Below are 57356 nucleotides of genomic sequence, written 5' to 3' on the forward strand. Positions count from 1 at the left end.
CGGCTCTGCGGGACGCGGTCGTGTCCGTGTCGTCAACCCTGTCCAGGGTTCGGGGTGACCCGCTGACGGGCCGGTCGGTGACGGCCGGTGTGGGCCGACGTGGCTGGGGTTGCCCACCGCTCTGCGGGACGCGGTCGTGTCCGTGTCGTCAACCCTGTCCAGGGTTCGGGGTGACCCGCTGACGGGCCGGTCGGTGACGGCCGGTGTGGGCCGACGCGGCTGGGGTTGCCCACCGCTCTGCGGGACGCGGTCGTGTCCGTGCCGTCAACCCCGTCCAGCGTTCGGGGTGACCCGCTGACGGGCCGGTCGGTGACGGCCGGTGTGGGCCGACGTGGCTGGGGTTGCCCACCGCTCTGCGGGGCGCGGTCGTGTCCGTGTCGTCAACCCTGTCCAGGGTTCGGGGTGACCCGCTGACGGGCCGGTCGGTGACGGCCGGTGTGGGCCGACGTGGCTGGGGTTGCCCACTGCTCTGCGGGACGCGGTCGTGTCCGTGTCGTCAACCCTGTCCAGGGCTCGGGGTGGCCAGGTCACGGGCCGGTCGGGGACCGCCGGTGTGGGCCGACGCGCCCGGGCTCTCCGTACGGATCGGCGGGACGCAACCGCGGCCCTGCCTCCGATCGCCCGGGGTTCGGAGTTACCGGTACTGCCACTACGGACCGACGTGGCCGGGATTGGACGTTCGTCCCGACCTCCCAGGGCGGACCGGGCTCACAATTCCGCGTACACCACCGTCGCGTCGTCGTGGGTCTTGCTGCGGCCGAGGTGTGTCCGGGGCTTCGCGTCCGCCCGCTCAAGCTCCCGGACGCGGTCCACCAGAGCCTGTGCCCCCTCCTTCCGGACGAAGGTGAAGCAGTCCGCCCAGCCGCCCTCGTGGAACTTCTCCACCCACCGGGCCGCCCCGTCCGTCAGCGCCAGCAGGGTGCGTACCGAGGACCGCGGCAGCACCCCCGTCACCGCGCGCCCCGCCACCGACGGATCCGCCGCCGCCGTGAAGAAGCCCCCCTCCTTGTTGCGCAGGTGGGCGTCGATCAGCGCGTCCGTGGCCAGGGAAGCGCGGGGGAGACGGGAGAGACGGTCGTCCAGCACCGCGGTGACCCTGCCGTCCGACGCCTCCACCAGCAGTGCCGAGTCCGACAGGACCAGGTACTCGACCGACTCCGGGGACCACCGCGCCATCACCACCGTCGCCTGCGGCGTACGCGGGTGAGAAAGGTCACAACCTTCACCATGTGTCTCAGCTGTGCGCGCGATGGCGCGGGACAGCACCTCGGCCGGCGGAACATCCATGAGCGAAACGGCCAGTTCGGTCAGCGCCCCGCCGAGCCGGGCCGTGAACCAGGGGACGGAATGCAGACAGCCGGTCGGACCGGTGGGCGGCGTGACACCGTCGAGGGCCACCAGTACGCCGCCCCGTCCGGACGCGGGGAGCGCGACGCTCGCGAAGTCCTCGTTGGGCCGCTGGACATCGCCGGGTTCCGAGACAAGTTCCGTACGCATTCGGCCAGTCTGCACGAGCCCTTCACAAGCTTCGCCAAAGCCTGGCAACGATCCCGGGATTGACGCAGTCGCGCAGGTCAGCCGCCAGGTTTGAGATGGAATGGCTACCCCCGGGCACGCGTGGTGGCGAATCCTGCCATCGGTCTTCGCCGGCGTCCAACCGGCCCGCCGCCCCGGGCTCGTGCGTGTGCCGCGGGAACTTGCCCGCCAACTCCCCTCCGGGGTTCACTCCTTCGGGTGGCGGCTCAGGCGATGGGCGACCACCGCCCACCGGCGCTGGGAGGGTCGGGAACCGTACCCCGGTGTGCACACCAGTTGACGGAGCGTCACCCCGGGCCCATGGGTATCACGAGTTCAGGAATGCGAGCAGCGGTGCAGAAGACGCGGCCTCGTCGCACAGGCAAGCAGACGGCCTCCGGCAACGGCGCGGAGCACACATCCGCCACGCCGGGCGCCCCCGGGACTCCTGTCGGCAAGGGCCGCCCCACCCACGTCCGCACCCGGCTGATTCTCGCCGCCGCCGTCGTGGCCGCCGCGATCGCCGGGGCCGGCGCCCCCTCCCTCGTCACCGCCTCCGAGGAACTCCACGACTCCCAGGACCTGGTGACGCTCGCCGAGCAGACCCAGGACGCCCTCGACCTCGCCCACGCGCTCGCCGACGAACGCGATGAGGTCACCCCCTACATCGCGGCCGGACGGCCCAGGGCGAAGGCACCCGGCGAGCAGTCGAGCGCCCGCGTCGACCGCCAGGCCGAGGAACTGCGCGCCGACAGCGACCTGTCCCCGACCCTGCGCGCCGACCTCGACGAGATCGCCGCCGTGCGACGCTCCGCGCTCACCGGCAGGACCACCGCCCTCGAGACGCACAACGCCTACTCCGCCGCCATCACCGAACTGCACCGCCTCGCCGAGGAACTGGCCGAGAAGATGCCGGCCAGCGCCGGCTCCGGCACCTACTCCCTCGCCGAGTTGGACTCCGCCGTACAGCAGGCCGCCGCCACCCGCGGACTGCTGCTCGCGGCGCTCGGCGTGCCGACCTCGACCGAGAGCGACTACGACCCGATCACCGGCCTGACCACCACCAGGAAGGTCTCCTCGGCCGCCGACACCAAGCAGCGTGACGCGCTCAGCGCCGCCGCCCAGCAGGCCCGGCTGCGCTCCGACGCGGCCCTCGCCGACTTCCGGGAGTCCGCGCCCGCTGCCGCCAGGGCGAGCTACGACTCCACGGTCACCGGCCCCGAGGTCAACTCGGCCGACAAGTACCTCGCCGCCCTCACCGACCAGCCCACCCTCACCGACGGCGAACTCGGCACGAGCACCAGCAAGGTCGACGCCGCCCTGTCCGCCCGCGTCGACCTCATGCGCGGCGCCGAGTCCGCGCTCTTCAACCGCCGGGTCAAGGCGCTGGAACAGCTGCGCGACGACGACGTCACCGCGCTGGAATTGCGGGTCGCGATCCTCGGTGCCCTGATGCTGCTGGCCGTCGGTATCACCACCGCCATGGCCCGCACCCTCACCCGGCCCCTGTCCGTGCTGCGCCGTGGCTCCGCCCGGCTCGCCGGGGCCGAGGACCCCGCGACCGAGGAAGCGGTCTCCTTCACCGGCCGCAACGACGAGTTCGCCCAGGTCGTCCGCTCCGTCAACACCCTGCACGCGCACGCCGTCGCGCTCGCGGAGCGGATCGCCACCCTGGAGTCCGACCGCAAGCACCTGGTCGGCCAGCGCCAGAAGATGGCGGACGCCCGCGAGCAGCTGAAGGAGGAACTCGCCGAGTCCGCAGCCCAGTTGGAGCGGCTGCGCACCACCATCGGCGCCACCTTCGTCAGCCTGGCGCTGCGCACCCTCGGCCTTGTCGAGCGGCAACTGGCCGTCATCGAGAGCCTGGAGGAGCGCGAGCAGGACCCGGAGCGCCTGGCGACCCTCTTCAAGCTCGACCACTTCGCCACGGTCATGCGCCGCCACAGCGAGAACCTCCTCGTCCTGGCCGGCACGGAACACGTGCAGCAGAGCGCCGGGCCGGTCCCGCTCGTCGACGTGGTCCGCGCCGCCGTCAGCGAGATCGAGCGCTACGAGCGCGTCCGCATCGCCGTCCTGCCGCCGCACGCCCACGTGGCCGGCTTCGCCGCGGACGACCTCTCGCACCTGCTGGCCGAACTGATGGAGAACGCGACCTCGTTCTCCCCGCCCGACCTGCCCGTCGAGGTCTCCGGCTGGCTCCTGGAGAGCGGCGAGGTCATGCTCTCCGTGCAGGACGAGGGCATCGGCATGACCGCCGAGCGGATGACCACCCTCAACTCCCGCCTCGCCGACTTCGATCCCGAGGCCGCCTACGAGTCGCGTGACGAGGGCGACGAGGGTCTGGGCCTCGGCCTGTACGTCGTGGCCCGCCTCGCCCACCGGCACGGCGTCCGCGTGCAGCTGCGCGAGCAGAAGCAGGGGGGTGTGGCCGCGGTGGTGGTCCTCCCCAAGCCGCTGCTCACCGCCGCGCCCGCGTCCGCCGTACCGGCCTCCGGTACCGGACCGGTCACCGGCGCGACCCACTCCTTCTCCCTCCCCGGCGCGGACGCGGAGGCCAACTCCAACGTCCTCAGCGGCCGTTCGGAGGGCGGCGACCCCCTTGTGGCGCTGGCCGAGAACGCCGTACGCGACGCAGAGGCGGAAACGGAGCCGGAGTCGAAGCCGGAGTCGCCCGCCGAGACGACGATGGAACTCCTGGCCCCGGTACCGGCGCAGGGAGAGCCGGACCTCGTACCGGACGAGCCGTCGGCACCGGAACCCGCGGCGGCCGCCGGTGAGGCCGAGACCGAACACACCCGCGCCGACGAGGAGCCCGTCACCGACAAGGGCCTTCCCAAGCGCACCCCCAGGATCACCGCACCCACCACCCCGGCCCCGCGCCGGCGCAACGCGTCCGTGGACGCCGACGCACTCCGCCGCAGGCTCGGCGGCTTCCACCGGGGGGCGGAAGCCGGTCACCGCGACGTGGCGGCGGAGATCAAGGAACAGACCGGCGAGACCCAGCTGCCGACCGCAGAACACCGCACACAACGCACCGCATCCGAAGAAGCCACGGGGGGCACAGCCGAGGAGGCAAGCAGTTGACCGCGCCCAGTACCTTCGGACTGAGTCGTGAAGCCCGCAATCTCCACTTCCTGCTGACCAACCTCGTCGAGGAGGTTCCCGGCGTCCAGTCCGTCGCCGTGGTCTCCTCCGACGGCCTGCTCCTGCTCTCCTCCGACGCCGAGCGCAACGCGGAGGCACGCGAGGCCCGGGACGGCAAACCCTCCGGCCCGCGAGGCTCCTCCGCCGACCTCGCGACCATCGTCTCCGGCATCGGCAGCCTCACCCTCGGCGCCGCGAAGCTCATGGACTTCGGCGCCACGAAGCACACCATGATCGCGATGGACGAGGGCAGTCTGTTCGTGATGTCGATCAGCGACGGCTCGCTGCTCGGTGTGCACGGCTCCGCGGACTGCGACATGAGCGTCGTGGCGTACCACATGGCCCTGTTCGTCGGCCGCGCCGGACACGTCCTGACCCCCGAACTCCGCAGCGAGCTACGGCAGTCGCTGGAGCACGACGCGGCAGGGAGCGCCCGATGACGAACAGGACCGAGCTCCCGGTCCGCGGCGGTGACCGCAAAGCCGCCCGGGTGCGCCCCTACTCGCTCACCGGCGGCCGGACCCGCTTCGGCCACGTCCTCCTGGTGGAGACGTTCGTGGCGAGCACGGCTGCCCTCGAAGCCGCCGAGGAGCGCAAGGAGCTCACCAACGGCGGGCTGCGGTCGGTCATGCCGGAGCTGCGGGCCATCGTCGAACTGTGCCGCCGGATGCGCACGGTGGCCGAGATCGCCGCGCTCCTGAGGATGCCGCTCGGCGTGGTCCGGGTGCTTCTCAGCGACCTCGCGGACCAGGGAAAGATCCGTGTGTACGGCACCGGGACCGGTCACGGTACGGGCCGTCCCGACCGCGCTCTGCTGGAAAGGGTGCTGAGTGGACTCCGTCGTCTCTGACGCCGCCGCCTCCCAGGCGTTCGGCGTCACCCCGTTCGTCGATGTCGAGACGGACGACAACCTCAGGTCCTGGCAGACGGACCGCACCCGGGCCCCCATCGCCACGAAGATAGTCGTGGCCGGCGGCTTCGGCGTCGGCAAGACCACCCTCGTCGGCACCGTCTCGGAGATCGAGCCCCTCCAGACGGAGGCGCTGATGACCGAGGCCAGCGAGCAGGTCGACGACCTCACCGGCACCCCGGAGAAGGTCACCACCACCGTGGCCATGGACTACGGCCGCATCACGCTCGACGACGACCTGGTCCTGTACCTGTTCGGCACGCCGGGCCAGGAGCGGTTCTGGTTCATGTGGGACGACCTGGTGCGTGGCGCGATCGGCGCGGTGGTCCTCGCCGACACCAGGCGGTTGAAGGACTGCTTTCCGGCACTGGACTACTTCGACGGCTGCGGGATGCCCTACGTCGTCGCGGTCAACCACTTCGACGGCAGTGATCGCTTCGAACCGGAGGATGTGCGGGAGGCGTTGACCATCCCCGCCCACATACCTGTCATGATCATGGACGCGCGGCGGAAGATCTCGGTGATCGAGACGCTCCTGTCCCTGGTCGGCCACGCACTGGACGTCACCCCCGAGTAGGAGAACAGCACCCGCATGCGGAAGATACTCGTCGTCGGAGCCGGACAGTCCGGACTCCAGCTCGCCCTCGGCCTCCAGTCGCACGGGTACGAGGTCACCCTGATGTCCAACCGGACGGCGGACGAGATCCGCTCCGGCCGGGTCATGTCGACGCAGTGCATGTTCCACACGGCACTCCAGCACGAGCGCGATCTCCAGCTGAACTTCTGGGAGTCCCAGGCCCCGAAGATCGAAGGACTCGGCGTCTCGGTGGCGGCTCCCGGCTCGTTCGACCCGGGACCCTCGCAGCGCGCGATCGACTGGCTGGGCAGGCTCGACGGATACGCGCAGTCGGTCGACCAGCGCGTGAAGATGGCCGGCTGGATGGAGACCTTCGCCCAGCGCGGCGGCCAGCTCGTCATCCACGGCGCGGCCGTCGGCGACCTCGACTACTTCTCCCGTACGTACGACCTCGTGCTGGTCTCGGCCGGCAAGGGCGAGCTGGTCTCCATGTTCGCGAGGGACCCGGAGCGCTCCCCGTACCGCGAGCCGCAGCGCGCGCTCGCCGTCTCCTACGTCCACGGCCTGGGCCCGCGCCCCGAGCACCCGGACACCGAGGCCGTGCGCTGCAACCTGGTCCCCGGTGTCGGTGAACTGTTCGTCATGCCGACTCTCACCACCTCAGGGCGCGCCGACATCCTCTTCTGGGAGGGCATACCCGGCGGCCCGCTCGACGTCTTCAACGGCGTGAAGGACCCGGCGGAACACCTCTCCCTGACCCTGGAACTCATGGAGACGTTCCTGCCCTGGGAGTACGCGCGCGCCACGAACGTCGAACTCACGGACGCCGGTGGCACGCTGGCCGGCCGCTACGCGCCCACCGTGCGCAATCCGATAGGCCGCCTGCCCGGTGGGGGACTGGTCCTGGGCGTGGCCGACGTCGTCGTCGCCAACGACCCGATCACCGGGCAGGGCTCCAACTCCGCGTCCAAGTGCGCGGCCGCCTATCTCGCGTCGATCCTCGACCGGGGCGAGAAGGAGTTCGACGAGGAGTGGATGCGGGCGACGTTCGAGCGGTACTGGGCCACCGCCCAGCACGTCACCAAGTGGACGAACGCGATGCTCGCGCCGCCGCCGGAGCACGTCCTGAACCTGATCGGGGCGGCCGGACAGCTGCAGCCGGTCGCCGACCGCTTCGCCAACGCCTTCAACGACCCGGCCGACTTCGAGAACTTCTTCTACGAGCCGGAGAAGACACAGGTCTACCTCGCCTCGGTCGCGGGCGCCTGACCGGCGCCGTCCGGACGTACGGCCCCGAGCAGCGGGTGGGACGCGAGCGGGGACACCTTGATCTTCTCGCCCGTCCTCGGGGCCTCGATGACCTCGCCGCGGCCCACGTACAGCGCCACATGCGTGGCCCCGGGGAAGTAGAGGACGAGGTCGCCCGGCCGCAGGTCCTTCAGCGGGATCCTCGGCAGCCGGGCCCACTGCTCCTGGCTGGTCCTCGGGATCGGGGTGCCGGCATGCGCCCAGGCCCGCGAGGTCAGCCCCGAGCAGTCGTACGTCCTCGGGCCCTCGGCGCCCCATTCGTACGGCTTCCCGAGCTGGCGCCGGGCGTACTCCAGGGCCTTCTCGCCCTTCGGGGTAGGCCCGCGGTTGTCGTCGCCGAGGGCACCGGAGGTGGTCAGCTCCCGCTGCGCCTCCTCAACCCCCTTCTCCTCGAACTCGGCAAGCCGGGTGAGCTGTTCGGCGGTGAGGGAGGCGAGCAGATCCTCCACGCCGGCGAGCTTGCCCCGTACGTCGTCCCGCTCCTTCTTCTGCCGGTCGGCGAGCGTGAGCTGGTCGTCGAGCGCCTTGCGCGCCTTGCGGGCCAGGTCGTCGGCGCGGTGCTCGGTGCCGGTCAGACGGCCCACCGTGCCGGCCCGGTCCCGCGCCATCCGGCCGACCACATGTCCCTGTTCGAGAGCGTGCTGGGGGTCGCGGGCGAGCAGGAGGCGGACGTACGCCGAGAGGTCGGTGCTGCTGTTCTGGTACTGCTGGCGGGCCAGCCGCCCCGCGGCACCCCGGCTGTCGTGCAGCGACAGCCGGGCCTTGGAGAGCGCGGCGTCCAGCCGGCTCACCTCGGCGCGTTTCTCCTTCAGCTTCTCCTCGGTGGCGTTGTAGGACTCGGTGGCCTCCTCGGCCTCCCGGTACAGCCGCTGAAGGTCCGTCAGCAGCTCGGCGACGGAACGCTCACGCGGTTCCGGCTCCGGTACGGCCGTCGCGGGCGCCGGTGCGAGGGCGGTGCCGGCCGCCACCGCCGCCGTACACACCAGACGCAGAAGTCTTCCTGACATGCCATCACCTCCCGTGCGGAGCAGCCCCTCTGTTCCGCACGGTGAGCATCAGACGGGGTCGGCGTCCTCGCGCGCCGGGTGGGCGGTTCGGCGCAACCTCGTCACCCGTCGGTGTCAGCCGGCTTGTCGGGCTGGGGTTTGTCGGGCTTGGACCACGGCCACTTCAGCCGGTTGTCCGCCTTCCCCTCCGGGTCGTACGCGTACTTCCACCCCTTCTGGATCCCCAGCCTGCTGTGACTCCTGGGCACCCGGCGGTAGACCAGCACGGTGGCCGGGCCGCCGGTCGCGTCGGGGACGGGGATGCGGTACGTCTTCGGCGGATGACCGGTCGGCCCCAGCAGCACGGGCAGTACCCGGCCGTCCATGGGACCGCCCTCGAAGGGGGTGTCTTCGCTCTTCACGGCAACCAGTGTCAGGCATCCATCGCGAGGGCCGTGACCAGCGCGGCGGTCTGCGGATCACGGTTCGCGGTCACGGAGAGCACGGCGACGAACTGCTCGACCAGCCAGTCGCGCAGTTCCCCGACGGGGGGCTGCTTGTTCTCGTCGAGCCAGATCAGGGAGGCCGCCTCCACCGCGGTGATCCACATCCGCACGGTCATGCGCAGCCGCAGGCCGGGCTCGGTGACGCCGAGGTGGCTGAGGATGTGCTCGGCGGCGGCCCGTCGTACGCCGTCGACGATGGCGGTGGTCCGGGACGTCTCGACGACACTGCCGCCCTGCAGCAGGGCGCTGAAGCCGGCGTCGTGCTCGTCGACGAAGGCGAGGTAGCGGTCCAGGGCGCGGGAGAGGCGGACGAGGAGGGGGCCGTCCAGGGGTTCGTCGAAGCACTGCTCCAGTTCGTCGGCGGCGGACCGGAGCGCGGCCTCGTACAGCTGCTGCTTACCGCCGGGGAAGTACCGGTAGACGAGGGGACGGGAGACTCCGGCCGCCTCGGCCACGTCGTCGAGGGAGACCTCCTCGGGGGCGCGGTGCGCGAAGAGGGTCAGGGCGGCTTCGAGAAGCTGGCTCCGGCGCTCCTCGACACTCAGCCGACGGTAAGCGGGAGCGGATGGGGTCATGCCTCGAAGGGTAGTCGGCCGTCTGCGAGTCCGTTGTGGCTGGTCGCACGCAGTTCCCCGCGCCCCTGGGTGGGTGCGGTCAGACATGCGCATGTACCCACCTCTTCAGGGCCCCGGCCCGCAGCCGACCGTCAAGCCAGCAGCCCCGACGACCTCCACAGCCGACGCCCCACACCCCGCAGCACCCCGATGTCGTCCAGGAAGTCCGTCAACCTCTTCGCACCGGTCTGCATGACCTCCCGTCGATGCCCGCTCGCCTTCACCTGCGCGAGAGCCTCCCGCTGGTCCAGGCCGACGTTCGTGTACACCTCCGGATTCACGAATGCCACGGAGAACACCCGCGCGAACTCCCCGGACGTGACCCGCGTGAACTCCTGCGACCACCGGGGAGCGGAGACCATCTGCCGCCGCAGCTCCTCCCGGGCGTAGCGCACATGCCGGGCCTCCTCCACCACATGGATCCGCGTCACGCCCCTGATCAGCGGCTGCACCCGCTCGTCCGGGAACGTCAGCCGCTGCATCCAGTCGAGAATCTCCTCACCGAGCAGCGTCGCCGTGAAGGACCCCGGGGTCGTGGAGATCGTCTTGAACAGCCGCCCGAGCTGCTGATGGGCCCGGCTCACCGGATACCAGGGCGTCCCGCCCCGGGTGATCAGCCGCGCGAACATCTTGGAGTGCCGGCACTCGTCCTCGATCTCGGTGAGCGCGTACCGCACATGCGCGCTCGTGGCCGCCTTGTCGTAGATATGACGGCACAGCAGCTGCATGAGGATGATCTCGAACCAGATCCCCAGCGAGGCCAGCGCCGCGGCCTCGTGCTGGGAGAGCAGGATCCGCTGCTCCTCGCTCATCCGCTTCCACATCGGGGTGTCGTAGAGCGAGACCAGTTCCGGCGGCCAGAACCACAGGCCCTCCTCGAAGGGCGCGTCCCAGTCCAGTTCCTCGTCCGGATCGAAGGAGTGCTTCGCGGAGGAGTCGAGCAGCCGCTCGGCGACCTGCTCCCGGTCCTTGAGCAGGCCGAGGGCGTCGCGCAGCCCTTCGAGCGCGTCGACTTCTGTCAGACTCGTCATGGCTCTTATGAGACTGCCTGTCAGCAAGGCCGTCAATCCCTTGCGCACGACTTGTTGACCCGGCGTCTACGAAGGGGCAGCCTGCGGAACATGCCGACTTTCGACCTGCACACCACGGACCCCGGGGACCCCCACTGGCAGGTACCGGCGACGGGCAAGGCCCGGTTCAGCTGGGAGGCCATGTTTGTTGGCCAAAAGAATGGCTCCGGCCGCGACCGCCTCCTCGCCCTCTACCAGAAGGGCAAGGACAAGCAGTGGGACGGGCAGAAGCGCATCGACTGGGACCTCGAAGTCGATCCCCACGACCCCCTCGGCACCCCCGACGAGGCCATCTCCGTCTACGGCACCAAGTACTGGGCGAAGTTCACCGACCAGGACAAGGGAGAGCTCCGCAAGCACCTCGCCTCCTGGCAGTTCAGCCAGTTCCTGCACGGTGAGCAGGGCGCGATGGTGTGCGCCGCGCGGATCGTGGAGTCCGTGCCCGACCTCGACGCCAAGCTGTACTCGGCGACCCAGGTGATGGACGAGGCGCGGCACGCGGAGATCTACGGCCGTTTCCTCCACGAGAAGATCGGGATGCTGTACCCGATCAACGACAGCCTCCGGTCCCTGCTGGGCGACACGCTGAGCGACTCGCGTTGGGACATGCCCTACCTCGGCATGCAGGTCCTCATCGAGGGCCTCGCGCTGGCCGCCTTCGGCATGATCCGCGACACCACCGACAAGCCCCTGCCCAAGCAGATCCTCGCCTACGTCATGCAGGACGAGGCCCGGCACGTGGCCTTCGGCCGGATGGCCCTGCGCGACTACTACAAGCAGCTCTCCGACGCCGAACTGCGCGAGCGCGAGGAGTTCGTCATCGAGGGCTGCTACCTGATGCGCGACCGCCTGCGCGGAGTCGAGGTCCTGGAGAACTTCGGCATCCCGAAGGCGGAGGCCGAGGAGTACGCCGAACGGTCCGAATTCCTCGCCCTGTTCCGCCGGTTGCTCTTCTCCCGGATCGTCCCCTGCGTCAAGGACATCGGCCTGTGGGGCAAGCGCCTCCAGCAGGCCTACGTCGACATGGGCGTCTTCGAGATGGGCAACTCCAACCTCGACCTCCTCATGGCCCAGGACGAGGAGATCGCCGAGAAACTGGACGCGGAGCGCTTCGTGGCGGAGGAGCGGGAGCGGGTCGCGGAGGTGAGTGAAGCCATCGAGGAGGGGGCCGCTCACATGGAGTAACGTACTGACGTGTCCACGCCTACGCCGCCCCAGTCTCCCTACGGGGCGCCACATCCCTACGCCCCCCAGAACCCGTACGGCCCCCAGAACCCGTACGGCCAGCAGCCCCCTCAGGGCCCCTATGCCGCCGGCCCGTACGGACAGCCGCAGCCGCAGCCCGTCGGCTACGGCTGGGGGGTGCCCCCGCTGGCCCCGCCGCCCCCGCCGAAGCGGCGGCTCGGGCTCGTGTTCGGCATTCTCGGTGGATTCGTCGCCGTGAGCGTGGTGGGGTTCGCCATGTACGGCTCGAAGCTGGCCGACGTCGGCTTCCCGGAGGCCGAGTACCGGCTCTCGCTCCCCAAGACGCTGGTGGACAACCGCTACGAACTCACTCGGGACGTCTCCGATTCCGAGGGCCGAAAGCTCAAGGAACAGGCCGCCGGTAGCTGGGACGTCAAACTCGCGGGTGTCGCGTACGGGCATTACAGCCCTGGTGGTGACGAGGCGAAGGGTGACCTGGTGGTGATGGGTCTGTACGGCCGGTTCAAGGACCCCGAGTGGAGCCGGAACGACATGATGAAGGGCGGCGGGGACGGAGAAGGCGCGGAAGTCGTCGTGCCTCCGAAGGACTTCCACCCGGCCGGTTCCGGCGGCATCACGATCACCTGCGAGGTCAGCACCCGGACTGACAGCGGTGTGAAGGTGACGCTCCCGCTCTGTGGCTGGGTCGATGCCAACACGTCGGGATCGGTGTTCGAGGTGACGAACACCGCGACCACGGACGACCCCTCGGACGTGGACCTCGACAAGCTGGCCGCGACCACCCTCCGGATCCGCTCGGAGATGCGGAAGCCGGTCTAGACCGAGCAGCCCAGGTCGTCCGGGATCTCCAGGGCCGTCACCGGCTGCGCCCCCTGCGGCGGGTGCGGCGTCCGGAGCGTGAAGGCGTACGGCGTCGGGCCGTTGGCGCGCAGGTGCAGCAGCCGGGACTCGGCCTCGGCGACCGTGGGGCGGTGGCCGGCCGGGACCCACCACAGGGCCACCATCGCCTCCTGGACCCGCTCGAAGAACTCCCTGCGGCGGGCGAGCATCGCACGGTGCCGGCCCTGGTACATGTACGTCGTCAGCGCGTCGGCGTCCCGCCACACCGACATGTTGATGATCAGCCACTTGTCGCCGAAGACGGCGATGTCCGTCGCGTCGCCGGACTCGTCCTCCAGTCGCCAGACAAAGCCGTCGGCGGCGTCCGCGTCGGCGTTCACGGGGTCGAGGTTGTCGACGAAGTCCTTCAACTGTGCGGAGTCCAGCGGGGCTTTGAGACGGCCGATGTTCACCTGGGCGAGTTGGTGGGCGGTGGCGTCAATCATGGACCGAACGGTAGGTCGGTCCATCGGTGGGCTTCAACCCCCGTCTCACTCCTTGGAGTTGAGCACCGCCTCCATCACCGCCCGCGCGATCGGCGCCGCCACCCCGCCCCCGGTGATGTCCCCCCGGTCCGCCGACGCGTCCTCCACCACCACCGCCACCGCGACCTTCGGCTCCATGTCCCGCTCGCCCTGCGCCCATGCCACGAACCAGGCGTACGGCACCCCGGCGTTGCCGATGCCGTGCTGGGCGGTGCCGGTCTTGCCGCCGACGATGGCGCCGGGAATGGCCGCGTTGGTGCCGGTGCCCTCGCTCACCACCTGGGTCATGAGTTCCTTCAGCACCGCGGCCGTCGCCGGGTACATCGCCTGCCGCAGCGGACGCGGGCCCGCCGTGTCCACGATGCTGCCGCCGGCGGTGGTGGTCCGCTCCACGAGGTAGGGCGTGCGGATCTGCCCGCCGTTGGCGACGGCCGCCGAGACCATCGCCATCTGGAGCGGGGTCGCGCGGGTGTTGTACTGGCCGATCGACGACAGGGCCAGCTGTGCCCGGTCGACGGTCGGGTCGAAGGTGCTGCGGACCACCGAGAAGGGGATGCGCAGGGAGTTGTCGTTGAAGCCGAAGGCGCGTGCGGTGGCCGTCATGTGACGTACCCCCACGTCCACCCCGAGCTTCGCGAACACCGTGTTGCACGACCACCGGAAGGCCTCCCGCAGGGACAGGTCCTCGCAGCCGTCGGACTCGTTGCTGAGCGAGGTGGTGGTGCCGGGCAGGGTGTAGGGCACCGGCGAGTCGGTCGCCGCGTCCACATCCGTGACCACACCCGCGTCCAGCGCGGCCGCCGCGGTGACCACCTTGAACGTCGAACCCGGCGGATAGGTCTGCCGTACCGCCCGGTTGAGCATCGGCTTGTCCGGATTGCTGTTGAGCCACGTCCAGGACCGGCCCACCCGGGGGTCGTTGCCCGACAGCACCCCCGGGTCGTACGACGGCGAGGACACCAGCGCCAGGATGCGTCCCGTCGCCGGGTCCAGGGCGGCCACCGCGCCCTTGCGCCCGGCGAGCCCGCGGAAGGCCGCCTCCTGCGCGGCCCCGTTCAGCGTCGTGACGACGTTCCCGCCCGGCGTGCGTCGCCTCGTGAAGTCGTTCCACAGCGGGAACGGCGTCAGCAGCGGGTCCGAGCCGGACAGGACCGCGTCCTCGGTGTGCTCCAGGAGGGTCGTGCCGTACTCCTGCGAGGCGAAGCCGGTGACCGGCGCGTACAACGGCCCGTTCGCGTAGGTCCGTTCATAGCGCAGCTGCTCCCCGGTGTCCCGGGATCCGGTGACCGGACGCCCGCCGACCAGGATGTCGCCGCGTTCCCGGCCGTAACGGGCGATGTTCTCGCGGCGGTTGGCGGGGTTCGCGTCGTGCGCGTCGGCCTGGAAGAGCTGGACGCGGGTCGCGTTGACGAGGAGTGCCATGAGCAGCAGGGCGCAGAAGCGGGCGGCGTGCCGGATGTAGCGGCTCATGCCGGGGGCCGGCGTTGTCACGGGGTCTCCTTCCCGTCGTACTGGCGGCGGGCCGAGTCGCTCACCCGGATCAGCAGGGCGACGATCGCCCAGTTGGTGACGACCGACGAGCCGCCCTGCGCGAGGAACGGCATCGCCATGCCGGTGAGCGGGATCAGTCCGCCGACCCCGCCGGCGATCACGAACACCTGGAGCGCGACGATCGAGGCGAGGCCGGTCGCCAGGAGTCGTCCGAAGGGGTCTCGCAGGGCGAGGCCGGCCCGGTAGCCGCGCTCCACGAGAAGGGCGTACAGCAGGAAGATCGCGGACAGGCCGGCCAGGCCCAACTCCTCGCCGGCCGTCGCCAGGATGAAGTCGGACTTCACGGCGAAGCCGATCAGGACGGAGTGGCCGAGCCCGAGCCCGGTGCCGAGGACACCGCCCGCCGCGAAGGCGAACAGGGACTGCGCGAGCTGGTTCGGCCCCTGGCCCGCCGCGATCGACGCGAACGGATGCAGCCAGTCCTGCACCCTGCTGTGCACATGCGGTTCCAGCCAGCCCACGGCGAAGGCGCCGACGGTGGCCAGCAGCAGGCCCAGCGCGATCCAGCCGGTGAGCCCGGTGGCGACGTACAGCAGGACGACGAACAGCCCGAAGAACAGCAGCGAGGTGCCGAGGTCCCGCTCCAGGACCAGGACCCCGACGCTGATCAGCCAGATGGCGAGCACCGGGCCCAGCACCCGGCCGGTGGGCAGCTGAAGCCCCCAGAACCGCCTCCCCGCGAACGCCAGCGCATTCCGGTTGGCGGCGAGGTACGCGGCGAAGAACACCGCGAGGAGCACCTTCGCGAACTCGCCCGGCTGGATGGAGAACCCGGCGACCCTGATCCAGATGCGGGCGCCGTTCACGGAGGGGAACAGGATCGGGAGGATCAGCAGGGCGAGCGCGGCGGCGACACAGACGTAGGCGTACCGCTGGAGCACGCGGTGGTCGCGCAGTATCAGGACGACCCCGATGAACAGGGCCACCCCGACCGTGGACCACACGAGTTGGGTCGGGGCCGCGCGGTCGCCGGGTGTCTCCAGGTCGAGGCGGTAGATCAGCACCAGGCCCAGGCCGTTGAGCAGCACGCCGATGGGCAGCAGGAGCGGATCGGCGTACGGCGCCCTCAGGCGCACCGCCAGATGGGCGAGGAGCGCGAGCACACCGAGCCCGGCGCCGTAACCGGCGGCGCCGGGCGGGAGGGTGCCGTTCCTGGCGAGGCCGACAGCGCAGTAGCCGTACACGGACAGCAGGACGGCGAGGACGATGAGGGCCAGTTCGATGCCGCGGCGCCGGGGCAGGCGTACCGCGCGAGCGGAGGGGTCCGCGGGGGCCACGGTGGTTCCGGCCTTGGTCATGTCCGGAACTTACCCAAATAGGACGTGATGTCTGCCTAGATTGACCGGGATGTCAGCACCAGCGTGGCGCCGGGCCGATGGTCCTGATGTACCGGGCCGCGCCCCAGGCCCAGGTGCCGTCCGTGAGGAGGTACCACTGGGGGTTGCCCTGGACGCTCTGGCCCCTGGTCTGACAGAAGATGGAGACGACCTCCCCCCGGTCGGCCCAACGGATGATCTGCCCGCCCCGGTTCGGCGCACTGCGCAGCGCCAGCGAACTGGCCGTCACGACCCCCCTGGACAGACGCGAGTTCTGGCCTTGGCTTGGGTTCTGGGTCTGGCCTTGCCCCTGGCCTTGGCCCTGCGCCTGGCCTACGCCCTGGCTCTGCCCCTGGCCCTGGCCCTGCGCCTGGCCCTGACTCTGTCCCTGGCCCTGGCCCTGGTTCTGTTGGGTTCCCGCGTCGCTGTGCGGGTCGGTGCCCCAGTCGTCGTCGGCGACTGCCGGCGTGGTGAGGGCGGTGACGGCGAGGGCGCCGGCGGCGACGGCTATGGAGAAGCGGGAGCGCAGGGACATGGGGGGCCTCCGTGACGGGGGTGGCGAACCTGACTAATCGCCACGTTAGGAGCGCCGCGCCCGGGCCGCCTTTCAAGCTGGGCCATAGGAGATGCCGTTCGGGGGCGCCGATCGGCTACCGCAACGCCAACGTGGCGACCGCCCCACCGTCATCCGCGTTCGAGAACGAGAGCCGGGCCCCGAGAACCTCCGCCTGCCCCACGGCGATGGTCAGCCCCAGCCCGTGGCCCCGCGCCCCGCCCTCCGTGCGGAACCGCTGCGGACCGTGCTCGACGAGGTACTCCGGAAACCCGTCCCCGTGGTCCCGGACGCTTACCACGGTCCCGTCCACCGTCAGCGTCACCGGCCCCCGGCCGTGGCGATGCGCGTTGGCCACGAGATTCCCCAGCACCCGCTCCAGCCGCCGCCGGTCCGTCTCCACGGCCACATCCCGCAGGACGACCACCCCGGTATCGGTTCCCGACGCCCGCACCACCCGCTGGGCCACCGTGGCCAGACGTTCCGTGTCCAGCTCCACCGTCTCCCGGCCCGTGTCCAGCCGGGAGATCTCCAGGAGGTCCTCCGTCAGCGTCCGCAGCGCGGCCACCCGGTCCCGCACCAGCTCGGTCGGCCGCCCCGGCGGCAACAACTCGGCCGCCGCGTGCAGCCCCGTCAACGGCGTCCGCAGCTCATGGGCCACATCCGCGGTGAACCGCTGCTCGCTCAGCAGCTTGCCCTGCAACGACCCCGCCATGGAGTCCAGCGCGGCGGCCACCGCGGCCACCTCGTCCTGTGGTCGCGACGGATCCTTCGTCCGCGGATCGCCGACCCGCGCGTCGAGGTCGCCCGCGGTGATCCGCCGGGCCACCCGAGCGGTCGTGTGCAGCCGCTTCGTCACCCGGGTGACGGCGAACGCCCCCACCAGCAGCGTCGCCGTGATCGCCAGCGCCGACGACCACAGGATCGCCCGGTCGAGGCCCGCGATCGTCCGTGCGCCCTGCGAGTAGTCGACCTCCACGGCCAGTGCCCGGTTCCCGTCCACCGGTCCCGCCGCCCACATCGTGGGACGGCCGCGGTGCTCGCCGACCATCGTGCCGCGGTCCCCGGCCACCGCCAGTGTCCGCAGCGACCCCGGCAGGTCCGGTGGATCCACGCCCGCGTCCCACGTCAGCGTGTCCCCGGCCTCGTACGCCTCGGTCGCCTCCTTCAGCCGGCTCAGCGCCAGGCCACGGGCCTCGCCGACGGTCTGGTTCCTCACCGAGACGTGCACGAGGACACCGAGCAGCGCGGCGAGGGCGCAGCACATCACCGTGATGAAGACGGCGGCCTTCACGGCCAGCGTGCCGGACCAGCGGGGCAGTGCGAGCCTCATCGCGAGCTCGCGGACGGGCCGGGCACCGGGCTCGGCGCGTCCCCGAGGGCACGGCTGCCGGTGCGGAGCATCTCGTCGTGCGTCAGCAGCATCGACTTCTGCTGCGGGTCCCAGGTCCACTGGAGCCGGTACTCGTATCCGGCCACCTCGGACGGCGAACGGATGATCACCGACCGCCCGGCCAGCTCCACCCCGCTGACCGCGTCCTCCCAGTGCATGACCCGCACGAGCCGGTGCTTCTCCACGGTGTAGACGCGTACGGCGGTGACATTGCCGGGCAGTTGCCGAAAGCCCAGGGTCAGGTCCTCGCGCCCGTCACCGGTCAGGTCGCGGTAGTACGGCCACAGGACAGGACACCTCTTCCCGGCCGCCCCCTTCTTCCCGCAGTCCGCCATCCGGCGGGCCGTCGCGACGTAGCCCCCGCCGGCGTAACTGCCGGGGTCCTCCTTGATCTCGGCGCGTACGAGCGCGACCGGGTCCACCGTGCGGATGTCGTCGCCGGGCACGGGGACGCCCGCCACGACCTCCGAGTCCACCTCACCGATCTCGAAGGCGGGGCTGGAGGCGGGCGTCAGCTGCGGCCACAGCCGGTCGGGGCTGATCGCGGTCGGCGTGGAGCCCGCGCCCACCAGGTCGCCCGCGTCGCCACAGCCCGACGTGACCGCGAGCAGCAGGGCGACGGCGGTGACGGCGGTGAGGGTGCGGGTCGTACGGGGTGCGCGGCGGGCGGGTGGCACTGTGCTCCTGGGATCGGGACCGTCCGGGGGTGTCGGCCCCGTACACATTATTCGTACGGACGTCCTTTTTACCGTCCGGTGGGCCAGGGCCGCCCTACTCGGTCAGCTCCTCCAGCAGCCGGGCCGTCGGCAGGCCGGCCTGGAGGTACTCGACGAACAGTTCGTTGTGCAGTGCCCACGGTGAGCGCCGGCCCCGGATCAGCCGGATCGCCGCGTCTGCCGTGTGGCCCCTGCGGACCAGGGCGTGCGCGACGACCAGGCCCGCGCGGTTGTAGCCGTGGTAACAGCGGACGAGGACCGTCCGGCCCTCGTCCAGTGCGTCGCTCGCGGCCCGTGCCAGGCGCATCACGCCCGCGAGCTGGGTCCCGTCCAGCGGGCCGTCCGGAATGGGCCACACATGGTGCTCGACGCCGGGATCGGGACCGTGGCCCGGCAGCCGCAGCAGCGTCTGCACGAGCTCGAACTCGTCCCGTACGACAGCGAACTCCCGTCGCCCGGAAAGGCCCTGGAACTCATGTCCGCCCATCCACAGCCCGGGCACGATCTCGTCCCACGCTCTGTCCGGAGCCGGTACGTCGGGTTGCTTCCTGCGGGTCCGCAACAGCGCCTCCCCAAGTCGCTGCGACTCACCCCAAAGGTAACCGGCTTCTTGCCTGCGCAGCACCCCGCCTGTTCCCATGGTCGGTGGGGTGATGGTGCATGAGCGGACTGCGCGTCGTACCGACCTGGCGCCATGGTCAGGAGCGGCTCTACGTCTGCCTCACGGACGGCAGGAACATCGCCTGGTACGACCGTGAGGCGGCCCGGATCAATCTGCTGAGCGAGGACCGCAGAGAGGATGTGCTGGACGCCCTCGGGCCCTTCCTGACCGGCCGCGTGGCTGTCGGCCCGCCCCCGGTGCCGACGCCCGCCGAACTGGCCCGGCTCTCCCTCCACCCGGACGACGACCTCGCGCCGAACCGGCCCGGCGAGGCCCTCCAGATCGCCCTGGACCGGGATCCCGGCTCCCCGCACCTGATCCGCCGCGACCCCCGTCGGCGCGCGCTGGAGGCGGAACAGGCCGTGGGGGAGGCGCTGGACCGCCTCGACGGCGTGGGCTGGCACACGCTGCACTCCGTGCCGCTGCCCGGCGGTGACCGGGTCCACCATCTGGCGATCGGTCCGGGCGGGCTGTTCGCGGTGCACACGCTGTACGCCCGCAAGCAGCGGGTCACGGTCGCCGACCCGATGGTCGCCCTCGGCCGCCGCGACGGGCAGCCGCTGCTGCGCCGCGTCCGCGCGGACGCCCACCGGGCCTCCTACGCCCTGACGGCCGAGGTCCACCCGGTCCTCGCCCTCGTGGGCGCGTCCGATCTGGCGGTGACTCTCCCGCCCCGCGAGGTCCGCGTCCTGCGGGACACGGACCTGGAGGGTTTCGCCCGGCTGGGCGGCGTCCTCAAGCCGGCGGACGTGGAGGCGCTGCATGCGATGGCCCGCGACCGGCGTACGTGGACGCAGGTCTGACTCCGGGTGCGGGTCCGGTGGGGGCGGGCGTTGTGCGCAGTTCCCCGCGCCCCTGAATGCCTGCGGCGCAGCTGCGGCCCCGGTGGGGCCAGGTGTAGGGCACCCCACTCCGGCCCCGTCCTGGCGCAGGTGACCGCAACCCCCCAGGGGCGCGGGCAACTGCGCGACCAGCCCCACCGCCCGGTAGCCGCCCGACACCTGACCCGGCACCCCGTTAGGCGCCCGGTTCAAGCCGAGCGCAGCGGCTCCGCGGGGAACGGCGCGACCAGCCCCCACCGCCTGGTAGCCGCCCGACAGCCTGACCCGGCACCCCGTTAGGCGTCCGGTTCAAGCCGAGCGCAGCGGCCCCGCGGGGAACGGCGCGACCAGCCCCCACCGCCCGGTAGCCGCCCGACAGCCTGACCCGGCACCCCGTTAGGCGCCCCGTCCAAGCTGAGCGCAGCGGCCCCGCGGGGAACGGCGGGACCAGCCCCCACCCACCGATAGCCGCCCGACAGCCTGACCCGGCACCCCGTTAGGCGCCCGGTTCAAGCCGAGCGCAGCGGCTCCGCGGGGAACTGCGCGACCAGCCCCCACCCACCGATAGCCGCCCGACAGCCTGACCCGGCACCCCGCTAGGCGCCCCTCTCACGGCAACCGCGTCGCCCGGTCGCCGTCCAGGAGGGGCGCCAGGAGGTCGCCGTAGTGCTGGAGGCGGGACGGCATGTCCGGGGCCTGGAAGGTCAGTCCGTCGGGGGTCGTGCAGTCCTCCACCTCCGTCCAGGTGACCGGCGCCGACACCAGGGGGCGGGCCCGGGCCCGCAGGGTGTACGGCGTCGCCGTGGTCTTGCGGGCGGCGTTCTGGCTCCAGTCGACGAAGACCTTTCCCGGGCGCAGGTTCCGCGTCATCCGGTGCAGGGCCAGCCGGGGCATCGCCCGCTCCGCCTCCACGGCGAGCTGCTTGGCGTACTCCGACACCTCCTCGGACGACGCTCCCCGCACCGCCGCCAGCAGATGCAGCCCCTTGGAACCGGCGGTCTTCGGGTACGCCTCGATCCCGTCCGCCGCCAGCCGCTCCCTGAGCCACAGGGCCACCTCGCAGCACTCGACGATCGTCGCGGGCGCACCCGGGTCGAGGTCGAGGACGAGGCGGTCGGCCTCGTCGGGGGAGTCGACCAGCCACTGGTGGGTGTGGAACTCGGTGACCAGGTTGGCGGCCCACATCAGACTCGGCAGGTCCTGGACCAGGACCATGCGGGCCGGGCCCTCGGACCGGGGCACCTCGGCCGTGGTGACCCAGTCGGGCGTACCCGGCGGAACGTTCTTGGCGAAGAAGACCTGCCCCTCGGGGCCGTCCGGGTAGCGCAGGAAGGAGACGGCGCGGTCACGCAGATGGGGGAGGAGGACGTCGGCCGCGGTGGCGTAGTAGTGCAGCACCTCGCCCTTGGTGAAGCCGGTGGCCGGATACAGCACCTTCTCCAGGTTGCTGAGCGCGAGCCGTCGCCCCTCCACCTCTGTGATCGGCGTCATACGATGAGAATCTCATGCATAGGTGAGCAGAACGGGTTAATTCGCCAGAAAGGGTGCTGCCGGTGAGATCCATTTGGAACGGTGCCATCTCGTTCGGCCTGGTCAGCATTCCGATCAAGCTGGTCAACGCCACCGAGAGCCACTCGATCTCCTTCCGCCAGATCCACACCGAGGACGGCGGCCGCGTCCGCTACCGCAAGGTCTGCGAGCTGGAGGACCGGGAGATCAGCCAGGCGGAGATCGGCAAGGGGTACGAGGACGCGGACGGCACGATCATCCCGATCACCGACGAGGACCTGGCCCATCTGCCGCTCCCGACGGCCAAGACCATCGAGATCGTCGCCTTCGTGCCGGCCGACCGGATCGACCCGCTCCAGATGGACGCGTCGTACTACCTCCAGGCGGGCGGCGCCCCCGCGGCCAAGCCGTACACCCTGCTCAGGGAGGCGCTGAAGCGCAGCAACAAGGTGGCCATCGCCAAGTACGCGCTGCGGGGGCGGGAACGGCTCGGGATGCTGCGGGTGGTGGAGGACGCCATCGCCCTGCACGGGTTGCTGTGGCCGGACGAGGTCCGCGCGCCCGAGGGACTCGCCCCCGACACCAAGGTCACCATCAGCGACAAGGAACTCGACCTCGCCGACGCCCTGATGGACACCCTCGGCGAGATCGACCTCGACGAACTGCACGACGAGTACCGCGAGGCACTGGAGGAGGTCGTCGCCGCGAAGGCCGCCGGCGAAGCACCTCCGGAGGCACCCGAGCGCGCGAAGGGCGGCAAGGTCCTCGACCTCATGGCCGCGCTGGAGAAGAGCGTGCGGGAGGCGAAGGAGTCGCGGGGCGAGGAGGCGGGGGAGGTGACACGGCTGCCGCAGCGGAAGTCGGCGCGGGCGGCCCCGAAGCAGACCGGTGGCAAGAAGTCCACGTCCGCCACGAAGAAGACGGCGGCCGCCAAGAAGACGACGGCCAAGTCGTCACAGGGCACGAAGAAGACCGCGGCGGCCAAGAAGGCGACGGCCACCAAGAAGACGGCGGCCAAGAAGACGACCGCCCGCAAACGGACCGCGTGACCTGCGCACCGCCGTAGGCACCGCGCAGGTCGCGTCAGCCTGCTGCCGCGGTCAGTCGACGACCTTGGCGGACTCGATGATCACCGGCTGCGTCGGCACGTCACCGTGGCCGCGGCTGCTGCCGGTCCGTACGCCCTTGATCTGGTCGACGACGTCCTGGCCCTCGGCGACCTTGCCGAACACGGTGTAACCCCAGCCGTTCGGGTTCTTGGCCGTGAAGTTCAGGAACTCGTTGTCCGAGACGTTGATGAAGAACTGGGCGGTCGCCGAGTGGGGGTCGCTGGTGCGCGCCATCGCCACGGTGTACGCGGTGTTCTTCAGACCGTTGTCGGCCTCGTTCGGGACCGGCGCGAGCGTGGGCTTCTGGACCATGTCCGGGGTGAAGCCACCGCCCTGGACCATGAAGCCGTTGATCACCCGGTGGAAGATCGTGCCGTCGTAGTGCCCGTTGCCGACGTACTTCAGGAAGTTCTCGACGGTCTTGGGCGCCTCGGCGTCGGCGAGCTCGAGGACGATACGGCCGAAATTAGTGGTCAGCTCGACCCTGGACATGGGAATCGTCCCTTTCTGGTGGGGCATGACCGAAGCATCTTGTCACACGGCTGTGCGGGTGCCGGTGGCGTTCCGTGTTCCTCGCCTCCGGCCGCGATCGTCATGGCGCGGGTGAGGTGGGCGGTCCCGGGGTCGGCACGGTCGACGGTTCGGAGGGGACGGCCGACGGTGACCCCGGGGCGGTGCCGGTGGGCGGGGGAGGGCTCGCCGGGGCCAGGGGCACCGAGGGCACCGAGGAGCGGTCGGTGCCCGTGCCGGGCAGGGCGGCCACGATCCCGGCCGTGAGGACGGCGGCCACCAGTGCTCCCGCGGCGCCCGAGACCGCCGTACGACGGCGTCGGATCCGTCGGCCGCCGGCGACGGCCGCGTCGGTGACACTGGGCAGGGCCGGCTCCCGCGAGCCGTCGAGGATGGCCTCGAAGGCGCCTCGCACGCGGCCGTCCTCCCCGTGCTCGTCCCAGTCGTCCATCTGCCGCCTCACCTCCCGCTCGTCTCGCCCGCCAGGTGCTCGACGAGCCCGCGCAGCCGGACGAGCCCGCGGGCGCTCTGGCTCTTGACCGTGCCCGGGGTCACGCGCAGCGCCTCGGCGGTCTGCTCCACACTCCAGTCCTCCCAGAACCGCAGTACCAGGACCGCCCGGTAGCGGGGCGGCAGTTCCATCAGCGCGGCCTGCATCACCAGCCGCAGTTCGGGCGTGACCGGCGGTTCGGCGGACACCGGTTCGGGCAGCTCCTCCGTCGGTTCCTCCCGCCAGCCCCGTTTGCGGTACTGGTCGATGAAGGCGCGGGTGAGGATCGTACGGGCGTAGGCCTCGACGTTGCCGTCGCGGCGGATCCGGCCCCAGGAGGCGTACAGCTTCATCAGCGTCGTCTGGGTGAGGTCCTGGGCCTGGTGCCAGTCCCCGCACAGCAGATAGGCGCTGCGTCTGAGCTGCCCCTGCCGGGCCTCGGCGAACTCCCGGAACTCCCGCTCCCGGACTGCTTCCCGCACCCGCCCCGACCCTCCGCCGAACCGATCACACCTGTCCTTGAGAGGTACGGCGGGACGCGCCACGAGGTTGCACGCCCCCGCGAGAAAAGTTTCCGCACCGTTCCGTGCAACCCGCCCCGGCCGCCACCCCGTACTCCTCTCACGCAACCGACCCGACCACCGAGGAGCAGCAGCTGTGAAGAACCGTCATGCCATCCGACCCACCCGCCGTCTGCTGATCGGCGTCATCGCGGGCAGCGCCGTGGCCGTGGCGGGCTGGGCCGCCGTCGCAGGCGCCACGACCGGCACCACCGGCTCACCGAGGCCGACGTCCACGGCCGTCCCCTCGCCCGTGCCCTCGGAGAGGCCGTCCGAGCCGAGCCCGGTCCCGTCCGTGGCCCCGTCCGACCCGGCCTCAGTCCCGTCCGTGGCCCCGTCCGAGCCGAGTCCGGTGCCTACGACCGTGCCCAGCCCCGCCCCGGCGGAACCGACCTCCGCGCCGAGTCCGACGCTGCCCAAGACTGTGCCGAGTCCGGTTCCCACGGTCACGGAGAGGCCGTCGAAGTAGGCCGTGCGAAGGCGCCCCGCGCGAGGCGGTTTGGGGGCGGCCGCCCGGTGCGGGGTGCGCTGGGCCCGGGCCGTCGCTTGCCACGGTTGTGTCGAGTCCCGTCCTCGCGTGGGGCGGGTGTGGAGGCGGTCGTCCTTGTGTGGGGCGTGACGGGTCAGAAGCCGCCGCCCCCACGTGAAGAACGTGTACGCCGTCTCGCAGACGACGTACGGCACGACGAGCCCGGTCACCAGCCGCCGCAGCCGCCCCGGACTCGCGTCGAAGTTCCGCGAGAAGTAGCCGGAGACGACGATGAACGCCGGCATGTGGAACGCGTACACGAGCAGGTACAGCGCGGACACGCTCCGGCTCCCGGCCCGCAACGGCTCCCACGCGTGCCCGACCGCGACCAGCACGATCGCCAGGTACTTGGCGTTGTCGAAGAAGGGGTCCCGCTCACGGGGGGCGGCGGTGGCAAGGTGCGCAAGGTGCTCGTCGTGCATCCCGGGCGCTTCACCACACCGGGAGGGGCCCAAACTTCGTACGTGTGTGCCGGCCGTGCCCCGTTCGGGCTCGTCGTTCCCGTCACGCGGCCGTGCTCAGCGCTTCCCGCCCCGCCACCTCGCCGCCCGGCTTCGTCGGCAGGGACACGGGCTCCAGGGTCCGGCGCCCCCGCACCAGGAGACCCGCGCCGATCGCGCCGGCGATGAACAGGCCACCGGTCACGAGCGCTCCGCGTGCCCCTGCCAGTTCCATGAGCAGGCCCAGCGCGGGCGGGCCGCCGAGGCTCCACACCGTGCCGATGCTGCTCCACACGCCGAGGACGCGTCCGCGCAGGTGAGCGGGCGGGTCGGTCTGGAGGACGGCCGTCCCGGCGGTGTCGGAGACGGACTCCACCACGGCCATGGGCAGGACCAGCACCAGCAGGACGGCCAGCGACGGTGACAGCCCCGCCGCCAGCTGCAGCAGCGCACCCGCGGCGGCCAGCGTGCCCACCAGCCGGACGGAGGGCCGCCGCAGCCGGGCGCCGAGGAACGCGCCCAGGATGCCGCCGACGGCGAGGACCGCGGAGACCGTGCCGAACGCCCCCGCACCGCCCGCGAGCGGCCCGGTGACGAGCACGGCCAGGGTCAGCCCGTAGTTCCGGCCGAAGACCGAGCTGATCCCGGTGATGCCGGCGAGCGCGACCAGCCGGGGACGGGCCGCGAAGAAGCGCAGGCCTTCGCGCACGGTCGTGCCGGGCCCGGCCGCGACGGTCGCCTCCGGCCCCGCCGGAGCTGCCGCGCCGGGTGCGGGGCGCAGGAACGGCACGACCGCGGCGACGAACAGGAAGGACAGCCCGTTGGCCGCGTACGCGGCGGCCGTGCCGAGGAAGCCGACCGTCACACCGGCCAGGGCGGTCCCGACGAGCCGGCCGGCGCTGTGCACCATCGAACCGATGCCGATGGCGGAGGGAACGTCCTCGGCCGGGACGAGATCGTTGCCCAGCAGGGCGCACGCCGGTCCGTCGACGGTGGCGATCGCGCCGGTCACCGCGGCCAGCACCAGCAGGGACGTCATGTCGAGCCGGTCCAGCGCCACGAGCACGGCCGTGACGAAGGCGACCGCCCCGAGGAGCGTCTGGCTGACGGCCGCCGTCAGCCTGCGCGACCAGCGGTCCACCGCCGCTCCGCCCAGCAGGCTCATGAACAGTGCGGGGCCGGCCTGGACGGACATCGACAGGCCCGTCGCGGCGGCGGACCCGGTGATCTGCAGAACCAGCAGGTTCTGCACCGTGAGCTGCATCCAGGTGCCGGCGTTCGACACGAAGTTCGCGACGGACCACCAGCGCATGCTGCGGTGCCTCAGGGACCGCCACGGCGAGCGGGACGCAGCGGAAGGGCAGGCAGAGACAGGAACGGAAGACACAGTGCGGTACCCGGAAGGTGAAAGGGGCAGGCCAGACAGGTAGGCGAAACCGAAGAACGCCGGGCTGCGCTGCGCGGTCATCCACCGAGTCGGTCACGGCGGGCACCATCGTGGCAGACGTGCCGGGTGAGTCCGCCGCGGTACGCCCTGCGGCAGCGCCCCCACGGGCTCAACCGCCGCTCGCCCTACGCGCACTTGCCGCGCCGAGTGCGGTTGCTCACAGGCATCGGTCGCGCGTGCTGCGGCCCTGTGCACAATAGGGACCAATGCCCTATAGGGGTCAAAGTGTGAAAGCTACTCGCCTGGGAACCCAGCATTCGTGCCGTCGGGAAAACGGCGGCCTCGGCCCATATCGGCCCTGTTCCTGACACGTGCCCCGTGTATCCAGTCCTGGCTGAAGGACGTCCCATGACTGATGCCACCCCTCGTGTGCCCTGGCGCCGTGCCCTGGTGACCGGCGGCGCCGGCTTCCTCGGCAGCCATCTGTGCGAGCGCCTGCTGGATTCAGGTGTCGAAGTCGACTGCGCGGACAACCTGGTGTCGGGATCGCGCCAGAACATCGCCCACCTCGACGGCCGCGCCGGATTCAGGTTCGTCGAGTGCGATGTCTCCGTGCCCGAGTGCCTGCGGCACCTGCCCGGGCCGTACGACCTCGTCCTGCACTTCGCCTGTCCCGCCTCGCCCGCCGACTATCTGCGGCTGCCCCTGGAGACCCTCGACGCCGGCAGTCTGGGCACCCGCACCATGCTGGCCCTGGCCGAGCGGGACCGGGCCCGCTTCCTGCTCGCCTCGACGTCCGAGGTGTACGGCGACCCCCTCGTGCATCCGCAGCGCGAGGACTACTGGGGCAACGTCAACCCGGTGGGTCCGCGCAGTGTGTACGACGAGTCCAAGCGGTTCGCCGAGGCGCTGGTCACCGCCCATGTGGGGGCCCGGGGCGCCGACGCGGGCATCGTGCGCCTGTTCAACACCTACGGGCCCCGCATGCGCGCCCACGACGGCCGCGCCGTGCCGACGTTCGTCTGCCAGGCGCTGGCCGACGAACCGCTGACGGTGGCGGGTGACGGCAGCCAGACGCGGTCCCTGTGCTACGTCGACGACACGGTCGACGGGATCCTGCTGGTGGCCGCGAGCCACTCGGTACGGCCCGTGAACATCGGCGGGACCGACGAGGTCACGGTCCGCGACATCGCCCGCCGGGTGGTGGAACTGGCGGGCTCCTCCTCGCGCATCGAGTTCGTCGACCGCCCCGTCGACGACCCCCAGCGCCGCCGCCCGGACACCCGGCTGGCCCGTGAACTGCTGGGCTGGGCCCCCAAGGTGCCCTGGGAGGAAGGGATCAAGCAGACCATCGCCTACTTCGCGGCGGCGCGGCCGACGCGGGAGCCGGCCAGGCAGGTCTGAGCCCGCAGCCCCCGAAGTCGTCCACCCCGCCGACCCGGAGGAACCGTATGCGTGTCCTGGGAATCAACGCCCTTTTCCACGACCCGGCCGCCGCCCTGGTCATGGACGGCAGGATCGTGGCAGCGGCGGAGGAGGAGCGCTTCAGCCGTCGTAAGCACGGCAAGCGGCCCATCCCTTTCTCCGCGTGGGAACTGCCCGAACTGTCCGCCCGCTGGTGCCTGGAGCAGGCCGGTCTCACCCCGGCCGAACTGGACGCGGTTGCCTACTCCTACGACCCCGAACTCGCCCGTCCCGCAGACCAGTTGGGTCTGAACGACCCCTGGGACCACCTACGTCAGGAGTACGCCCGCCGCGCCCCCGAGTTCCTGGCCGAGGCCCTGCCCGGCCTCGACCCGGCCAAGGTGCGTTTCGTCCCGCACCACGTCGCCCACGCCGCCTCCGCCGGCCAGGCCTCCCCCTACCCGGACTGCGCCGTCCTCGTCCTGGACGGCCGCGGCGAATGCGGCTCCCACCTCGCGGGCCGCTACACGAACCGCGAACTCGCCGTCCTGGGCACGCAGTCGCTGCCCGACTCCCTGGGCCTGTTCTACGAGGAGCTCACCCAGCACCTCGGATTCCTGCGCAGCAGCGACGAGTTCAAGGTGATGGCCCTCGCGTCCTACGGCCGGCCGCGCTTCCTCGAGCAGCTGCGCGAGTACGTCCACCTGGAGGGCGAGGGCGGCTTCCGGGCCCGTCCGGTGCCCTGGTCGTCGCTGGTCCCGCCCCGTGCGGCGGGTGACCCGTGGACCGAGGACCACGCCGACGCGGCGGCCAGTGCCCAGGCGTGTCTGGAGGAGGTCCTGCTCGGCCTGGTGCGCCGGCTGCACGAGCGCACGGGCGAGGAGACACTGACCCTGGCGGGCGGTGTGGCCCTCAACTGCGTGGCCAACACCCGCCTGTACCGGGAAGGACCCTTCCGCCGGGTCTGGGTGCAGCCCGCGGCCGGGGACGCCGGCACGGCCCTCGGCGCCGCGCTCCACATCGCCCACCAGAAGGAGACGGTGGAGGCCATGCCGACGGCCGCCCTGGGCCGTGGCTGGAGCGACGACGAGCTGCGCGCATGGCTGGAGACCGCCGCCGTCCCCTACGAGGAGCCCGCCGACATCGCCGACACCGTCGCCGACGAACTCGCCCGCGACGGCATCGTGGCCTGGTTCCAGGGCCGCAGCGAGTACGGTCCCCGGGCCCTCGGCCACCGGTCGCTGCTGGCCCACCCCGGTCATGCCGCGAACCTGGAACGCCTCAACGCGGTGAAGGGACGGGAGGAGTTCCGTCCGGTCGCCCCCATGGTGCTCGCGGACCGGGCGGCGGAACTCTTCGACGGGCCACTGCCCAGCCCCTACATGCTGTTCGTGCACGACGTCGCCACCGCGTGGCGCGACCGCATCCCGGCCGTGGTCCACGTGGACGGCACGGCCCGGATCCAGACCGTGGACCGCGACACGGAGCCGCTGGTGGCCCGCATGATCGACGGCTTCGAACGCCGCACAGGGCTGCCCGTGGTGGTCAACACCAGCCTCAACACGGCCGGCCGGCCCATGGTCGACGACCCGCGGGACGCCCTGGAGTGCTTCGGGTCCGCGCCCGTGGACCTGCTGGCCCTCGGGCCGTTCGCGATCCGGCGGAAGGGGATGTTCGCATGACGGACGCTCCGGACTCCGCCCCTCCCGCGTACGGCGTCGTCGTGCCGACGATCGGACGCCCCTGTCTCGCCGACTGCCTGCGCGCACTCGCCGCGGCCACCGGTCATCCGCCCACCGAGGTCGTCGTGGTCGACGACCGCCCGGACCCGGACGGGAAACTGCCGCTGGCGGCCGCGGGCGACCTGCGCGGGCGGGTGCGGACCCTGCGCAGCGGCGGACGCGGCCCCGCGGCCGCCCGCAACACCGGCTGGCGCACCGTCACCGCCCCCTGGACCGTCTTCCTCGACGACGACGTCCAGGTGCTGCCGGACTGGTCCCGCAGACTCGCCGAGGACCTCGCGGCGGCCGATGCCGTCACGGGCGGGATCCAGGGCCGGCTGACCGTCCCGCTGCCCACGGACCGCAGGCCGACAGACTGGGAACGCGGCACGGCCGGACTGGAACAGGCCGCGTGGGCCACGGCGGACATGGCCTACCGGACCGCGGCACTGGCGCAGGTCCACGGCTTCGACGAGCGGTTCCCCCGGGCCTTCCGTGAGGACGCCGACCTGGCGCTGCGGGTGCGGGACGCCGGCTGGACCCTGCGCCACGGCCGGCGCACCACCCGCCACCCGGTGCGCCCGGCCGACCGCTGGGTGTCGGTACGCGCCCAGCGCGGCAACGCGGACGACGCCCTGATGACCCGGCTGCACGGGCGCGACTGGTGGACACGCGCCCAGGCACCCCGGGGGCGACTCGCCCGGCACACGCTGGTGACGGCCGGCGCGCTCGTCGCGGCCGGGTGCGCGCTGACCGGCAGACCACGGGCCGCCGGTGGAGCCGCAGCGCTGTGGGCGCTGGGCACGGCCGAGTTCGCCCTGGCCCGTATCGCACCGGGCCCGAGGACACCCCACGAGATCGCCACCATGCTCGCCACCAGCGTGGTCATCCCGCCCCTCGCGGTCCGCCACTGGCTCGACGGCCTGATACGCCATCGACGCGCCGCACAGCCGGGGAGCATGCCGTGAACCACCGGACCCCACCCGCCACTCGGCCCGCCGCGGTGCTCTTCGACCGCGACGGCACCCTCGTCGAGGACGTCCCCTACAACGGCGACCCCGACCGGGTGCGCCCCCTGCCCGGCGCCGGGCAGGCCCTGGACCTGCTGCGTGCGGCGGGCATCGCGACCGGCGTGGTCAGCAACCAGTCGGGCATCGGCCGCGGACTGCTCACCCACACCGACGTACAGCGGGTCGACGACCGGGCGGACGAGCTGCTCGGCGGCCTCGGCACCTGGGTGTACTGCCCGCACCTGCCCGAGGACGGCTGCGCGTGCCGCAAACCCCGGCCGGGTCTGGTGATCGAGGCGGCCCGGCGCCTGGGAGTGGCTCCGTCGGACTGCGTGGTGATCGGCGACATCGGGGCCGACGTCCTGGCCGCACAGTCCGCGGGCGCCCGCGGCATCCTCGTACCCAATGCGGCGACCCGGCCCGAGGAGATCGGGACGGCTCCCCGGACCGCCCCCGACCTGCTCACGGCGGTGCGCGAGCTCCTTGCGGAGGAGCCGCGTGACAACTGCGGCAAGGCACTGGTCGTGCGGCTCGACAGCTTCGGTGACGTCCTGCTCGCCGGGCCCGCCGTCCGGGCGGTCGCCGCGCACTCCTCCCGGGTGGCGATGCTCTGCGGCCCGCTCGGCGAACCCGCCGCACGGCTGCTGCCCGGCGTCGACGAAGTGATCGTGTGGGCGGCCCCGTGGGAGGGTGTGAACGCGCCCTCCGTCGCCGAGGCGGACGTCGACGGACTGGTGGAGCGCCTGAAGGCCGACGCGTTCGACACCGCGCTGATCCTCACGTCGTTCCACCAGAGCCCCCTGCCCACGGCCCTGCTGCTGCGGATGGCCGGCGTGGAACGGATCGGCGCCGACAGCGTCGACCACCCCGGCCGCCTGCTCGACGTACGGCATCAGCGGCTGCCCGGCCGGCACGAGACCGAGGCCGCGCTCGACACCGCCGCCGCCCTGGGCTTCCTCCCGCCCCCGGGCGACGACGGCCGGCTGCGCGTCCTCCCGCCCCCGGACACCATCGCCCTGACCGGCAACGGCCCCTACGTCGTCGTACACCCCGGGGCCAGCGCGCCCGCCCGCGCCTGGAGTCCCGAACGCTGCGCCGAGGCCGTGGCCCTGCTCGCCGACGCCGGTCACCGCGTCGTCGTCACCGGCGGCCCCGACGAGACGGACCTCACCCGGCGGGTCAGCGGTGACCGGGCGGTGGACCTCGGCGGCAGGACGGTCCCGCAGACCCTGGCCGGCGTCCTGCGCGCCGCCGACGTCGTGGTGTGCGGGAACACCGGCCCCGCCCATCTGGCCGCCGCCGTCGGCACGCCCGTCGTCTCCCTGTTCGCGCCCGTCGTCCCGGCCGGGCGATGGGCGCCGTACGGCGTCCCCCACGTGCTCCTCGGCGACCAGAACGCACCCTGCGCGGACAGCAGGGCCCGGCACTGTCCCGTGCCCGGTCATCCGTGCCTGGACGAGGTCACCGCCCAGGACGTGGTGCGCGCGGTGCAGAAACTCCTCAAGGAGAGCGCATGAACATCCTCGTCTGGCATGTGCACGGCTCGTGGCTGACGTCGTTCGTCCAGGGCCCCCACACCTTCCTGGTCCCGGTGACGCCCGATCGCGGCCCCGACGGCCTGGGGCGGGCCAGGACCTGGCAGTGGCCGGCGAGCGTGCGCGAACTGAGCCCCGCCGAGCTGCGCGAGGCCGACATCGACCTGATGGTCCTGCAACGGCCGCACGAACCGGACCTCGCGCGGCAGTGGACCGGCCGCCGGCCCGGCACCGATGTACCCGCCGTCTACGTCGAGCACAACAGCCCGCACGGGACGCCCGTCGACACCCGCCACCCCCTCGCCGACCGGAGCGACATCCCGCTCGTCCACGTCACCCACTTCAACCGCCTGATGTGGGACAACGGCCGCGCTCCGACCGAGGTGATCGAGCACGGCATCATCGACCCCGGGCCCCTGTGGACCGGTGAGGAGGCCCGCGCGGCCGTTGTCGTCAACGAGCCCGTGCGGCGGGGCCGGACCACGGGAACCGACCTGCTGCCACGGTTCGCGCGCTCGGCGCCGCTGGACGTCTTCGGCATGCGTACGGACGGGCTCGCCGGCCACCTCGCACTGCCCCCCGACCGCTGCCGCACCCGGGACCTGCCCCAGGGCGAACTGCATCCGGCGATGGCCCGCTGCCGCCTGTACCTGCATCCCGTGCGGTGGACGTCGCTCGGACTGTCGCTGCTGGAGGCCATGTTCCTCGGGATGCCCGTGGTGGCGCTCGACACCACGGAGGTCAGGGAGGCCGTGCCCGAAGGGGCCGGAGTGGTCTCCAACCGGATCGACGTACTGGAGGAGGCCGTCCGCGGGTTCCTCGCGGACCGGGCGCACGCCCGGCGGACCGGGGAGGCAGCCCGGGCCGCGGCACAGGCCCGCTACGGAGAGCGGCGTTTCCGGGACGACTGGGAACGCCTGATCAAGGAGGTCACCCGATGAGCCCCAGGCAGCCGTCGGCCGGCCGCGTCGCCATGGTCTCCGAGCACGCCAGCCCGCTGGCCGAGCTCGGTGGCCCCGACGCGGGCGGCCAGAACGTCTACGTGGCCCAACTCGCCGCTCAGCTGGCCCGCCGCGGTCATGAGGTCGTCGTCTACACACGCCGTGACGACCCGCGGCTGCCGGAACGGGTCGTCACGCCGGACGGGGTGAAGGTCGTCCACGTACCCGCCGGGCCGCCGGCCCCGATACCCAAGGACGAACTCCTGCCGTACATGGAGGAGTTCGGAGCGTGGCTGGCACGTGAGTGGGCGACGGAGCCACCCGACGTGGTGCACGCCCACTTCTGGATGTCCGGCATGGCGGCGGTGGCCGGGGCGCGCGGCGTGGGCGTGCCCGTGGTGCAGACGTACCACGCGCTCGGCACCGTCAAGAAACGGCACCAGGGCGCCGCCGACACCAGTCCGCCCGATCGCATCGCGATCGAGACGGCCGTGGGCCGGGAGTGCGGCGGCATCATCGCCACCTGCGAGGACGAGGTGGGCGAACTCGTCGCCATGGGGCTGCCCCGTCGGCGCATCCACGTCGTGCCCTGCGGTGTGGACCCCGTGCAGTTCGCGCCGGTCGCCGCGGCCCGCCGGGACCTGTCGGCGCGCCGGCGACTGCTCACCGTCGGCCGGCTCGTGCCCCGCAAGGGCTTCGACCGGGCGATCCGCGCCCTCGCGGACGTGCCGGACGCCGAACTCCTCGTCGCCGGGGGCCCCGAACCGGCCCTGCTCTTCGCCGAACCGGAGACGGAACGGCTGTGCGCGATCGCCGAGGAGTGCGGTGTGGCCGACCGGGTGACGCTCCTGGGCGGCGTGAGCCGTTCCCGGATGCCCGCGCTGATGTCCGGCGCGGACCTCGTGCTGTCCGTGCCCCGCTACGAGCCCTTCGGCATCGTCCCGGTCGAGGCCATGGCCTGCGGCACCCCCGTCGTCGCCACCGCCGTCGGCGGCCAGCTCGACACCGTCGCCGACGGTGTCACGGGCGTCCTGGTCCCGCCCGACGAGGACCACGACCTCGCCGGGACCGTCCGGGAGCTCCTCGACGACCCGCGCCGGCTCAGCCGCTACGGCGCTGCCGGACGACGCCGGGTGCTCGCCCGCTTCACCTGGGACCGCGTCGCCGACGGGGTGACCCGGGTCTACAGCGCCGTTTCCTCCGTTCCCTCGCTCTCGGGAGTCGTGCGATGACCCTCGCTGCCGACGCCGCACACTGCGACGACCTGATGAAGGCCCTCGAAGGGTTCCGCGAATACGCCGCCCCCGTCGTCCGGCGCTGGGGCTCCTCCCTCGCCGAACGCCTGAGCACCGGCGCCCGGCTCCTCGTCGCGGGCAACGGCGGCAGCGCGGCCCAGGCCCAGCACCTGACCGCCGAGCTGGTCGGCCGCTACCGCGAGGACCGTCCGCCGTTCTCCGCGCTCGCACTGCACGCCGACACCTCCTCGACCACCGCCATCGCCAACGACTACGGCGTGCAGGAGATCTTCGCCCGGCAGGTCGCCGCGCACGGCCGGACCGGGGACGTGCTGATGCTGCTGTCGACCAGCGGCGCCAGCGCCAACCTGCTCGTCGCCGCGAAGGAGGCCCACCGGCTGGGCATGACCGTCTGGGTGCTGACCGGGCCGGCGCCGAACCCGCTGGAAGGATCCGCGGACGAATCCCTGTGCGTGGACGCCGCGACGACCGCCACGGTCCAGGAACTGCACCTCGTGGCCGTCCACATGCTCTGCGAGTCCTTCGACCGCACCGTGGAACGACTGGTGACGCCTGACGGCCGACGGACGCACCGGGACGCGGCGGACCGTGACGCGGCGGACCGGGACGCGGAAGGCCGGGATGCGGAAGGCCGGGACACGGAGGACCGCGTATGAGTGCCCCGGCCCCGCTGCTCGTCGTCGGAGACGCGCTGCTCGACCACGATCTGTGCGGACGGGTCGAGCGACTGGCTCCCGACGCGCCCGTGCCGGTCGTCAGCTCGCTCCGGCGCATCGCGCGGCCGGGCGGAGCCGCGCTGGCGGCCTGCCTCGCCGCGGCCGACGGGCGGCAGGTCACCCTCGTCACCGCGCTCGGCGACGACGAGGCCAGCGAGTCCCTGTGCCGGCTGCTGGCCGACCGGGTGCGCCTGGTGCGGCTGCCCCTGACCGGCACCCTGTCCAGCAAGACGCGGGTCCTCGCGGAGGACCGGCCGCTGCTGCGCCTGGACGACGGCGACGGGCGGGCCCGGGAGCGGACCGACGAGGCGTGCCGGGCGATCGCCGAGGCCGGTGCCGTACTCGTCGCCGACTACGGCCGCGGCACCGCCGACGTCCTGCGCGACGCGCTGGAGTCCGCGGCCGCACGGGTGCCCGTCGTCTGGGATCCGCATCCGCGCGGCAACCCGCCGGTGCCGGGCGTCCGGCTGGCCACGCCGTGCGCCGCCGAGGCGCGTGCCTTCGCCGGCCGTGTGCGCACCGGTGAGGCGCGTGGCTTCGCCGAGCGACCGGGCACCGGCGAGGAACCCCAGAACGGCAGCGCCCTGCACACCGCGGCCCGCCACGCCGACACGCTCGTACGGGCCTGGCGTGCGGCCTCCGTGGCCGTGACGCTGGGCGGGCGGGGCGCGCTGCTGTCCCACGGCGAGACTCCGCTGCTGGTGCCGTCGCCGGTCACGGCCGAGGGCGACGCCTGCGGGGCCGGGGACCGGTTCGCGGCCACCGCCGCCGGATTCCTCGCCGACGGCGAACTCACCGAGACCGCCGTACGGGCCGCCGTGCACGCCGCCACCCGGTACGTCGCCGAGGGCGGCGCCCGCGCGCTCGCCGTGGACACCGCACCCGCCGCCCCGCCGCGACCCTCCGACGACCGGGAGCCGACGGGCGACGCCCTGCGCACGGCCGCCCGGGTACGGGCCGCCGGCGGGACCGTCGTCGCCGCCGGCGGCTGCTTCGACCTGCTGCACGCCGGTCACGTCGCCCTGCTGCAGGCCGCCCGCCGTACCGGTGACTGCCTGGTGGTGTGCGTCAACTCGGACGCCTCCGTACGCCGGCGCAAGGGCAGCGGCCGGCCCCTGGTCCCGCTGGCGGACCGGGTGCGGGTGCTGCGCGCGCTGGAGTGCGTCGACGCGGTCGCCGTCTTCGACGAGGACACCCCGGAGCGACTGCTCGGTGAGCTGCGCCCGCACATCTGGGCCAAGGGCGGCGACTACGCCCTGGCCCGGCTGCCGGAGGCGTCGCTCGTGGAGAGCTGGGGCGGCCAGGTCGTCCTGTTCCCCTACCTGGACGGCCGCTCCACCACCGGCATCGCCGAACGCGCGGCAGCGGCCCCCCAGCCGGCGCGTACGAGCGGACGGAGGGGCCGATGACCGCCCCACCGCATCGCCCCCGCCTCTTGGTGCTGCGCGCGCTGGGACTGGGCGACCTGCTCGCCTCGGTGCCCGCCCTGCGCGGCATCCGCCGGGCCTTTCCCGGACACCACGTCGTCCTGGCGATCCCCCCGGCGCTAGCCGAGGCCGCGCTGAGCACGGGAGCGGTGGACGAGATCCTCCCGGCCGAGGCCCCGGAACGGGCCGTACCCGCACTGGACCGGTGGACGGGCCCGCCTCCCGACATCGCGATCGACCTGCACGGCAACGGACCGGAGAGCCGCGACGCGCTGGCCGCCCTCGCCCCCCGCCGGCTCCTGGCCCACGCCCAGCCGGGCCCGGCCCTCCCGCGGCCCCCGGTGTGGCGGCCGGACCAGCACGAGCGCGAGCGCTGGTGCGGCTTCCTCGCCGCCTACGGCATCGCCGCGGACCCCGCCGACCTGCGGCTGCCACCGCCGGACGCGCCCTCCCCGGCACCGGGAGCCGTGGTCGTCCATCCCGGCGCGCAGTCCGCGTCCCGCCGCTGGCCCGCCGAGCGCTTCGCCGGCCTCGCACGGCGCCTGCGCGCCGCCGGTCACCATGTCGTCCTCACCGGTGGTCCGGCCGAGGACGCCCTGGTCCTGGACGTCGCCGCACGCGCGGACCTGCCCGAGCGCGACGTCCTGCGCGGCGGTCTGCCGTTCGGCGAGCTCTCGGCGCTCGTCGCCCACGCCGCGCTCGTCGTCAGCGGCGACACCGGACTCGCGCACCTCGCCGTGGCCCACGCCACGCCCTCCGTGACGCTCTTCGGGCCAGTGTCACCCCACCTGTGGGGTCCGCCCCGCACCGGGCACCACCTCGCCCTGTGGAAACCCGGACCGCCCGGCGACCCGCACGGCGACGCCCCCGACCCCCAGCTGCTGCGGATCGACACCGACGAGGCCACCACCGCGGCACTGTCCCTGTTGCGGTCCGCACGGAGCGGTGCGTCACCAGGGAGGGGGGACGAGGTCCGTGTCCCCGCAGCCCCGCCCTGAGATGCCGCGGCCCGAGGCCACGGCCGGTCGCACCGGCGCCCGGGACAGCGCGGACAGCGGGGACAGCCGGGTCACCGTCGCGGTCATCACCCGTGACCGGCCCGCCGGCGTCCTGCGGACCGTCGACGCCCTCACCGCCCTCCCCGAACGGCCCCCCGTCATCGTCGTCGACAACAGCTCCGACGACTCGACCCTCCAGGCGCTGCGCCACCACCATCCCCCGGCCGTCCGCGTCCTGAGGCCAGGCCGCAACACCGGCGCCCTCGGCCGCAACCTCGCGGTACGGCAGGCCGACACGCCCTACGTGGCGTTCAGCGACGACGACTCCTGGTGGACCCGGGGCTCGCTGCGGCAGGCGGCCGACCTGCTCGACCGGCACCCCCGGCTGGGCCTGCTCGCGGCCCGCACCCTCGTCGGTCCCGAACGGGCCGAGGACCCCCTCGACGCCGTACTCGCCGCCTCACCGCTGCCGCGCGAGGCCGACCTGCCGGGCCGCCCGGTGCTCGGCTTCCTGGCCTGCGCCTGCGTGGTGCGCCGGGACGCCTACCTCGCGGCGGGCGGCTTCCATCCGCTGCTGTTCTTCGGCGGCGAGGAGACCCTGCTCGCCTACGACCTCACGGCCCGCGGCTGGGGTGTCACCTACGAACCGTCGCTGACGGCCCGTCATTGCCCCGAGCCGGGAGGCCGCGACGGGCGCGGCCACCTGCCGCGGCGCAACGAGGTGCTGACCCTGTGGCTGCGTCGTCCGGTGCCGGTCGCCCTGCGGGCCACCGCCCGCCTGATGGCCGCGGCGCCGCCGGCGACCCCCACGCCCGCCGCGCCCTGCGCGAAGTCGTCGTACGCCTTCCCGCCGCCCTGGCACGGCGCCGACGGCTGCCGCCGCACGTGGAGGCCGCGAGCAGGCTGCTGGAGCGCCAAGGGCGCAGGTGACCGGCGCCGCGGCCCGCCGCCCCTGGGCTTACGGCAGCGGCGTGCCACCCGTCGCGTTGAGGATCTCCGCGGTGACGAAGCTCGCTTCCTGGGAGGCCAGGTAGACGTAGGCCGGGGCCAGTTCGGCGGGCTGGGCGGGGCGTCCCAGCGGGCTCTGCTTGCCGAACTCGACGGTGTCGGGCATCGTCGCGGGAATCAGCGGCGTCCACACCGGGCCCGGCGCGACCGCGTTGACGCGGATGCCGCGCTCCGCGAGCATCTGGGCCAGCCCCTGGGTGAAAGTCACGATCGCGCCCTTCGTCATGGCGTAGTCCAGCAGGTGCGGACTGGGCTTGTACGCCTGCACCGACGTGGAGTTGATGACGCTGGCACCCTTCGGCATGTGCGGCAGGGCGAACTTGGTCAGCCAGAACATCCCGTAGAGGTTGGTGCGCATGACCCGGTCGAACTGCTCGGTGCTGATGGCCTCGATCCCGTCCGGCTGCGACATCTGGAACGCCGCGTTGTTCACCACCACGTCGATGTGCCCGAACTCCGAGACGGCACGCTCGATCAACGCCCGGCAGTTGTCCTCCTCACGGATGTCACAGGAGACGGCGACCGCCTTGCGGCCGGCGTCCTCGACGAGGCGGGACGTCTCGCGCGCATCGTCCGCCTCCTCCGGCAGATGCGTGAACAGCACATCGGCACCCTCCCGGGCGAAGGCCAGCGCCACGGCCCGCCCGATGCCGGAGTCCCCGCCCGTGATGACGGTCTTACGGCCCTCCAGCCGACCGCTGCCGCGGTACGACTCCTCGCCGTGATCCGGCGGCGGGTCCATCGGCCCGGTCCACCCCGGGTGCGACTGGTCCTGCGCCGGAAACTCCGGGGTCGGATGCTGCGTCGTGGGATCCTGCTGGCTGTGCTGCGACTCGGTCACGGCGACCTCCTCAACACCGACGGGTTCGTACGAACGAGCGAGTTCCCGCACGACAGCACCCGAAAAGAGAGAAATCCGTCCGCTTCCGTGAGCGAGATGGAGTGGCCGGGGCATCGCAGCCACCGCGACGCTCCGCTCACAGCCGGTGGGCAACGAGGGCACCGTACGCCCGGCGGACGCCGCCTCTGCCCGCCTGATGGGCCGCCCCTGCTGGGCAGAGCAGACAACGGACCGAGATGACCAACGATGCAGCCGGTGAACGGGGGATATCCAGGCCGACTGCGCAGCCGTGATCAGAGCAGTCACGGCTCGACCTGTTCCAGGCACCGTCCCGTACGGCCGGACGATGGCGTGGGTTGGTCACGGCGCCAGTGCGGTGGCCACCCGGGCCAGGCGCTCGGCCGACAGAGCGAAGCGGTTGGCAGGGTTGCGGAAGGAGTACTCGCCGTTGTTCACGGAGAAACCGGGCATGGCCGTTGTCCAGTGCGCAGGGCCGGGGGCTCCCTGATCCTCGAGAACCGCAGAGGCGAGGGCTTCAGGGTCCTCCACGCCGGTGCGGGAGCGCAGCGCGCCCGCCAGGCGGCCGACGGCATCGTCGGGGACGGCGTCGTCGCCGAACGCAGGCAGCAGGAGCAACAGGCGGGCATGGGGATCGATGGTGCTGCCGCCGGGCGGTGCGTTGTCCGCGGCGGCCATGAGCTCGGGCCAGGACAGGCCCGGTCCCATGAAGTGACCGTCGTCCCGGGCGAGCAGTTCGGCCTCGTCCCAGTCGGGGTGATGGAGCAGGTAGTCGACGCCGGTGTCGTCCGCGAAGGTGCGATAGACCACGTAGAGACGGTGATCAGCGCCGAGCGGAACAGCGAACGCCGGCCACTCGGCTCGCTCCCACAGCCGCTGCTGAAACTCGCCGGCCGCATCGTAGTCCGCACCGAACAGCAGCTCCTCGGCCGCCTCGCTGTGGACACACGAGTAGAGATGCCCCAGCCAGAAGAGCGGCTCGTCCAGGAGCCCGGCCCGGTAGGTGAGGGGGCCACCGTCGTAGCCCGGTATCCGGGCAGGATGCAGGTCTGCACTGTTGATCACGCAGGCCATCATGCCGCCCGGACGCCCCGACTTTGAGCCCGGGCGCATCGGCCGATCTTTGCGGCAGATCCCTCAGCAGGCGGTACCGCTCTGCATGTGACCGCCTGTCCCTGTCCCAGGGGCATCGTCCACAGATGTCGAATACTGCGGCTCAGGGCGATATACGTCCGCACATACGCGAAGACGTTCAGCGTTTCCTGGTGACGGGGTCTTCGGGCACCTTGATCCAAGGTGCCCCCGACAGGATTCGAAGCTGCGCATACGGCTCCGGAGGGCCCTTCGGCCCCAGACGCGTGCGCAGGTCACCGGCCTTCGGTGGATCGATTAGCGCTGGCCTGTCCACAAATGGTCCACGGGACGGGTTCGGGACTGCCCGGTGCTCCTTCCTTCTCTGCTTGACACAGTCCAACCGTGGCGACCTGGGCCGCGCTGCGCCCCCGTGGACCCGGCCGGTCGGTTCGCGAGCACGCACAGGCGAAGCGAGGGACGATTTTTCTGAGCGCAATTGCCTCGACCCCCAGAATGAACGCGACCGACCGTCTGGGAGTGTCAGACATGGTTGATCCAACCCCAGCAATACGCCCTGACTGGCTCAGCGACATCGGAGAAACCGCCCCGGGGTTGGGATCAGACGCGCAGAGCAGCCGATGATCTTACCCGTAACGTGAAAGCGAACAAGCCCCACGGAGGTCCCTACGTTGTCTAGGCCCACCGTCAAGCATCACCCGGGACCAGAAGAACGTCAGGCATCACCTGGGACCCGACACGCTCGGGAGGCATTGATACGGTCCCGTCATGGCTGAAGCGCAGGGATCATCGAACGGCCCGGTTACCGCGGCCGATGTCGAACATGCCGTCCGTTTGGCGCTCGCCGCTCTGCGCGGGGCCCACGCGCCGGACTGGAGTGTCAAGGCTGGTTCCCTGGAGTGGGATTGTTGGGAGACGGTCGAGCACCTGGCCGACGACCTGTTCTCCTACGCCGTCCAACTGGGCCCGGCGAACCCGCCGCTGGACACCCACGTGCCGTTCGCGTGGGATCGCAAGAGGCCGGGCGGCCCCGCGAATGCTGTCTTCGCAGACCGCGATGCCGGCCCAGCCGGTCTGCTGCAAGTACTTGATGCCAGCGGCGCCTTGCTGACCGCAATCGTTCGCACGACGCCACCCACGGTCCGGGCACATCACGTCTTCGGCCCTGCCGATCCCGAAGGCTTCGCCGCGATGGGCATCGTCGAGACCCTGGTGCACACCCACGACGTTGCCGAGGGTCTGGGCGTTGACTGGATGCCGCCCGCAGACCTATGCGGCCGCGTGCTGGACCGGCTCTTCCCCGACGCCCCGACCGATACCGACCGGTGGCCAACCCTCCTTTGGGCCACCGGCCGCACGGAGCTACCCGGTCGGCCGCGCCTTACCGAGTGGCGTTGGTATGGCACACCCCGCGCTGACAGCAGGCCGTAGAAGAACTCCGTGCAGTGGAGCCCAGGCACGTGTTGAGAGACGGCCTGACAGGTTCGCCGTCGAAGGGCTGTTGCGCGAGTACGAATGATCAAGAGCGGTGCGCTGTCGGCGCCGTCTCCTACCCTGCGGTTACGTTCGAGCAGAGGGGCGTCACCTCGGTCTGCACAGCTGCGTGTCGAGCGTGGTCGCCTCCGAACCGGTCGTCTAACTCGGCGAACATGTCGGCCGTGGTCTTGACGGCGGCGACATCTCCGAAACCGACGCGCATTCCGTCTCGACGTTGCCGAGGAATGGCAGGCTCGGGTGCGACCAGCCAACGGAGCGAGGCTTCGTTCCATGCGGGCTCGGACGGCTCGGCCTGCAGCAGGGGCTCGTACCGGTTGAGATCAGCGCGCCACAACTGACGTGACGGGCTGGTGCAGCTCGGTACTGTGCGTCCTGAGGCGGCTGAGCTGCTGGCGAGGCTGATTGCGGTCGGTCTGAACGCGGAGTCAGGAGACACGACGGCGGGCTTGCCGCTACTCCCTCCTCGGGAAGCGCCTGCAGCTTGAACCGCTCCTCGGCGGTTGGTTGCCCTGCCGCTCGGCCGGGACCGGCGCCCCAGCGCCGCAGCCCGGACGAACGGCAGGGTCATCAGATGATGAAGCGAGGTGATTCTGGTTCGCTGTGTGGGCTGACCTGCGACGGAAGCATGTGGCCGCCTGGTGGGTGGCTCCGTTGATTCCCCGTGGTTCCCGCAGGATCTGGCACGCGCCTGGCACGACTTCTTCGTCCCAAGCTATCGGCTACGGGGCCACTAAGGTCCGCTGGGCTGGTCACTCGGCGGTTGACGGTCCTTGACGGTCGGTTGGGGGTGCGGAGGTTGCTGTACCTCGCTGCTGTACCACAGCCGGTGCAGCGCCCGAGATGGGCCCGGTGATCAAAGCGTGCACATCGAGTGTCCCGGTTGCCGTCTGACCGTGAGGCTGGGTCGAACTCCCCCGCGATGCTGGACGATTGGGCATGACAGTCGGTCCCTGCGACTACCCTGCATTGGGTAACGGGACGCGTCGGGGGAGGTGTCCTACGTGGCGACCATCAGGGCGAGCCGGAAGATCGAGCGCGCAGGAGTTAACGCCCTTCGAACGCTGCTTGAGGAGCATGACCACCTCGTCCAAGAGATCGACGGGGGCGCTGATCACGGCGAAGACCTACACGTCTGGTTCACCAGTGAAGGTCGGCGTACAGGGCACGTCGTCGCTATCCAGGTGAAGAGCGGGCAGAAGTACAAGCGGGCCAAGGGGTACGCCATCCCTGTCGCCGATCACCGGGATGACTGGAAAGAGAGTCGTCTACCTGTGGTGGGCGTGGTCTATGACCTCGACGAAAAGCGACTCTTTTGGGTCAACCTCACCAAGACTTTGCGACGTGGCAGCGAAACGATGTGGATTCAGGTTTCACGGGCCAGTGAACTGACCGATGGGTCTCTACATGGATTTGTCGCTGAGCTTCAGGAGTTCATCGACTCGCAAGCTAAGCTCGGCAGCGAAGAGGAGATGGCAGGCCAATCACCCACCCCAGGCCGCAAGTCTGCCAAGGGAACCCTGAATCGCACCATCTCGCCAACCCTGCCGGAGGCAGCGCAACCCTCGGCACCCGGTGTGGAACCGAAGCAGAAGAGCACCGGCACCGCCGAGCATGACCCGCCAGATCCGCCATCCGATCTCGACACGGCAGTCGCGGTATTGAAGGCGGATCGCCATAGCACACGTGAGCGCGGCTTCCAGGACGGAGTGCACCTAGCTCCTCATCTTGGCTGGCTGGCTCTCGATGAGCTCGCCAACCGAGATTTCGATTTCGAAGGTTGGTTGGAAAGCTGGCGCAATGGGTGGCTCGACATAAAGTTGGGACAAGGCCCCTCTGGTGCCACGATTCCAACATGGCTGCCGCTACTCGCCGATCACCTCGGAGCTCTTGTCGACCCGATCGGCTACGACCATTGGTCCTTTACTCCCGGCAGAGCTTATGTCGACGGTTTCGTCACCGGGCTTCGAACGGTGTGGCGGGATGCAGGCGCGACCCGGCCTAGCCGCTTTTCACCCTCGCAGCTGTCTGCTGGCCTCCAGTCAGCCACCTCCGGTACCGACAGCCCCCGGAACCAGGAAGAGCAGCAGAGGCGCAGCGCTGATGGCGCAACTGCCGCACCGGAAAGGGGTCAGCAGCTCTTATGCGCAGTTCCCGCAGGGGCCGTCACACCGCCAGTCGCATCCAGCGGCCAGAAGAGACTAACCACCGTTAAAGGCGTGCTCGCCAGCATCAACTTCGACGGTGAAACCGTCACCATCCGAAAGGAGGGATATGGACCTCGAATGAAAGGAATCCGGTCACTCACCGTCCGGGAGATTGACCATGTCATCGTAAAGCCGGCCACAGCGATGTTTCACGGTTATATCCAATTTGTCATACGAGGCCACCCGCCTGCGCCTGACCAACGCCTAAGCATGGCAAGCGGACGACCGCACCGGGAAGATCCAGAGTCAATGTCATACGCGCGGCGCGCCAACGGCGAAATCGAACGTCTTAAGACAGAGATTGAGAGTGCAATCGAAACTGCGAGAGATGATGTCCCGCCAAGTAGTGCAGCAGGGACCGCCGAATAGACCCCGGTCATGAAGCGGCTATCTTGATGGAGATCCGCGGGCACTCCCCGGCGTGGGGTGCTGTCGGTTGCTTCACTCCGCTGCTGTGCAACGTCACCACAGATCCATGCGGGATTTATCATCCGGGATCAGGGGCGAAATAAGAGGAGGCCGCTATCGACGGTCCGGAAGCCGCAGCCTTTTCGTATGCCTCGTCCATCAGGTCGACAAAGCGAATCTGCCGAGTATCCCCTGTCGCCTCTGCAAACTCGCGCCAGCCCACGGAACGATCGACCCAATGATCTCGCGCTCGCTCACCCCGGAAGTGCAACTCAAGCTGGACGCGCGTTGCGTCGTCATTCACACGCTTGAGCAAATAATCGGAGTAGTATTGCGTAACGATCAAATGCGTGAAGTGGAGTTGCCTTGCCAGCGTCAAAGGGAGCGGGCTCTGTGATGGTTGCCAGCAAACGAGAAGCTCGGGATCGTTGAGCGACATAAGCGCCAGCTCGCGGTGCGCGGCCCGTCGTTCTTCTTCGTTGGATATTTGGGTCTGGTGGGCTTGATAGGCGAGAGATACTGCAACCCCAATTAGTGCTGCACCGGAGAAGATCACGGAGAGGAATCCGTAGGCCTGCCCGACATTGCTGAGCGATTGCCAGTCTCCTCCCAGAAATGAGAGGCCTTTGAGGATTACTGGGGTCAGTGCGATAATGGCGATTGCGACAACAGTAGTAGCCCATGAGAAGTGTCTGTTTCGCAAGAATTCCATGCGCCCCTTGCTCCTTTGTTCTGCCGGCATCTGTCAGCAAGCTGCTTGTCCATGGCTCGTTTGAGAGGGATGATTCCCAGCTCTGTGCAGCGCCACACGAGCGGCTGGCGGAGCGATTTCGGGCTGGAGCTTCAATGACTGAGTCAAGGTCACGGGCCGCCCTCCACCAGCAAGGGCAAGGGGGGCACCTCGTCTCGGAGGTCAGTTGTTCCTCAACTTACGTTGGGGATTTGGCCCTGGGGTGACGCCCCGCGCACCGCCTCTGAGCAGGGGGAGAGCGGTCGCTCGTCGGAAGCCGTTGTGGTTGCCCTCAGTAATCAGGTAAGCGGCCCGCGCGGGTCGCACCGTGACCTTGAAAAGGGCTGACTGTCCAATGAAGCTCACGGCGCCATCGTGGTCCTACCACACCTCGCGAGACAAACGCCCGTATGTGCAACGCTCAGCACCGTCGCCTGAGCGAGCCCAACCCGAACAGCACCACGGACCCGCGCTGACCTGCCAGAAGAGCCACCAAGATCATTACGTCGTCATTACGTGATCACTGGCAAACGGCTGCTTCCGGCGGCATCCGCCTGCACAAACGCGAAGACCCCGCACTCAGCGTTTCCGCTGGTGACGGGGTCTTTGGGCACCGTATGAAGGGTGCCCCCGGCAGGATTCGAACCTGCGCACACGGCTCCGGAGGCCGTTGCTCTATCCCCTGAGCTACGGGGGCGTGTCGGTGTCGAGCTGGTGGCTCGCGGCGACGGGTAGAACACTACCAGCTCCCTCGGGGTGATCAGGAACGGGTTTGTCGGGGCCTGCGGAGCGTGGGTCCCCCGCACGGGGTGGAAGTGGGGAAAACCCGGACGCGGTGGCCGGTCCGCACCTACTCTCGAGTTGTGCCAGGCGCGTCGGGTCGGGTGCTTGTTGTGGACGACAACAAGGTCATCCGGCAGTTGATCAGGGTCAATCTCGAGCTGGAGGGTCTCGAGGTCGTGACCGCGGCCGATGGTGTCGAGTGTCTGGATGTGGTTCATCAGGTGCGCCCCGATGTCGTGACCCTCGATGTGGTCATGCCCCGGCTGGACGGACTGCGGACCGCCGCACAGCTGCGTTCCGACCCCCGGACGGCTCACCTTCCCCTTGCCATCGTCAGCGCCTGTACGCAGCACGAGGTCGACAGCGGTCTCGACGTCGGCGTCGACGCCTTTCTCGCCAAGCCCTTCGAGCCCGCCGAACTCGTGCGACTCGTACGGCAGTTGATCGAGAGGAGTCGGGAGGTGCGGGGTCCGGGGGAGGGTGACTCCCCGCTAGTAGGGGGCGTCCTCGGGGGCGGCGAGACCGAGCCCGCCGGTCGCACCGGCGGCTGAGCTCCCACGAGCACAGGCTCGCAGCCACACCCACCTCTCCCTAAGTGGCACCGACCTACCCGACGCCGGGCTCACCCCCCGTCCCACATACCGGACCCCACCCAAACCCGCTCGTCCCCCCACCCCCCCTCCTCCCATACGCTTGTCCCGTGACCCCCGTCGAGCTCTCCCGTACCGTGCTGCGCGCGGTGCGTCGTGCTGTCGATGACGGGGAGCTGGACGTCGTCGTGCCGGGGCGGGTCAAGGTCATGCCTCCCGGGGCCGGCGGCTGTGGTGACTACGCCACCAACGTGGCGCTCCAGCTCGCCCGGCCTGCCGGGCAGCCGGCCCTCGACGTCGCTGAGATCCTCCGGCGGCGCCTCGCGCACAGCGACGGCATCCGCGACGTCGTCGTCACCGGGCCCGGGTTCCTCAACATCAGCCTGCGCGGGGACCGGGACACCCTTGTACGGGAGATCCTCCGACTCGGAGAGCGGTACGGCCATGCCGACCGGCCTACTGACCGGCTCGTGCACCTGGACGCGCCCCACGAAGTCCGCGCCGTCGTCGTGATGGACGCCGTCGCCCGCCTTCTGCGTTCTCAAGGCGCCCTCGTCCACACCCACTGCGCTGCCCGCCCGGAGGCGGGGTGGACCGACCTCCTTGGCGCCGAAGTCCACACATACGGCACCCTCGGCGCTCCCCGCACCCCCGACGCGCCCGCCCCCCTCGACGTCCACGCCGACCTACGACCGGTACCGGCCGACGCCGACCCCCTCCCCCTCGGCCGCGACGCCGCCCGCTGGGCGCTCCTCCACCCGGCCCCCCACGACCGGCCCCGCATCACCGCCGACCACCTGGTCCAGCGGGAGAGCAACCCTCTCTTCCGGGTCCGTTACGCCCACGCCCGTACCCGGGCCCTCACCCGCAACGCCGCCGACCTGGGCTTCCACGCCGAGCCCGGGGAGTCCGGCGAGCCCGGGAACGTGGACCCACGGGGCGCAGAGCCAGCCGTACGAGAAAGCGACGTACCAGAAAGCGACGTAGCGGAAGGCGCCGTACAGGAAACCGTCGTACACGACACGACGACGCTCCTGCGGAACGCCCTCGCCGATCACCCCCGTGTCCTCCGCGCCGCCGCGACCCACCACGCTCCCGACCGCCTGGCCCGGCATCTCGTCGCCGTCGCCGATGCCGTGCTGCCCCTTCTCGCTGCCGTTCTTCCGCGCGGTGCGGAGAAACCCTCGGCCGCCCACCGTGCCCGGCTCGCGCTCGCCGAAGCCGCCGGGGCGGTGCTGGCCGGTGGCCTGTCCCTGCTCGGCATCGACGCACCCGAACACCTGTGACGCGCACAGAAAGCCATCCGAGAACATGAGCCGTTCCGCACATCCCGCCGGGCCCCGTCACGCCGACGTCCTTCCCGAGGGGCACTACTCCGCCCCGCCCGCCGACCTCAACACCCTCGACTCCAAGGTGTGGGCCCAGACGGTCGGCCGTGACAGCGACGGTGTCGTCACCGTCGGCGGCATCGACGTCAAGACCCTCGCCGAACAGCACGGCACCCCCGCCTACATCCTCGACGAAGCCGACTTCCGGGAGCGGGCGCGGGCGTGGCGCGGTGCCTTCGGGGCCGACGCCGACGTCTTCTACGCCGGCAAGGCGTTCCTGTCGCGAGCCGTCGTGCGCTGGCTGCACGAGGAAGGGCTCAACCTGGACGTGTGCTCCGGGGGCGAGCTCGCCACCGCCCTCTCCGCCGGCATGCCCGCCGACCGCATCGCCTTCCACGGCAACAACAAGTCCAGGGAAGAGATCACCAGGGCCATCGAGAGCGGCGTCGGACGCATCGTCCTCGACTCCTTCCAGGAGATCGTCCGCGTCGCCCACATCGCGCAGGGACTCGGCAAGCGACAGCGCGTCCAGATCCGGGTCACCGTCGGCGTCGAGGCGCACACCCACGAGTTCATCGCCACCGCCCACGAGGACCAGAAGTTCGGCATCCCGCTCGCCGGCGGACAGGCCGCCGAGGCCGTGCGGCGGGCGTTGCAGCTCGACGGGCTGGAGCTCATCGGCATCCACTCCCACATCGGATCGCAGATCTTCGACATGTCCGGCTTCGAGGTCGCGGCCCATCGGGTGGTCGGGCTGCTCAAGGACGTCCGTGACGAGCACGGTGTCGAGCTGCCCGAGATCGACCTCGGCGGCGGGCTGGGGATCGCGTACACCAGCGACGACGACCCCCGCGAGCCGCACGAGATCGCCAAGGCGCTCACCGAGATCGTGACGAGGGAGTGCGAGTCCGCCAGGCTGCGCACCCCGAGGATCTCCGTCGAGCCGGGACGCGCCATCGTCGGGCCGACCGCCTTCACGCTCTACGAGGTCGGGACGATCAAGCCCCTCGACGGGCTGCGCACCTACGTCTCCGTCGACGGCGGGATGTCGGACAACATCCGTACCGCGCTGTACGACGCCGAGTACACCGTCGCCCTCGTGTCCAGGACCAGCAACGCCGAGCCCATGCTCGCCCGGGTCGTCGGCAAGCACTGCGAGAGCGGGGACATCGTGGTCAAGGACGCGTTCCTGCCGGCCGACCTGGCACCGGGTGACCTCATCGCCGTACCGGCGACGGGCGCCTACTGCCGGTCCATGGCGAGCAACTACAACCACGTGCTGCGCCCGCCGGTCGTCGCCGTCAGCGACGGCGAGTCGCGGGTCATCGTCCGCCGCGAGACGGAGGAGGACCTTCTGCGGCTCGACGTCGGATGAACCTCTGTAGGGGCTTTATAGAGAAGGAACGGAAGATCTACGGTCTTCCGCCCCCGTGCAAATGAAATAGATGTCTCATCATCCGGACCAGGGGCAGAAACTCCCGTCCGGTGAGTGAGACTGGGTCCACCGTAGACGGTATGAGGAAACGAGGTCGGATGATGCGTACGCGTCCGCTGAAGGTGGCGCTGCTGGGCTGTGGAGTGGTCGGCTCAGAGGTGGCGCGCATCATGACGACGCACGCCGACGACCTCGCCGCCCGCATCGGCGCCCCCGTGGAGCTCGCGGGGGTCGCCGTGCGGCGGCCCTCCAAGGTGCGTGAGGGCATCGCGCGGGAACTCGTCACCACCGACGCCACCGCCCTCGTCAAACGCGGGGACATCGACGTGGTGGTCGAGGTCATCGGGGGCATCGAGCCCGCGCGTTCCCTCATCACCGCCGCCTTCGAGCACGGCGCCTCCGTCGTCTCCGCCAACAAGGCGCTCCTCGCCCAGGACGGCGCCGCCCTGCACGCGGCGGCCGGACGGCACGGCAAGGACCTCTACTACGAGGCCGCCGTCGCCGGTGCCATCCCGCTGATCCGTCCGCTGCGCGAGTCCCTCGCCGGTGACAAGGTCAACCGGGTGCTCGGCATCGTCAACGGGACCACCAACTTCATCCTCGACAAGATGGACAGCACCGGGGCCGGTTATCAGGAGGCCCTCGACGAGGCCACCGCCCTCGGGTACGCCGAGGCCGACCCGACCGCCGACGTCGAGGGGTTCGACGCCGCCGCCAAGGCCGCCATCCTCGCCGGGATCGCCTTCCACACGCGCGTGCGCCTCGACGACGTCTACCGCGAGGGCATGACCGAGGTCACCGCCTCCGATTTCGCCTCCGCGAAGAACATGGGCTGCACCATCAAGCTCCTCGCCATCTGCGAGCGGGCCGAGGACGGGCAGTCCGTCACCGCGCGCGTGCACCCCGCGATGATCCCGCTCACGCATCCGCTGGCCTCGGTGCGGGGCGCGTACAACGCCGTATTCGTGGAGTCGGACGCCTCCGGGCAGCTGATGTTCTACGGCCCGGGCGCGGGCGGCGCGCCCACCGCCTCCGCCGTCCTCGGCGACCTCGTCGCCGTCTGCCGCAACCGGCTCAGCGGCACGACCGGACCCGGTGAGTCCGCGTACGCCGCCCTGACCGTCTCGGGCATGGGCGAGGTCGTCACGCGCTACCACATCAGCCTGGACGTGGCCGACAAACCGGGCGTTCTCGCCCAGGTCGCCACCGTGTTCGCCGAGCACGGGGTGTCCATCGATACCGTTCGGCAGCAGGGGAAGGACGGCGAGGCATCTCTCGTCGTCGTCACGCACCGCGCGTCCGACGCCGCCCTGAACGGGACCGTCGAGGCGTTGCGCAAGCTCGACACCGTGCGGGGTGTCGCCAGCATCATGCGGGTTGAAGGAGAGTAACGAGCAATGACCCACCAGTGGCGCGGAATCATCGAGGAGTACCGGGACCGGCTGCCCGTCTCCGACACCACTCCGGTCGTGACGCTCCGCGAGGGCGGCACGCCCCTCGTGCCCGCGCAGGTGCTCTCCGAGCGCACCGGGTGCGAGGTCCACCTCAAGGTGGAGGGCGCCAACCCCACCGGTTCCTTCAAGGACCGGGGCATGACCATGGCCATCACGCGGGCCAAGGAGGAGGGCGCGAAGGCGGTCATCTGCGCCTCCACGGGCAACACCTCGGCGAGCGCCGCCGCCTACGCCGTACGCGCGGGCATGGTCTCCGCCGTGCTGGTGCCGCGCGGCAAGATCGCGCTCGGCAAGATGGGGCAGGCACTCATCCACGGCGCGAAGATCCTCCAGGTCGACGGGAACTTCGACGACTGCCTCACCCTGGCCCGCGCCCTGAGCGACAACTACCCGGTGGCGCTGGTCAATTCGGTCAACCCGGTGCGGATCGAGGGCCAGAAGACCGCCGCCTTCGAGATCGTCGACATGCTCGGCGACGCGCCCGACATCCACGTCCTGCCCGTGGGCAACGCCGGCAACATCACGGCGTACTGGAAGGGCTACAAGGAGTACGCAGCCGACGGGGTGGCCGCACAGACTCCTCGGATGTGGGGCTTCCAGGCCTCCGGCAGTGCCCCGATCGTGCGTGGCGAGGTCGTCAAGGACCCCTCGACCATCGCCACCGCCATCCGCATCGGCAACCCCGCCTCCTGGCAGTACGCCCTCGCGGCGAAGGAGGAGTCCGGCGGGTTCATCGACGAGGTGACGGACCGTGAGATCCTGCGCGCCTACCGGCTGTTGGCCGCCCAGGAGGGTGTCTTCGTGGAACCCGCCTCCGCCGCCTCCGTGGCCGGTCTGCTGAAGGCCGCCGAGCAGGGCAAGGTCGACCCGGGCCAGCGGATCGTGTGCACGGTCACCGGCAACGGCCTCAAGGACCCCGACTGGGCCGTCGCGGGCGCCCCGCAACCGGTCACCGTCCCGGTCGACGCGGCCACGGCGGCGGAGCGCCTCGGGCTCGCCTGAGCAGGGAATCCCCACGAGGGGTGCACAGGGGGCTTACGACACGCATCGTGCGCCTCCTGTGCGCCCTATGTCGCCACAGAACCTTCCTTCGATAGGCTGTACCGAACCCGCCCGCTGCATATGCCCTCGCGTACAGCGGGGTGCCGTGTCGTCTCCGCGGTCCGCAGGGTCTTCGTACGTCATCGGATGTCATCGAATGTCATTCGACAATCACGCAGCTCAAGGAGAGTCATCGAGAGATGGCCGGTCCCGCCTTCCGTGCCGCCGCCGTCCGGGTGCGCGTCCCCGCCACCAGCGCCAACCTCGGCCCGGGCTTCGACGCCCTGGGCCTGTCGCTGGGGCTCTACGACGACGTCGTCGTCCGGGTGGCCGACTCAGGGCTGCACATCGACATCGCGGGGGAGGGGAGCGAGACGCTCCCGCGCGACGAGAACCACCTGCTCGTACGCTCCCTGCGTACCGCCTTCGATCTGCTGGGCGGCCAGCCGCGCGGCCTGGAGATCGTCTGCGCCAACCGCATCCCGCACGGCCGGGGCCTCGGCTCCTCCTCGGCCGCCATCTGCGCCGGAATCGTCGCCGCGCGCGCCGTGACCATAGGCGGCGAGGCCCGGCTCGACGACACCGCGCTCCTGGAGCTCGCCACCGAGATCGAGGGCCACCCCGACAATGTGGCCGCCTGTCTGCTCGGCGGTTTCACGCTCTCCTGGATGGAGGCCGGCGCCGCGCGGGCGATCAGGATGGAGCCCGCGGATTCCATCGTTCCGGTGGTTTTCGTGCCCGGAAAGCCCGTCCTGACCGAGACCGCGCGCGGACTGCTCCCGCGCACCGTGCCGCACGTCGACGCCGCCGCCAACGCCGGCCGTGCCGCGCTGCTCGTCGAGGCCCTCACCAGGCGCCCCGAGCTGCTGCTGCCGGCCACCGAGGACCGTCTCCACCAGGAGTACCGCGCTCCCGCCATGCCGGAGAGCGCCGCACTGGTGGAGCGGCTGCGGGCCGACGGAGTCCCGGCAGTCATCTCAGGGGCAGGGCCCACCGTGCTCGCGCTGGCCGACGCGGACAGCGCCGACAAGGTGGCCCATCTGGCGGGCGAGGGCTGGGCCGCCAACCGGCTGGACCTCGACGCCCAGGGGGCCTGTGTGCTCCCGCTCGCGGCCGCCAGTGACATCTGAGATCCGGCGTGTGCCGGATTTCGAGAGGGGGAATGTTTGTTGGATCCGGTAGTGTTAATCTCAAGTCTGCACCCGACCCCACCATGGCGAGGTGCTTCACGTCCCCGTCCGGGACAGACATTCTTCCGGGAGCCTCCCAAGCCGCACAGCGTTCCGTACGACGTACATGGGCAGTACCTCGTACGCGAGCACTGAGCGACTCGCCGGGCACGCTCCGGAACCGGTGTGACCAAGCCACGTGACACGGACACTCAGTGCCACGGCTCTCGGAAGCGCCGTCACCACATTCCTCCGCCGTTCCGGCGGACCACCGCCCCGGCACGGTCCACAAGGATGGGACCGCCGTCGGACAGCACAAACGGTCGCCGAGCCAGACAGGCCGACGTCCGCTCCAGGGAAGGACCCTTCGTGAGCGACACCACCGATCTGATGGGCGCACGTGTCGAGGAGACCGCTGCCGCGCCCTCCACGGACGCCTCCGCGCCTGCCACCGGTGCCGGCTCCCGGCGGCGCCGCGGTACCGGCCTCGACGGCATGGTGCTGGCCGAGCTGCAGCAGGTCGCCTCCGGCCTCGGTATCAAGGGCACCGGGCGTATGCGCAAGAGCCAGCTCATCGAGGTCATCAAGGAAGCGCAGGCCGGGGGAGGTGCCGCGGCTCCCAAGGCAGCGTCCTCGCCCGCCGGCGACGCCGCCGAGACCAAGCCGAAGCGCCGCGCCACCTCCAAGGCCCGCACCGGCGACGCCGCCGAGAAGAACGCGGAGGCGAAGGCCGAGGCCCCCGCAGAGAAGGCCGTGGCCCAGCAGCAGATCGAGATCCCCGGCCAGCCGGCCGCCGAGCGCGGGGCGGACGACGCTCCCGCCGAGCGCCGTCGCCGCCGTGCCACCGCCGAGGCGGGTGCCCCCGCGGGCAGCCCCGAGACCGTCGTGGCCGAGGCGCAGAGCGAGCCCAAGGCCGAGACGCCGGCGCAGCAGCCGCAGGGCGACGCCGGTGACGGCGACAGCCGTGGCCGCCGCGACCGCCGTGACCGCGGCCGTGACCGCGGCGAGCGGGGCGACCGCGCGGAGCGTGGCGACCGCGGGGACCGGGGGGAGCGTCGCAAGAGCGACGACCAGCCGGGCCAGGGCGGCGGTCAGCGCCAGCAGCAGAACCAGCAGCAGGGCAGCGGCCGTCCGGACCGCCAGGACCGGCAGCAGCGCGACACCGGCCCGCAGGACGACGACGACTTCGAGGGCGGCCGCCGCGGCCGCCGGGGCCGTTACCGGGACCGCCGTGGCCGTCGTGGCCGCGACGAGATGGGCGGCACCCCCGAGCCGCAGATCAACGAGGACGACGTCCTGATCCCGGTCGCGGGCATCCTGGACATCCTCGACAACTACGCCTTCATCCGTACGTCGGGCTACCTGCCCGGGCCGAACGACGTGTACGTCTCCCTCGCCCAGGTCCGCAAGAACGGCCTGCGCAAGGGTGACCACATCACCGGCGCGGTCCGTCAGCCCAAGGAAGGCGAGCGGCGCGAGAAGTTCAACGCGCTGGTGCGTCTCGACTCCGTCAACGGCATGGCGCCCGAACACGGCCGTGGCCGCCCGGAGTTCAACAAGCTGACGCCGCTGTACCCGCAGGACCGCCTCCGCCTGGAGACGGACCCCGGCATCCTCACCACCCGCATCATCGACCTCGTCGCGCCGATCGGTAAGGGCCAGCGCGGTCTGATCGTGGCCCCGCCGAAGACCGGCAAGACCATGATCATGCAGGCGATCGCCAACGCGATCACGCACAACAACCCCGAGTGCCACCTGATGGTCGTCCTGGTCGACGAGCGTCCGGAAGAGGTCACCGACATGCAGCGGTCGGTCAAGGGCGAGGTCATCTCCTCGACCTTCGACCGCCCGGCCGAGGACCACACCACGGTCGCCGAGCTCGCCATCGAGCGCGCCAAGCGGCTGGTGGAGCTGGGCCACGACGTGGTCGTCCTGCTCGACTCGATCACGCGACTGGGCCGTGCCTACAACCTCGCCGCGCCCGCCTCCGGCCGCATCCTGTCCGGTGGTGTCGACTCGACCGCCCTGTACCCGCCGAAGCGCTTCTTCGGTGCGGCCCGCAACATCGAGGACGGCGGCTCGCTGACCATCCTCGCCACCGCGCTGGTGGACACCGGGTCCCGCATGGACGAGGTGATCTTCGAGGAGTTCAAGGGCACCGGCAACGCCGAGCTCAAGCTGGACCGCAAGCTCGCCGACAAGCGGATCTTCCCGGCGGTGGACGTCGACGCGTCCGGCACCCGTAAGGAAGAGATCCTGCTCGCCCCCGACGAGCTCGGGATCGTATGGAAGCTGCGCCGGGTGCTGCACGCCCTCGACCAGCAGCAGGCGGTCGAACTGCTCCTCGACAAGATGAAGCAGACGAAGTCGAATGCCGAGTTCCTGATGCAGATCCAGAAGACGACGCCGGCGCCGGGCAACGGCGACTGACGTCCAGCGTTCGCGAAGAGGGCCGCCCCCTGTTGTCAGGGGGCGGCCCTCTTTGGTTTACGATCACGCTCTTCGGTCGAATTTTCGATCTCCGAGCTTCTGATCCCTGGGGGGACTTGCATGGGCATATCCATGTCCGGAGGCGCCGGGCGCCACAGACGACGGCTGCGGATCGCTCTGCCCGTCGCCGTGGCCGCCGCGCTGCTGGCCACGTCGGCGAACGCCGCGACCGTCGTGCCCGAGCCGCAGGCACCGGTCAAGGCCGCCGCCACCGCGCCCACGCCGTCGCAGGCCGAGCTGAAGCAGCGGATCGCCGGCGCCCTCGCGGCGGACGACACCTCCGGCACGGTGACCCGGTCGCCGATGAACAGTGGCAAGGTCGACTCCACCGTCTCGCCGATGATCATCGGCGGCACGACGACCACCATCACCTCGGCCCCGTGGATGGCCCAGCTCTGGTACACCGACGACCAGGGCACCGCCGACAAGAGCGACGACACCGGCTTCTTCTGCGGCGGTGCCGTCGTCGCGCCGACGAAGATCCTCACCGCCGCGCACTGCGTCAAGGGTGCCGACTGGGCCAAGGGCGGCGCCGTGGTCACCGGGGCCACTCAGCTGCCCTCGGACGACGGGAGCGACCTGCACGGCGGCACCGCGACCGCGGTGCTGCGGCAGTGGTACCACCCGTCGTACAACGCGGACACGATCGACAACGACATCGCGGTCCTGACCCTGGCGGCCCCCGTCAAGGCCACCCCGATCCGCATGACGACGTCCACCGACACCGCCTCGTACGACCCCGCCACGGCCGGCGCCAAGGCCGCCAAGGTCTACGGCTGGGGCCGCACCAGCTCCACCAGCGACGCCGTCTCCCCGACGCTGAAGACGGCCACCCTGCCCATCAAGTCGGACGCGACCTGCGCCGCGGCCTACGGCTCCTGGTTCATCAAGGGGCACATGGTCTGCGCCGGGCCGCCCGCGAGCGGCCGGGACTCCGGTACGACCGCCATCTGCAGCGGTGACTCCGGCGGCCCCCTCGTCGTGAACGGGCGGATCGTCGGCGTCGTCTCCTGGAACGTGACGGACTGCGTGGCCAAGGGCGCCTACAGCGTCTTCACCAAGGTCAGCAAGTACGTCGGCGCCGCCTACCCGCGCGTCGACGACACCAACCTCAGCTTCGACCACAAGGCCGACCTGTGGGTGCGCAACTCCTCCACCAAGGTCGGCTACGAGCTGGACTCCAAGGGCACCACCCTGGCCGCCCGGCAGTCCTGGGGCGACTGGAACGGTGTGAACCTGGTCCGGCAGACCGACCTCGACCGGGACGGCTACCAGGACCTGCTGTACCGCGTCTCCGCGACCGGTGACGTCTACTGGCTGCGGTTCCTCCCCGCCACCGGCGCCTGGGCCGACCCGAAGAAGGTCTTCACCGACTGGAGGACCCGCACCCGGATCCTCACCCCCGGCGATGTCACCGGCGACTACAAGCCCGACCTGCTCTCGGTGGACTCCGCGGGCGTCCTGTGGATCTACCCGGGCAAGGGCGACGGCAGCTTCGCGGCCCGGGTCAGGGTC

The 57356-nt window shown here is 71.1% G+C and carries 48 protein-coding genes, 1 tRNA gene and 3 pseudogenes (1 of these 52 running past the window's edge); 30 read left to right on the forward strand and 22 right to left on the reverse strand.

All coding sequences use genetic code 11. The features are described 5' to 3' along the window. Positions 1–708: 708 nt before the first annotated feature. Positions 709–1497, reverse strand: coding sequence for a hypothetical protein (locus ACIRP7_RS19015; RefSeq protein WP_403660401.1), 789 nt, complete (start codon positions 1495–1497; stop codon positions 709–711). Between the two features lie 372 nt (positions 1498–1869). On the opposite strand from ACIRP7_RS19015, the gene ACIRP7_RS19020 reads away from it, so the two are divergent. The 5 genes from ACIRP7_RS19020 to ACIRP7_RS19040 are packed head-to-tail and all read left to right on the forward strand — an operon-like array spanning position 1870 to position 7415. Continuing rightward, positions 1870–4599 (forward strand): nitrate- and nitrite sensing domain-containing protein, encoded by a 2730-nt coding sequence (locus tag ACIRP7_RS19020; RefSeq protein ID WP_403660404.1) that lies wholly within the window; start codon positions 1870–1872, stop codon positions 4597–4599. Continuing rightward, entirely contained in the window at positions 4596–5099 is a 504-nt protein-coding gene (locus ACIRP7_RS19025) for a roadblock/LC7 domain-containing protein (RefSeq protein WP_403660407.1), read from the forward strand. Before ACIRP7_RS19020 ends, ACIRP7_RS19025 begins: the two co-directional genes overlap by 4 nt. Continuing rightward, positions 5096–5509 (forward strand): DUF742 domain-containing protein, encoded by a 414-nt coding sequence (locus ACIRP7_RS19030; RefSeq protein WP_403660410.1) that lies wholly within the window; start codon positions 5096–5098, stop codon positions 5507–5509. The genes ACIRP7_RS19025 and ACIRP7_RS19030 overlap by 4 nt, the downstream gene beginning before the upstream one ends. Continuing rightward, complete coding sequence (locus ACIRP7_RS19035; RefSeq protein WP_393600620.1) at positions 5490–6146, forward strand: ATP/GTP-binding protein; 657 nt, start codon at positions 5490–5492, stop codon at positions 6144–6146. The genes ACIRP7_RS19030 and ACIRP7_RS19035 overlap by 20 nt, the downstream gene beginning before the upstream one ends. A 15-nt stretch (positions 6147–6161) precedes the next feature. Continuing rightward, positions 6162–7415, forward strand: coding sequence for a styrene monooxygenase/indole monooxygenase family protein (locus ACIRP7_RS19040; protein ID WP_403660414.1), 1254 nt, complete (start codon positions 6162–6164; stop codon positions 7413–7415). Here the strand turns inward: ACIRP7_RS19040 and ACIRP7_RS19045 are convergent. The 4 genes from ACIRP7_RS19045 to ACIRP7_RS19060 form a co-directional block, all read right to left on the reverse strand. Beyond that, entirely contained in the window at positions 7388–8461 is a 1074-nt protein-coding gene (locus ACIRP7_RS19045) for an NlpC/P60 family protein (RefSeq protein WP_403660417.1), read from the reverse strand. The genes ACIRP7_RS19040 and ACIRP7_RS19045 overlap by 28 nt on opposite strands. Before the next feature lie 101 nt (positions 8462–8562). After that, entirely contained in the window at positions 8563–8862 is a 300-nt protein-coding gene (locus ACIRP7_RS19050; RefSeq protein WP_403660420.1) for a hypothetical protein, read from the reverse strand. 11 nt (positions 8863–8873) lie between these two features. Further along, positions 8874–9521 (reverse strand): TetR/AcrR family transcriptional regulator, encoded by a 648-nt coding sequence (locus ACIRP7_RS19055; RefSeq protein WP_403660423.1) that lies wholly within the window; start codon positions 9519–9521, stop codon positions 8874–8876. A 131-nt stretch (positions 9522–9652) separates the two neighbouring features. Then, positions 9653–10591 carry a diiron oxygenase gene (locus ACIRP7_RS19060; protein WP_403660426.1) on the reverse strand — a complete coding sequence of 313 codons (939 nt, stop codon included), beginning with the start codon at positions 10589–10591 and terminating at the stop codon, positions 9653–9655. A 90-nt stretch (positions 10592–10681) separates the two neighbouring features. On the opposite strand from ACIRP7_RS19060, the gene ACIRP7_RS19065 reads away from it, so the two are divergent. Together ACIRP7_RS19065 and ACIRP7_RS19070 are read left to right on the forward strand one after the other, a co-directional pair. After that, positions 10682–11815, forward strand: coding sequence for a ferritin-like domain-containing protein (locus ACIRP7_RS19065; RefSeq protein ID WP_403660429.1), 1134 nt, complete (start codon positions 10682–10684; stop codon positions 11813–11815). A 9-nt stretch (positions 11816–11824) separates the two neighbouring features. Continuing rightward, positions 11825–12655, forward strand: a complete 831-nt coding sequence (locus ACIRP7_RS19070) for a hypothetical protein (protein ID WP_403660432.1) — start codon at positions 11825–11827, stop codon at positions 12653–12655. On the opposite strand, the gene ACIRP7_RS19075 is transcribed toward ACIRP7_RS19070, so the two are convergent. The 7 genes from ACIRP7_RS19075 to ACIRP7_RS19105 all read right to left on the reverse strand — a co-directional run bounded on the left by ACIRP7_RS19075 (position 12652) and on the right by ACIRP7_RS19105 (position 19291). After that, the gene (locus tag ACIRP7_RS19075; RefSeq protein WP_403660435.1) at positions 12652–13161 is read right to left on the reverse strand and encodes a DUF3291 domain-containing protein; all 510 of its coding nucleotides are present in this window, start codon (positions 13159–13161) and stop codon (positions 12652–12654) included. The genes ACIRP7_RS19070 and ACIRP7_RS19075 overlap by 4 nt on opposite strands. 45 nt (positions 13162–13206) lie before the next feature. Continuing rightward, on the reverse strand, positions 13207–14670 hold the full coding sequence (locus ACIRP7_RS19080) for a peptidoglycan D,D-transpeptidase FtsI family protein (RefSeq protein WP_403660702.1): 1464 nt from the start codon (positions 14668–14670) through the stop codon (positions 13207–13209). Between the two features lie 17 nt (positions 14671–14687). Further along, a complete protein-coding gene (locus tag ACIRP7_RS19085; RefSeq protein WP_403660438.1) occupies positions 14688–16049 on the reverse strand; it encodes an FtsW/RodA/SpoVE family cell cycle protein in 1362 nt (453 codons plus the stop codon). Between the two features lie 52 nt (positions 16050–16101). Then, on the reverse strand, positions 16102–16602 hold the full coding sequence (locus ACIRP7_RS19090; RefSeq protein WP_403660441.1) for an SH3 domain-containing protein: 501 nt from the start codon (positions 16600–16602) through the stop codon (positions 16102–16104). 115 nt (positions 16603–16717) lie between these two features. Continuing rightward, complete coding sequence (locus ACIRP7_RS19095; protein WP_403660444.1) at positions 16718–17953, reverse strand: ATP-binding protein; 1236 nt, start codon at positions 17951–17953, stop codon at positions 16718–16720. Next, entirely contained in the window at positions 17950–18738 is a 789-nt protein-coding gene (locus tag ACIRP7_RS19100) for a hypothetical protein (RefSeq protein WP_403660447.1), read from the reverse strand. The genes ACIRP7_RS19095 and ACIRP7_RS19100 overlap by 4 nt, the downstream gene beginning before the upstream one ends. 46 nt (positions 18739–18784) lie before the next feature. Next, complete coding sequence (locus tag ACIRP7_RS19105) at positions 18785–19291, reverse strand: protein phosphatase (protein WP_403660450.1); 507 nt, start codon at positions 19289–19291, stop codon at positions 18785–18787. Between the two features lie 98 nt (positions 19292–19389). Between ACIRP7_RS19105 and ACIRP7_RS19110 the strand changes: the two genes are divergently transcribed. Then, complete coding sequence (locus ACIRP7_RS19110) at positions 19390–20193, forward strand: nuclease-related domain-containing protein (protein WP_403660453.1); 804 nt, start codon at positions 19390–19392, stop codon at positions 20191–20193. A gap of 627 nt (positions 20194–20820) precedes the next feature. Here ACIRP7_RS19110 and ligD read toward each other — a convergent pair. Then, the gene (ligD, locus tag ACIRP7_RS19115; protein ID WP_403660456.1) at positions 20821–21702 is read right to left on the reverse strand and encodes a non-homologous end-joining DNA ligase; all 882 of its coding nucleotides are present in this window, start codon (positions 21700–21702) and stop codon (positions 20821–20823) included. Positions 21703–21755: 53 nt separating this feature from the next. On the opposite strand from ligD, the gene ACIRP7_RS19120 reads away from it, so the two are divergent. Further along, positions 21756–22769 carry a Ku protein gene (locus tag ACIRP7_RS19120; protein WP_403660459.1) on the forward strand — a complete coding sequence of 338 codons (1014 nt, stop codon included), beginning with the start codon at positions 21756–21758 and terminating at the stop codon, positions 22767–22769. A 51-nt stretch (positions 22770–22820) separates the two neighbouring features. On the opposite strand, the gene ACIRP7_RS19125 is transcribed toward ACIRP7_RS19120, so the two are convergent. The 5 genes and pseudogenes from ACIRP7_RS19125 to ACIRP7_RS19145 form a co-directional block, all read right to left on the reverse strand. Beyond that, the gene (locus ACIRP7_RS19125; protein WP_403660462.1) at positions 22821–23321 is read right to left on the reverse strand and encodes a peptidylprolyl isomerase; all 501 of its coding nucleotides are present in this window, start codon (positions 23319–23321) and stop codon (positions 22821–22823) included. 100 nt (positions 23322–23421) lie between these two features. Next, positions 23422–23790, reverse strand: a complete 369-nt coding sequence (locus ACIRP7_RS19130; RefSeq protein ID WP_403660465.1) for a hypothetical protein — start codon at positions 23788–23790, stop codon at positions 23422–23424. 8 nt (positions 23791–23798) lie between these two features. Continuing rightward, positions 23799–24311 (reverse strand): SigE family RNA polymerase sigma factor, encoded by a 513-nt coding sequence (locus tag ACIRP7_RS19135; protein WP_403660468.1) that lies wholly within the window; start codon positions 24309–24311, stop codon positions 23799–23801. A 720-nt stretch (positions 24312–25031) separates the two neighbouring features. Further along, positions 25032–25340, reverse strand: a pseudogene (locus ACIRP7_RS19140) (acyltransferase family protein); the annotation flags it as partial. A gap of 82 nt (positions 25341–25422) precedes the next feature. Continuing rightward, on the reverse strand, positions 25423–26670 hold the full coding sequence (locus tag ACIRP7_RS19145) for an MFS transporter (protein WP_403660471.1): 1248 nt from the start codon (positions 26668–26670) through the stop codon (positions 25423–25425). Between the two features lie 483 nt (positions 26671–27153). Here ACIRP7_RS19145 and ACIRP7_RS19150 point away from each other — a divergent pair, with 483 nt between their 5' ends. The 11 genes and pseudogenes from ACIRP7_RS19150 (at position 27154) to ACIRP7_RS19200 (ending at position 38683) form a co-directional block, all read left to right on the forward strand. Further along, the gene (locus ACIRP7_RS19150) at positions 27154–28149 is read left to right on the forward strand and encodes an NAD-dependent epimerase/dehydratase family protein (RefSeq protein ID WP_403660474.1); all 996 of its coding nucleotides are present in this window, start codon (positions 27154–27156) and stop codon (positions 28147–28149) included. 47 nt (positions 28150–28196) lie between these two features. After that, positions 28197–29831 carry a carbamoyltransferase gene (locus ACIRP7_RS19155; protein ID WP_403660477.1) on the forward strand — a complete coding sequence of 545 codons (1635 nt, stop codon included), beginning with the start codon at positions 28197–28199 and terminating at the stop codon, positions 29829–29831. Beyond that, entirely contained in the window at positions 29828–30838 is a 1011-nt protein-coding gene (locus ACIRP7_RS19160; protein ID WP_403660480.1) for a glycosyltransferase family 2 protein, read from the forward strand. The genes ACIRP7_RS19155 and ACIRP7_RS19160 overlap by 4 nt, the downstream gene beginning before the upstream one ends. 35 nt (positions 30839–30873) lie before the next feature. Next, positions 30874–31278: pseudogene (locus ACIRP7_RS19165) on the forward strand (D-glycero-alpha-D-manno-heptose-1,7-bisphosphate 7-phosphatase); the annotation flags it as partial. 207 nt (positions 31279–31485) lie between these two features. Further along, on the forward strand, positions 31486–32397 hold the full coding sequence (locus ACIRP7_RS19170; protein WP_403660705.1) for a glycosyltransferase family 9 protein: 912 nt from the start codon (positions 31486–31488) through the stop codon (positions 32395–32397). Continuing rightward, positions 32394–33356, forward strand: coding sequence for a glycosyltransferase (locus tag ACIRP7_RS19175; RefSeq protein WP_403660483.1), 963 nt, complete (start codon positions 32394–32396; stop codon positions 33354–33356). The genes ACIRP7_RS19170 and ACIRP7_RS19175 overlap by 4 nt, the downstream gene beginning before the upstream one ends. Next, entirely contained in the window at positions 33353–34588 is a 1236-nt protein-coding gene (locus ACIRP7_RS19180) for a glycosyltransferase (protein ID WP_403660486.1), read from the forward strand. Before ACIRP7_RS19175 ends, ACIRP7_RS19180 begins: the two co-directional genes overlap by 4 nt. Beyond that, complete coding sequence (locus ACIRP7_RS19185; RefSeq protein ID WP_403660489.1) at positions 34585–35268, forward strand: SIS domain-containing protein; 684 nt, start codon at positions 34585–34587, stop codon at positions 35266–35268. Before ACIRP7_RS19180 ends, ACIRP7_RS19185 begins: the two co-directional genes overlap by 4 nt. Next, the gene (rfaE2, locus tag ACIRP7_RS19190) at positions 35265–36737 is read left to right on the forward strand and encodes a D-glycero-beta-D-manno-heptose 1-phosphate adenylyltransferase (RefSeq protein ID WP_403660492.1); all 1473 of its coding nucleotides are present in this window, start codon (positions 35265–35267) and stop codon (positions 36735–36737) included. The genes ACIRP7_RS19185 and rfaE2 overlap by 4 nt, the downstream gene beginning before the upstream one ends. Further along, on the forward strand, positions 36734–37753 hold the full coding sequence (locus ACIRP7_RS19195) for a glycosyltransferase family 9 protein (RefSeq protein ID WP_403660495.1): 1020 nt from the start codon (positions 36734–36736) through the stop codon (positions 37751–37753). The genes rfaE2 and ACIRP7_RS19195 overlap by 4 nt, the downstream gene beginning before the upstream one ends. A gap of 1 nt (position 37754) precedes the next feature. Beyond that, positions 37755–38683, forward strand: a pseudogene (locus tag ACIRP7_RS19200) (glycosyltransferase family 2 protein). Between the two features lie 28 nt (positions 38684–38711). On the opposite strand, the gene ACIRP7_RS19205 reads toward ACIRP7_RS19200, so the two are convergent. Together ACIRP7_RS19205 and ACIRP7_RS19210 are read right to left on the reverse strand one after the other, a co-directional pair. Further along, on the reverse strand, positions 38712–39602 hold the full coding sequence (locus tag ACIRP7_RS19205; RefSeq protein ID WP_403660498.1) for an SDR family oxidoreductase: 891 nt from the start codon (positions 39600–39602) through the stop codon (positions 38712–38714). A gap of 360 nt (positions 39603–39962) precedes the next feature. Further along, positions 39963–40685 carry a hypothetical protein gene (locus ACIRP7_RS19210; protein WP_403660501.1) on the reverse strand — a complete coding sequence of 241 codons (723 nt, stop codon included), beginning with the start codon at positions 40683–40685 and terminating at the stop codon, positions 39963–39965. A 795-nt stretch (positions 40686–41480) separates the two neighbouring features. Here ACIRP7_RS19210 and ACIRP7_RS19215 point away from each other — a divergent pair. Both ACIRP7_RS19215 and ACIRP7_RS19220 read left to right on the forward strand, forming a co-directional pair. Continuing rightward, a complete protein-coding gene (locus ACIRP7_RS19215) occupies positions 41481–42143 on the forward strand; it encodes a hypothetical protein (protein ID WP_403660503.1) in 663 nt (220 codons plus the stop codon). A 1067-nt stretch (positions 42144–43210) separates the two neighbouring features. Further along, complete coding sequence (locus ACIRP7_RS19220; protein WP_403660506.1) at positions 43211–44782, forward strand: DUF4365 domain-containing protein; 1572 nt, start codon at positions 43211–43213, stop codon at positions 44780–44782. A gap of 118 nt (positions 44783–44900) precedes the next feature. On the opposite strand, the gene ACIRP7_RS19225 is transcribed toward ACIRP7_RS19220, so the two are convergent. Together ACIRP7_RS19225 and ACIRP7_RS19230 are read right to left on the reverse strand one after the other, a co-directional pair. Beyond that, complete coding sequence (locus ACIRP7_RS19225; RefSeq protein WP_403660509.1) at positions 44901–45533, reverse strand: DUF6082 family protein; 633 nt, start codon at positions 45531–45533, stop codon at positions 44901–44903. Positions 45534–46176: 643 nt separating this feature from the next. Then, a tRNA-Arg gene (locus tag ACIRP7_RS19230) sits at positions 46177–46248 on the reverse strand. A gap of 118 nt (positions 46249–46366) precedes the next feature. Between ACIRP7_RS19230 and ACIRP7_RS19235 the strand changes: the two genes are divergently transcribed. The 8 genes from ACIRP7_RS19235 to ACIRP7_RS19270 form a co-directional block, all read left to right on the forward strand. Beyond that, positions 46367–46885 (forward strand): response regulator, encoded by a 519-nt coding sequence (locus ACIRP7_RS19235; protein ID WP_403660512.1) that lies wholly within the window; start codon positions 46367–46369, stop codon positions 46883–46885. Between the two features lie 149 nt (positions 46886–47034). Beyond that, positions 47035–48210, forward strand: coding sequence for an ArgS-related anticodon-binding protein NrtL (nrtL, locus tag ACIRP7_RS19240; RefSeq protein WP_403660515.1), 1176 nt, complete (start codon positions 47035–47037; stop codon positions 48208–48210). 25 nt (positions 48211–48235) lie between these two features. Next, on the forward strand, positions 48236–49627 hold the full coding sequence (lysA, locus tag ACIRP7_RS19245; RefSeq protein WP_403660519.1) for a diaminopimelate decarboxylase: 1392 nt from the start codon (positions 48236–48238) through the stop codon (positions 49625–49627). Positions 49628–49785: 158 nt separating this feature from the next. After that, entirely contained in the window at positions 49786–51078 is a 1293-nt protein-coding gene (locus ACIRP7_RS19250; protein ID WP_403660522.1) for a homoserine dehydrogenase, read from the forward strand. A 6-nt stretch (positions 51079–51084) separates the two neighbouring features. Further along, on the forward strand, positions 51085–52143 hold the full coding sequence (gene thrC / locus ACIRP7_RS19255; protein WP_352391215.1) for a threonine synthase: 1059 nt from the start codon (positions 51085–51087) through the stop codon (positions 52141–52143). 239 nt (positions 52144–52382) lie between these two features. Next, complete coding sequence (thrB, locus tag ACIRP7_RS19260; RefSeq protein ID WP_403660526.1) at positions 52383–53312, forward strand: homoserine kinase; 930 nt, start codon at positions 52383–52385, stop codon at positions 53310–53312. Between the two features lie 408 nt (positions 53313–53720). Beyond that, positions 53721–55781 (forward strand): transcription termination factor Rho, encoded by a 2061-nt coding sequence (rho, locus tag ACIRP7_RS19265; RefSeq protein WP_403660529.1) that lies wholly within the window; start codon positions 53721–53723, stop codon positions 55779–55781. A gap of 132 nt (positions 55782–55913) precedes the next feature. Next, positions 55914–57356, forward strand: partial view of a trypsin-like serine protease gene (locus tag ACIRP7_RS19270; protein WP_403660708.1) — the 5' portion only. It continues 357 nt past the right edge of the window; 1443 of the gene's 1800 nt are visible here — the first part of the coding sequence; the start codon lies at positions 55914–55916; its stop codon lies off the right edge, out of view.

This window comes from Streptomyces sp. NPDC102270, assembly GCF_044766405.1.
Classification (GTDB): Bacteria; Actinomycetota; Actinomycetes; order Streptomycetales; family Streptomycetaceae; genus Streptomyces.

Coding starts and splice junctions, on each gene's coding strand:
- ACIRP7_RS19180 (WP_403660486.1), top strand. CDS start 33,353: ATGAGCCCCAGGCAGCCGTCGGCCGGCCGCGTCGCCATGGTCTCCGAG.
- ACIRP7_RS19045 (WP_403660417.1), bottom strand. CDS start 8,461: ATGTCAGGAAGACTTCTGCGTCTGGTGTGTACGGCGGCGGTGGCGGCC.
- ACIRP7_RS19160 (WP_403660480.1), top strand. CDS start 29,828: ATGACGGACGCTCCGGACTCCGCCCCTCCCGCGTACGGCGTCGTCGTG.
- ACIRP7_RS19155 (WP_403660477.1), top strand. CDS start 28,197: ATGCGTGTCCTGGGAATCAACGCCCTTTTCCACGACCCGGCCGCCGCC.
- ACIRP7_RS19150 (WP_403660474.1), top strand. CDS start 27,154: ATGACTGATGCCACCCCTCGTGTGCCCTGGCGCCGTGCCCTGGTGACC.
- ACIRP7_RS19065 (WP_403660429.1), top strand. CDS start 10,682: ATGCCGACTTTCGACCTGCACACCACGGACCCCGGGGACCCCCACTGG.
- ACIRP7_RS19225 (WP_403660509.1), bottom strand. CDS start 45,533: ATGGAATTCTTGCGAAACAGACACTTCTCATGGGCTACTACTGTTGTC.
- ACIRP7_RS19250 (WP_403660522.1), top strand. CDS start 49,786: ATGATGCGTACGCGTCCGCTGAAGGTGGCGCTGCTGGGCTGTGGAGTG.
- ACIRP7_RS19125 (WP_403660462.1), bottom strand. CDS start 23,321: ATGTCCAGGGTCGAGCTGACCACTAATTTCGGCCGTATCGTCCTCGAG.
- ACIRP7_RS19080 (WP_403660702.1), bottom strand. CDS start 14,670: ATGAGCCGCTACATCCGGCACGCCGCCCGCTTCTGCGCCCTGCTGCTC.
- ACIRP7_RS19055 (WP_403660423.1), bottom strand. CDS start 9,521: ATGACCCCATCCGCTCCCGCTTACCGTCGGCTGAGTGTCGAGGAGCGC.
- ACIRP7_RS19195 (WP_403660495.1), top strand. CDS start 36,734: ATGACCGCCCCACCGCATCGCCCCCGCCTCTTGGTGCTGCGCGCGCTG.
- ACIRP7_RS19110 (WP_403660453.1), top strand. CDS start 19,390: ATGAGCGGACTGCGCGTCGTACCGACCTGGCGCCATGGTCAGGAGCGG.
- rfaE2 (WP_403660492.1), top strand. CDS start 35,265: ATGAGTGCCCCGGCCCCGCTGCTCGTCGTCGGAGACGCGCTGCTCGAC.
- ACIRP7_RS19060 (WP_403660426.1), bottom strand. CDS start 10,591: ATGACGAGTCTGACAGAAGTCGACGCGCTCGAAGGGCTGCGCGACGCC.
- ACIRP7_RS19185 (WP_403660489.1), top strand. CDS start 34,585: ATGACCCTCGCTGCCGACGCCGCACACTGCGACGACCTGATGAAGGCC.
- ACIRP7_RS19215 (WP_403660503.1), top strand. CDS start 41,481: ATGGCTGAAGCGCAGGGATCATCGAACGGCCCGGTTACCGCGGCCGAT.
- lysA (WP_403660519.1), top strand. CDS start 48,236: ATGAGCCGTTCCGCACATCCCGCCGGGCCCCGTCACGCCGACGTCCTT.
- ACIRP7_RS19130 (WP_403660465.1), bottom strand. CDS start 23,790: ATGGACGACTGGGACGAGCACGGGGAGGACGGCCGCGTGCGAGGCGCC.
- ACIRP7_RS19085 (WP_403660438.1), bottom strand. CDS start 16,049: ATGACCAAGGCCGGAACCACCGTGGCCCCCGCGGACCCCTCCGCTCGC.
- ACIRP7_RS19170 (WP_403660705.1), top strand. CDS start 31,486: ATGCTCTGCGGCCCGCTCGGCGAACCCGCCGCACGGCTGCTGCCCGGC.
- ACIRP7_RS19075 (WP_403660435.1), bottom strand. CDS start 13,161: ATGATTGACGCCACCGCCCACCAACTCGCCCAGGTGAACATCGGCCGT.
- ligD (WP_403660456.1), bottom strand. CDS start 21,702: ATGACGCCGATCACAGAGGTGGAGGGGCGACGGCTCGCGCTCAGCAAC.
- ACIRP7_RS19040 (WP_403660414.1), top strand. CDS start 6,162: ATGCGGAAGATACTCGTCGTCGGAGCCGGACAGTCCGGACTCCAGCTC.
- ACIRP7_RS19100 (WP_403660447.1), bottom strand. CDS start 18,738: ATGTGTACGGGGCCGACACCCCCGGACGGTCCCGATCCCAGGAGCACA.
- thrB (WP_403660526.1), top strand. CDS start 52,383: ATGGCCGGTCCCGCCTTCCGTGCCGCCGCCGTCCGGGTGCGCGTCCCC.
- ACIRP7_RS19175 (WP_403660483.1), top strand. CDS start 32,394: ATGAACATCCTCGTCTGGCATGTGCACGGCTCGTGGCTGACGTCGTTC.
- ACIRP7_RS19145 (WP_403660471.1), bottom strand. CDS start 26,670: ATGCGCTGGTGGTCCGTCGCGAACTTCGTGTCGAACGCCGGCACCTGG.
- ACIRP7_RS19015 (WP_403660401.1), bottom strand. CDS start 1,497: ATGCGTACGGAACTTGTCTCGGAACCCGGCGATGTCCAGCGGCCCAAC.
- ACIRP7_RS19095 (WP_403660444.1), bottom strand. CDS start 17,953: ATGAGGCTCGCACTGCCCCGCTGGTCCGGCACGCTGGCCGTGAAGGCC.
- ACIRP7_RS19030 (WP_403660410.1), top strand. CDS start 5,096: ATGACGAACAGGACCGAGCTCCCGGTCCGCGGCGGTGACCGCAAAGCC.
- ACIRP7_RS19090 (WP_403660441.1), bottom strand. CDS start 16,602: ATGTCCCTGCGCTCCCGCTTCTCCATAGCCGTCGCCGCCGGCGCCCTC.
- thrC (WP_352391215.1), top strand. CDS start 51,085: ATGACCCACCAGTGGCGCGGAATCATCGAGGAGTACCGGGACCGGCTG.